This window comes from Alkalibaculum bacchi, assembly GCF_003317055.1.
Lineage (GTDB): Bacteria > Bacillota > Clostridia > Eubacteriales > Alkalibacteraceae > Alkalibaculum > Alkalibaculum bacchi.
The window spans coordinates 1-57,671 of record NZ_QNRX01000008.1; the positions used below are offsets into that span (position 1 = coordinate 1).

Below are 57,671 nucleotides of genomic sequence, written 5' to 3' on the forward strand. Positions count from 1 at the left end.
CAATTATAACAAATCTGGTGTTTTCATGCTATTTTTATACCTGTAAACCCGGAATTCCAATACTTGTATTCAATTATTTATGTGCGAAGTTTGAGTAACTAATATAAACATCTATAATATTGGTCTCGATCATAGTATCAAAACCCCATATTTTTTCTAAAAGTAATTCTCGTGTCAACACTCGATTTATATTTTTAAGTAAAAGATATAGTAAATCAAACTCCCTTTTAGTTAGTTCTATTTCATTATTTCCTCGTTTTACTATTCTTGATTCTATATCCACCTCTAAGTCTTTATAGACGATTGATTGATGATTCATAGGGACTTCCGATCGTCTAAAAAGAGCTCTCATTCTTGCTAATAATTCTTCAATCTGAAAAGGTTTAGTAATATAATCATCCGCCCCGCTATCGAGTCCTGATATTTTATCTAAGACGCTATCTCTAGCCGTAATCATGATAACAGGAGTGCTATTAATCAAACGAATTCTTCTGCAGACTTCGATTCCATTCAAATTGGGTAGCATTAGGTCTAACAAAATAAGATCAACCTGTTCATGTAATGCTTGATCCAAACCATCTCTGCCATCAAAAGCAGTTCGTACTTCATAGCCCTCATGCTCTAATTCTAATTGAATAAATTGAGATAAATTTTTTTCATCTTCAATAATCAGTACTTTTTTCATACTAAATCACTCTCCAATAAAAAGGCATTATATCTTTTATTTCTTCCTTTAAGCATAAAAAATGAACATTCTATTAAAACGTGGATAATGATATCATTTACACTAACAAATCGATTATACTATCCAACCTATCTTTCAAAGCCAGATGAATTATTTTGCTAAAAAAAGTGTCACGAAATATTGACACGATTTCGGACACTTTTTTGGAAACTTAGCTCCTTCAGTTATATTGTTTATTTAACTTTTTCTACTTGGTTTTGAGTGTTGTTTTCTTTTTCGCTATGATCTTCATCATCGGCTTCCACTCTTACAATCTTACCTGTTTGAGCGTCTACTTTCACTTCGTTTTGAGTACCATCTGTTGAAAGAATTTCAAATTCATAAACAATTGTTCCATCTTCATTCTCTAATTCTACTTCCTTTACAGTTCCAGGTAATTCTTTTAATGCTGTTTTGGTAGCTTCTTCTTCTGTTATTTTTGTTTGTTTAGCTAATTTAGCTTGGTTTTCTTCTTCGTCTTTCTCTTCCTCATTTTCTTCATTATCAGCCTCCAATTTTATAACCTTGCCTGTCTGGGCATCTACTTTTACATCCTTTTGAGTACCATCTGTTGAAAGAATTTCAAATTCATAAACAATTGTTCCGTCTTCATCCTCTAATTCTACTTCCTTTATAGTTCCAGGTACCTTTTCTAATGCTATTTTGGTAGCCCCTTTTTCTGTTAATTTTACTTGTTTAGTTTGATTTTCTTCTATTGCCACAGAAATAGGCTTGTCTTGAGGATTGGTAGCATATGCAATACCAAGACCCCCTCCCACCAAAATAGTTGTTGCTAATATTGGAATAAGCACTTTATTCTTTTTATTTTTCATAATCTTGTTCCCCCTCGTGATTTTGACTACAATGCTATCTTACACCTAAATTATAAAAGGAAGATTAGGGTCTATTAAAAAAACGATTAGATTTTCATTAGAATTTTTTAATCTCTTCAAAGCAACATCTATAAGAAAATAAATGAATCATCCATTGCCTTCTAGTAATAATCAGGCTTTAAACCATTCCTTCTTAATTCTCTTCAACCTTTTTCCAGAGTTCCTATTATATCAATGTTTTACTTCTTTATCTTGGCTCAGTTCAATCTTTTTATTCTTTAACTCTGCACAAGGCATTGGTGACATGAGCTAATGGCAATCTGTAATGTATGAAAGACAATATTATATGATGGAAAGAGCTTTAGGAGAAATTGTTCCAGTTGAGAACGTCCCCCATTACTAAAATATTAAGAGAATTTACCATTTGGTATTGATATAATAGTTAATATACATGTGAAGTAAAATAGTCATAATATTAGGAGGTGTTCATTGAAATATATGGACAATAGCCTGTCTGTCACTTGCCGTAATTTTTGCAGTAATAGGAGGTGATTATCTTCTTATCGAGAGATATCACGAATATCAGGTGAAAGAGGCGCTTATGGTGTTGAAAATAATATTAGGATAGGAATGATTGTTTTAAGTGCTATAAAATTTTTGAGGAGGTTAACATGTTTTCAGATGTAGAAGCAAAATTAAAAAGAAAAAATAAAATCTTATTTTCTCGTGAAAGCCAATGTTTACAGGGCTTGATAGAATTAATGCAATTACAAAAGCATCGAACAATCGTAATGTGGGCATTAGATTGTGCAAAGCTGCCCTTAGCGCAATTTGAGTCAAAGTATCATGGTGAGTGCAGGCCAAGAACCTGCTTGGAACTTTGTGAATCTTGGGCAACGGGTAAAATCAAAATGCCTATAGCCAAACGAGCAATTTTGGATTCACATGCAGTTGCAAAAGAAATTAATGATGCTGAATATGGTGCTTTATGTCACGCTATTGGCCATGCTGGGGCTACTGTTCATGTAGAAACACACGCTATGGGATTGCCAATGTATGAGTTAACTGCATTAATTTTAAAATACGGAAAATATAATTTCCAAGAACCAGTTAGCGAAAAGATTACTTACTACAATGACCGTCTTCTATATTGGCAAGAAAATGCAGGTAAATTTAAACTTGATTGGGTTGATTTCTTATTAGATGATACCAAACCTAACAAGGAGAGACTATTGTGTAAAAAAAGAAAGTTAAAACAGCAAAAGATATAGTGTTAATATTTGCTTCGCAGTATTTATATATTACGCATTAGTATAATATTGTGAATGGTGAATTAATAATTACATGGGAGGTATTTTAACATGCTATTGTGGAGTATGGTGTTTATTGGAGTTGTGCTCTTCACTTATGGTCTTTATTTTCTTGTGAAAAATTATAAACATGGAAAGTATATAAAAAAATATGGAGTATTGTCTTATATAGGATTAGTTTTAATTGTTTTTGGATCGATATTGTTAATGGAGCCAGTATTTACAAAATTACCTGAAACTTCATCTGGACTTCTACCATTCTTTATAAGTTTAGGTATTTTTATGATAGCATCTAGATTATTGCTAAAACCTACATTTTTAAAAAAATAAATACAAACTTATTGAGTAGATTAAGTGAATAATTTTTTTAGAGTGCGAATGAACTAATTTGAATTTACAAGGAGAGGTAACGGAAGCGTCAGAGAAGAAAAGTTTTGAATTATGGGAGGATTCTGTTCATAAGATAAAATTCCTAAGATAAAATTTAAGGAGAGAGATCATTTGAAGAATAAAAAAGATTCTCGATATTTATTTTGGTCCCGAGTACTCAACCCAGTGGCACTTACAATATATGGTGTTGCTTGTTTTTATCTATACTCTCTATGCCAGTATGGTGGAGTGAAGAGAAGAATGCCAATAATCATTATTTGCATGGGGTTGTTATCATTGTGGTTTTTGTGGTGTGTTTATTCCAATCATAAACACGAAAAGAAATCTCAAAATATGGTGCTGGAGGTTTCAAAAGAGAAACAATATGATGCAGAAAAAGATATAAGGAGAAGTAAGCTATGGTACTCGATTTCATGCTTTATTTTAGTAGGAATTACTGGTCTTACTGCACTTGGAGTCTATAATAGTGCTGTTAACTACAATGGGAAGCTATCTTGGTTACTGCAGGATCTAAAAAACAAACGACAAGTCGAGTATATCCAAAGAAATATCTATGAGCATGGACTGCAGGGCATATTTGATGCCATAGAAACAAGATTAGATCTTCCTAAGGATTTGTATGTTTCGTCAGATTTTATATTGAAATTTAATAAAGACGGAACCATACTTTCTTTTGACACTTTCTTGTATGGACGAAATGAAGAAGGAGAGACCGAGAGTTTCGTAATTACTTATGATGACAAAAAGTCTAAAAAAATAACAGTTTATCTACGAGGAAACGTCAATGCAGATTATGATGATATACATAAATTTCAACCTTTGTTAGATGCTATGAAGGTAATTCCCTTGAAGGATACTATCTTACAGTGGGAGCAAGAGGAGTTTGGTATTTTATATGCTGGTATACGCAACTGGGGGTACAATACCGCGGGAATTGTGACCATCGACAAGGAAGGAAATGTGAAAAAGGAAGAGTATGCTATGAATGAAATCGTAGGGTATACAATATCTGTCTATGTACCAGAAAAAGAGGACATGATTATTCCCGTCCGGTATATTCCCGATTGGGAGACTGTAATGATAGAGCCAGAGATGATTAAGAAAAATGATGTTATAGGTTACCGAGATTTTGATGGTGAAGAAGCTTTTTTTCTAGATGAAACACGAGGATATCGATTGACTGTAGCGGATGCTGCCTTAGGGAGCCGGTTCTACATTTTAGATCAAACACAAGATGCTGGGCTTACTTGGCAGACTTTAAATAAAGATCCCTTCTCAGGGGATGCAGGGGCCTCGGCAGGAATTACTTTTCTAGATGAAAAGCTTGGATTTATTGCCATGTCTCATAGCGGCGGTTCTTATGGGGAGCTATACTGTACAGAGGATGGAGGAGTTTCTTATAAAAAGATAAGCTTTCCTCCAGTTAAAGTGCCTTTAAATGAAAACGAGACTTACGAGGCTTTTGATTTTCCAGGTATGCCTTATTTACAAGATGAAAAGCTTGAAGTTTTGGTCGGACAAGGGCAAGATGGAGATTATAAAGGTGGCATTAAAGCTTTATATCAATCTCTAGATCGTGGCAACACATGGGAATATGTAGGAGAAGCCGATGATAAATAGAGAACAAGAAGACGAATCAAATAGAAGCCTACAACAGATTGAAGGGGATATAGGCGTAAAGATGCAGCAAAGTACACACTGTGCCTTAACTATGGTGATGCATTCGTCATTTAATAAATTTTTAATAATTCATTTAGAGTTATTCAAGACTCCTATTGTAATATATAATTGAATAACATAAATATTTGTGATTTTGTGGTGATTCATTCTATATTAGGAGGCAAAAAATGAAATTTAATAAAAAATCAACGATGTTCGGCATCTTTATCTTTGGTGCAATGATTTTAGTAACTTCAGGATTTGCAGATGCGGCCCTTGGATCAGGGTATCAGAATCTAAAGAAGTCCTTAAAAACAACTACAGCTAAATTGGTAGATGATGTGGATAACTTTAGCGTTGGCATTACTGCAACTCTCAAAGTTGACGGCAAGATTTATTCAGAAGAGACTACTAATACAAAATTTGATATAAAAAATCAAGCTGAAGAAACAAGGACCATACAACTTCAAAAAGGCAATCATGTAGAATATTACTCCTATAGTGATAAAAAACAATATATAAATAAAAATTTTGAAGATGGATCCTATAATGTGGAAGAAAGACAAAAATCAAGGAAAAACACAAGAATAATACAAAATCCTTTTGAGGAAGAAGAAGTCAAAGATGTAGAAAGGATTGTAGATGCATTTATAGGAAGTTTAGAAAATGTCATTCAAGTTGAGCAATCAGGTAAGAAGAAAATGTATTTAGGAGATATAGGAGACTCAGAAATCCCCCCTCTCATCAATGCGATTTCATCCTTTGCATTCAAATATTCAATACTTGATGACTATACAATAAAGACACTTAATATTCCATCTCCTAAATCTAATGTAACCCTTAAAGAAGCATCAGGAAAAGCTGTTGAAAACAAAGACGGAATTATAGAAAGTGGAATATTCAGTGTAAGTATGTCTGCAAAAGATGATAAGGGTGCTGAACACGTTTATACTTTAGAGCTTTCAATGGACATAAAAGGCATAAATAGCACCGTTGTGGTTGCTCCAAACTTAGATGGAAAAAAGGTTACCTATAGCAAGGAAGGTTGTCCATTTGATGAGAAATACATTGGAAAATATAGCAATAATATCGTAGAAGTAAAGAATAATTCCTTCGTAAAAGTTGGAGAAAGAATTGTAGAAATTACCTCTGTTAAAGAGGGCAATGTAAAGGGTAAATATTACGAGGTTTATAATAAGGGATATGAACCAGATGCTGTTAGAAGCTTTGAGTTTAGTTCAAATCACAATGAGTCAGAATTTTACACAATACTAAACTATACAGACAACAATGGAAAAAAGAAAAAGGGAACTATGGATAGTACAAATTTACAAAATCTGTATGTAGCATTTGATATAATAATTGATGAAGAAAATGGTGGATACTCACATACAAATGATGAGGAAAATTTTAATAATGAATTTGTAAGAGTATTTGAATAGTAATATAGGCGCAAAGGCTTGAACTTTGCGCCTCAAACTATTCTAAAGGAGGTACAATATTGGATAAAGCAATTGTAATTGAAAATCTTTCAAAGACGTATAAGAACAATCGTGGCATACAAGATATTAATTTAGAAATTGATCGAGGAGATATATTTGGTTTCTTAGGTCCTAATGGATCAGGAAAGAGCACCACCATGAAAGTTATGGTAGGTCTTATGAAAGCAGATAAAGGTGATGTTCGTATAAATGGTTATAGTATTTCACAGGACTATGAAAAGGCTATGAAGAAAGTTGGTTGTATTATAGAAAGTGTAACGCCTTTTACCTATCTGACTGCATATGAAAACATGAAATTATGCGGAAGGTTTTATGAAGGTGTTGGTGATATGAGAATTGACGAATGTCTGGATATTACAGGACTTCTAAAATTTAAAAATGAAAAGATAAAAAACTATTCCTTAGGGATGAAACAAAGACTGGGCATTGCCATGGCTATTTTGTCGAATCCTGAAATACTAATACTGGATGAGCCCTTAAATGGTTTAGACGTAGAAGCAATGGTAGAATTTAGAAAATTAGTCCTTAATCTATCAGAAGAGCATAAGACAACTCTTTTTATATCCAGTCATTTAATACACGATATAGAGCTTACTTGTAATAAAGTAGGTATTTTATACGGCGGTAAATTTTCAGGTGTAGATAGCACACAAAGTATTTTAAAAAACTACTCTTCCTTGGAGAACTATTATTTAAGTGAGGTCGATTTAAATGGAGACTCTTAAAGCAGTATACATAAATGAGATGTTTAAAATATCTAAGAAGAAGAAGATTGCAATATCATTGGTTTTTTCGTTTCTTTCACTCATTGTAGGAGCTATTGTAGTCTATTATTTAAATAATTTTGCAGGGATACGTATCACAGGAAGTTCAGACTTTTCAATTATGGTTTTAACGGTTTTAAGCTATACGCTATTTCCGCTCTTTACTGCTTTTATCTGTATCGATATGTTTGCTGGAGAATTTGCAGATAGTACGATTAAATTAACTTTGACAGGGCTTGCGCCAAGATTTAAAGTATTCTTAGGAAAAATTTTAGCTATTGCCACTTCTATCATGGCAAATCTTATCGTTGTAATGATTTTATCTCTTGTAGTTTCTATATTTATAGATGGCAGTGTGTCTAATCTAGTAAAAATAGTATTAGCATATATTATGGAGTTCTTTCCACAATTGATCTTTGCATTGGTAGTTGTTTTCCTTTCAAACATTTCGAAGGGAACAACGAGTGCCTTTATGCTTTCTATACTTGTATTTTTAGTGTTTAATGGATTGGGCATGATTTTTCCAAACTTCAAAAGTTTCTTATTTACATCTACTTTCGATTGGTATACATTGATTTTAGGAGGTTATATCAATTTTAGCAAAATACTAAGGGTATTTCTAATTTTGCTGGGTTACGGTATAATGTTAATTACAGCAAGCTATTACTTCTTTGAAAAAAGAGACATCTAGGATAAGATGCTATGAACCTAAAACAAAGATTTCTAACACAAGGCATATTGATTTTCATTGGCACAATTCTTATTACAAGTTGTGTCGGTTTTGCGTATTCGTATTTTTGTAATCTATTTAACAAATTTCCTGTTACCAGTGGCATAGGAGAGGCGTCTGTTGTGGTTATTGAAAACGAAAATATTATATATAAAAATGACGACTTTAGCAGGATACAAGTAAAAGAGATCCTAATGAATGTAAGCATTGGGAACAACTATTATATTCATGAAAATACGAAATACAGCATAAATACAGAGGACTTCTCAACAGTAAGTGGTGATAAATACAATATCATAAACCTTAATCCGATTATAAATGTAGGGAATTATTATAGAAATCTTATGGTACTTGTTTTTATAACGTTCTTAATAGTGTTTGCTGTGGCAAGCATAATAGTACAAAAACAAAACATGAAAAACATTATAAATCCTATTACAAATTTGACAGAGGAAACGGAAAAGTTAAGACATGGGGACCTTGAAACAGCCATTACAGATAGAGGATACGGAGAGATTAGAGATCTAGAAAGAGTAGTGGAACAGCTACGCCTTCAGTTAAAAAACTCTATATATTATGAGGAGAAAGTTGACGATAATCGAAAGTTTTTAATTTCAAGTATATCCCATGATCTTAAAACCCCTGTAACATCTATAAGAGGCTATATAGATGGAGTGCTAGATGGTGTCGCAGATACGAATGAGAAAAAACAATATTATTTATCAAAAGCCGTTGAAAAGACAAAGATGATCAATATAATGATTGAGGATTTACTGCTCTACTCTAAACTAGATTTAAATCAAATGCCCTTCGAAAAAGAAAAGGTCAATGTTCGAAAATACGTAGAAAGTTGTATTGAAGACAGTTTAGCAGAATTTGAGGGTGAAGATAAAAGTATAACTTTTGAAAATGAACTTGGGGATGAAGTCTTTGTCACCATAGATCTCGATAAATTCAACCGAGTCGTTCAAAATATTATGGACAATGCGAAAAGAAATATCGAAAAACATTCAGGTCAACTCAAAATAGTGCTAAGAGAAACGAATTCGTCGGTTATAATGGAGTTTAAGGACAATGGAAAAGGAATTCATAAGAATGACTTACCTTATGTTTTTGAACGATTTTACAGAGCAGATACAGCCAGAGCGGTTAAAGGGTCTAGCGGATTGGGACTAGCCATTGCAAAGCAAATAGTTGAAGGATTAGATGGTCAGATTTGGGCAATTTCTGAAATGGATGAAGGTGCCTCAATTATGATTTCGTTAAAAAAGGTGAAAAGATATGAAAAGGATATTAATTATTGAAGATGATCAAAGCATATCAGAGCTACAAAAGGATTACCTTGAAATGAGCGGTTATGAGGTTATCTGTTCTTTTGATGGGGACACAGGCCTTCATTATATTAAAAACGACCAATTTGATTTAATTATTTTAGATTTAATGCTTCCTGGAAAAGATGGTTTTGAAATATTAAAAGAAGTAGCAGATTCAAAAGAAATACCTATACTTATTGTGTCAGCAAAATCAGAGGAAGTATATAAGATTAAAGGACTAAACTTAGGAGCTGATGATTATATAACAAAGCCCTTTGGTATGGGTGAATTAGTAGCGAGGGTAAACAGCCATCTAAAAACCTATGAAAAGTTTAAACACAGCCCTCAAAAGAAGCAAATAAAGGTAGGTGCTTTATCCATAGACAAGGAAGATCATAGGGTTTTTATGGATGGGCATGAAGTGTTTTTAACTCAAAAGGAATTTGAACTTCTTTTGTTTTTTATGGAAAACCCAAATAGAGTTTATAGCAAAGAAGAGCTATTTGAGAAAGTTTGGGGTTATGATGCACTATCTGATGCCACTACAATAACGGTACATATAGCGAGAATAAGAGAAAAAATCCAACCAAATCCTCAAATCAGACAATATATTCAAACGGTATGGGGTGCAGGTTATCGATTTAAAATCTGATAAAGAAAAATTTCGTAATTGTAAATCATTGCGTCGTGCAAACGGGCAACCAAAGGTACGCCCCTACCTATCGATATCCAGAATGTGGGGGCGGTCTTTGACCTCCCGTGATGAACAACACTTATATGATGTGAAGCTATAAAGATGGCAAAAGTAATGTGAAAAATGCTTTTTAATTAATAGATGGAACATATTGTGATGAGATTGTTATGGGAAAAATATTCAAGTAAAAAGTTAATATACTTTATATAAATTTCCAGTCCCCATTGCCTGTCGTAGCTTGGGGACTGAGCAAGTCAGATGAATGGTGGGTAAATATTATGCTTTGATAGCCCACCTTAATTTTGTTGATCGTGCACGACTATTAGAATAGCATTCTTCTGCTGTTGGCCGAATAGGTTTTGGGGCTATATCACTATAGATTCCCTCTCGATAAAATTTCTGAAAAGATTTTTTGATCAATCGATCTTCTCCAGAATGAAAGGAAAGTATAGCAACGCGCCCACCCTTGGCAAGAGTGGCAGGAAGCTTTTCCAAAAATTCATATAAGACTTCATATTCACTATTAACATCAATTCGTAATGCTTGAAAGCATCGTTGACAGGATTTTTTGACATCCTCTTTCCTAGTTTTTTCGGGAATGAAATGTAAAGCCTCTTCAATAATTTGTTGAAGCTGAGTAGTGGTTGTAATATCTATCCCTCTTTTTATAGAATCTATAATAGCATGTGAGATTACATTAGCATGAGGTTCATCTGCATTTTCCATTAACATACCTTCTAATTCATCTTGCTCCATTGTTTTTAAACGATCCGATGCAGACATGCCTTTGTTTGGATTCAATCTTAAGTCTAAAGGACCATCACTTTTATAAGAGAAGCCTCTTTCTGGATTATCTATTTGCATTGAGGAGACGCCCAAATCAGCTAATATAAAATTTAGTGGTCCAGATTCAAGGACAACCTGATCAATATTAGAAAAGTTCGTTTGCTTAAAGGTTATTATATCGGAACCATAACCTAAGCCCTCTAAACGCTTTTGAGTACGTGGTAGTTCAATAGGGTCTACATCCAATGCGTATAAATGTCCTTTAGAATCCAAGCATTTAAGCATTTCTAGTGTATGACCACCATAACCTAGAGTTGCATCTAATCCAACTTGTCCTGGTGTAATTTGTAAAAATTCCAGTATTTCATTTACGCAAATGGAACGATGCATACCAGCAGGTGTATTGCCCTTTTGAATGATCTTATTTACATCATCGGCATATTTTTCTGGTTGTAGTTCTTTATATTTTTCGTGAAAGGCTTTTGGGTGAGTACCTGAATATCGAACACGCCTTTTGTGTTTTTTCTTTTGATTATCTGGTGATGAATTCATTTATACCTCCATAGTTTCCTACTCTTTTAATAGGAATACTGATATCATTTCTCGCGATTTTATTGTTCTCTGAGCCGTATTAGCCCATACAAATCAGTTATAATTATTATACACTAAATTCATTTAATTAAAAAATAGATTAGAAAGAGAAATTACCATCTATTTCATCTTTATTATTGATATAATAATTAGTATGCGAGAAAATCACAAATTGCTTACGGAGAAAATAGAATAAAAGGAGAGAAAGAAATTATGGCAATTAATAAAGGAGCAAGAATTGGAATCACGATTCAGGTTATCGCACTAGGCATCATAATTCTTCTTGTGATATTTAATAAGGTTATTCCTTCTATACTAAGTTGGATTTTTGGTATAGGAGTAGCTATAGCACTGGTTGGGACTTTATTTGAATTATCCAAAAAGAATATTAAAAGATAGTAATAAAAGTCATAGTATTAAAGCTATCGCATTAAATCTCTGCGATAGCTCTGAATGTGAGGTGTAGAAATAATATAAATATTTCTTGGGTGGTTTTATTTTATATTTAATAATCTACTTTTTCTTTTAAAAAGTTTCCGGATCTTAATTCGCTAAAGGCTAAATCTAGTTCTTGCTTCGTATTCATTACTATAGGTCCTCCCCAATAAATCGGTTCTTCTAGTTTATTAGAGCTGAGATATATAATCTGAATATCTTTATCAAGGGACTCAATATCTAGAGAACTTCCTTCTGTTAATTTTACTGCTGTCTTTTCCATTACGATTTCATCTGCTACTTTAGCATCACCAAGTAACAAAAATACCATAACGGATTTATCTTCTTCCATTTCGATGGTGAATTTGTGATTTGATTCTAAGCTAATGTGGTAGTAATCAAGAGGTAAGTATTTTCCTGTAAAGCCCTTTTGATTTTTATAGCTTCCGCTTATAAGTCGCAAAGTTCCACCTTGGATGGGTATCTCCTCAATCTCATCTTTTTTTATGCTGTGATATTCCGGTGGTGACATTTTATCCTTAGCGGGCATATTGAGCCAAAGCTGAAGTCCAAGAAGTCTTTCGGATGCAGGTAGCGTTTCTTCATGTAATATTCCTGAGCCTGCTGTCATCCACTGGACTTCTCCATCTGTAATCTGATCTTGGTTTCCTAAACTATCTTTATGGACCATATTGCCTTTAACAATAAGGCTAATGGTCTCAATACCTCTATGTGGATGCATTGGAAATCCTGCAGTATATTCTTCTGGATTTGTACTATCAAAAGAATCAAGCATCAAAATAGGATCATATGTTTCAGTGGTAGTGTTTCCTAGAACTCGCACAAGATGTACTCCTGCACCATCTGTAGTTTGAAAACCAGTAACTTTATCTTTAATTTTTCTTTTCATCTTCATACCTCCAAGTATTGAATGGAATTAAATAATCTATGAATTCATATAGATTAATACCCTATTAAATTAGGATTGAAACAAATCTCAATATTATAGGATAAGCACTATCCACAATTTTATAATCCTATTTAATTGATAATAAAGAAGATATAAAAAACTTCGTAACAGGCTTGAATAAGAATCAAAAATGTGACATATCTTTTTATATGCCACATTAATAATGGAACTATACAAAATCAGATTATGCCCAGACCAACTAAGATGCCAAAGCAGCCTGTCAGCATCATATCACCATAGGGTGCAACTTCGTGCCATCCTAACGGCTTGACCATAGATCGCTGTGGTCCAGTGACAGCGATATAGTCCCAGCCTGGAGTCATATCTGGGTGAAAGGCTGCACCGTGTCCACCTCCATTAAAAATTTCATCATTAGATAATTCATTGTTTTGCATCTTTTTAACTAGAGAGGCTAGTGAATCTGTATTCAATAAACCAGTATGATGCTCACATAATCCATAGATACGTTGACCACGGATAGCTGCGATCAATGTATGGGAATTGCCGATATTAATGGCAAGGATTCCTTTTTCTAGATGTGGTTGCACAGTAGGATCTGCCATAATACCTAATAGAGCAGCTGTTCCAGTATCTGTAAGTATTGCTCCAGGCACCGCACCTCGAACAGCTTTCATCCTAGTATAAACTTCTGGTATTTGTTCTGTAAAAATCAAATTCTTTAGAAGACCACCTTTGGCAATAAATTCTTCTAATAAACGGAATCTCACTATACGGTTGCTTTCCTCAGTGCTAAAGCCATGGTCTTGAACTGCTACTGCAAGCTGAGAAGGTAAAGCTTGGTCAAAGGCTCCTAATGCCTTATCAAATGCTGCAAGATTAATATCTCCCATTCGTATTTTACATACATTATCTGGTGTGATTTCGACGATTTCAACCCCCATTTCACGAACCTTTTCTAATTTATCATTAAATGTATAGGCTGCCTCTTTTGTAGCATAAACTTTATAACCTGCCTCTAGATGTTGTTTTACAGCAAAAAAACATGCTCCACCACCCATTACATGACCGTAAAGGTAAATATTTTGTCCTTGTCGTGTTGCTTGGCGAATCTGCTTTGCTACAAGCTGTGTATTACTAGGCATAACTAATTTAGGGCAATTTTCTATATTTTTATCAGCTTGATAGACTAAAACATCTTGAGTTCCAGAACCAACATCAATTACTAGGATGTCTTTTTGCTTAAACGATGATGATACATTTTTATATACTGTCATAACGAATTCTCCCTTACTTCAGTTTGTGTTATGTAAAATTATAGCACAATATATACTTAGTATCCTTTTTTTAGGCTTCTTCTAATCCAAATACCTTGCAAATATCATATTTGTTAAATCTGTTTTGTAGATTGAAACAATTAGTAAGAAAAAAATTAAGTAATAAAGTATAACAATAGTCTGAAATTTGGATGTAAAATTGTACATAAAATGATATGATTTTATCCTATGAAAGTAGTTGTGAACACTAAAGATTAAGTGATTATAAATTAGGGGGACATAACAAATGAAACATGAATGGAGAAAACACGAAAAGGAACTATATATACCAAAGCAAAAACCTGAACTTGTATCTGTTCCAGAGCAAAAATTCTTTATGATTAAAGGAAAAGGAAATCCTAATAGTGATGATTTCTCTGAAAAAATTGAAGTTCTCTATTCATTATCCTATGCTATTCGGATGATGCCAAAGCAAGGGTATACTCCTGAAGGGTATTTTGAATATACGGTATATCCATTAGAAGGGTTATGGGATTTGACGGAAGAGGGTAGAAGATTAGATACACTAGATAAAGATGAACTGCTCTATACGATTATGATTAGGCAACCGAATTTTGTGACAAAAGATATCGTAGATAAAGCATTTGAAATTGCAAGAAAGAAGAAATCAAATCCACTACTGGATGAAGTTTTATTTGATACTATTGAAGATGGCTTATCTGTTCAAATGCTTCATATAGGTCCGTACGATGATGAACCACAAACCTTTGAAAAGATGAAGCAATTTATAGAGGACAATCACCTTGAGATAAAAACTCTAAGGCACAGAGAAATTTATCTTTCTGATGCAAGAAAAGTTGAATCTGCGAAATTAAAGACCGTTTTAAGATACGCTATCAGAAAATTAGATTAAAAATATTTAAAAAGTAAAGTAAAATTATACACCTGTTTTTTAGGCGGAAAAATTTTATTACAGACGGTATATTGCTGGCAATACCGATTATTATAATTAATTATTAAAAAAACAATTGACAAAAGAGATCTATGAGAATAGAATAGATATAATTTAATGAAAAAGCGATGATAAAAGAAAGTAGTTTTGAGGAATCTACCAGGGAGAGTTTGCCATTGACTGGAAGCAAACATTAGAAGAATCATTTCGAAGTTCCTTTTTGAGCTACAGGCTGAATATAGTAGGCTGTGTCGTATTCCTGCGTTATAAGGATAGAATATCAGATGTATAATCTCGTATTCGAAAAGTGTAGCAATAGCTAAATTTGGGTGGTACCGCGGAAGAGTATATTTACCTTTCGTCCCTGTATATAAAAATATAGGGATGGAAGGTTTTTTTGTATTTAAAATTGAAAGGTGGTAAAGGAATGATTATCGTATTAAAAAATGGGACGTCAATGGAAGAGGTTGCGAAGATTACAAATATGTTAGAAAAGTTTGATGTAAAAGTGAATCCAATAGTTGGGGAAAGTACAACAATTTTAGGTCTTGTGGGAGATACATCTTCGTTAGATATCGGTTCGCTTTATTTTAATGAAAATGTAGAAAAAATTATGAAAGTTCAAGAACCATACAAAAAATCAAATCGAAAAATGCATCCACAGGATACTGTTATCAATATAAATGGAGTTGAAATAGGTGGTAAGAGGCTAACCATAATGGCTGGACCTTGCTCCGTAGAAGGTGAGGAGCAAATAGTAGGAATAGCGAAATATGTAAAAGAACAAGGTGCTCGAATATTAAGGGGTGGAGCTTGGAAACCAAGAACATCGCCATATGCTTTTCAAGGTCTGAAAGCAGATGGATTAAAACTTTTAAATAAAGCCAAAACTCAAACACAAATGCCAATCATATCTGAAATTACCAATCCTGCACATATAGAAATGTTTATGGATATGGTTGATATATTTCAAGTAGGTGCAAGAAATATGCAAAACTTTGAAATTTTAAAGGAATTAGGAAAGACAAACAAACCTGTTCTTATCAAAAGAGGATTTGCAAATACCTATGAAGAGCTCCTTATGTCTGCAGAATATGTAATGAGTGGTGGTAATGAAGAAGTCATACTTTGTGAAAGAGGCATACGCACTTCCGAGAATTATACAAGAAATACTCTTGATATAAGTGCCATACCTGCACTTAAAAAGTTAAGTCATTTGCCAGTTATTGTCGATCCGAGTCATGCAGCAGGTCTACATTGGATGGTAGAGCCATTATCCATGGCAGCTATAGCAGCAGGAGCAGATGGACTAATTTTAGAAGTTCATAATGACCCTAAAAATGCATTATGTGATGGGGCGCAGTCTTTGACATATAAATCATTTAAAAGAACTATGGAAAAGTTAAGGCTTATTGCAAATGCTGTAGACAGAGAAATTTAGAATAAAAGATAGGTGATTTTATGTGCAAATATGAAAAATCAAAGGAAGAGATTTTGAAATGCAATGAAGATATTAAAAGAGCTTTTCTAAAAAGAATTTCTTTAGTTGATGAAATTTCAAAACTTGAATCCAATAATAAAGAAAATTTTTCTACTATAGGCAAAGATATAAATTGTGATGAAAAATATGCACATGAATATAGACACTTGGCTAAAAGTATACAGTTAATAGACAAAAGATACTTATATAGGCAGCATACTAAATTATCAGATGATAATGAAATAAAAAGCAATAAAGAAATACAAAAAATATGTTATCAAGGATTGCCTTTTTCATATACAGAAAGTGCAACAAAAGCTTTATTTCCTAATAAAGAAATAATATATACAGACTTGTTCGAGCAAGTATTCTCTAATGTATATAATAATAAAGCAGATATTGGAGTACTACCTATAGAAAATTCAACTGCAGGATATATCAATGAGATATATGATCTCTTGGTAAAATACGATTTGTATATCAATTATAGTTATATAAAAAAAATAAGTCATTGTATAGCTGGTGTTCAAAGTACGCAGATACAAGATATAAAACAGGTGTATTCTCATCCACAAGCATTGGCACAATGCTATGAATATATAAAAGAAAATAGATTTATAGTAATAAATGATACAAATACTGCTGTTGCAGCGAAAAGAGTAGCTGAAATGAAGGATAAATCAATAGCATGTATCTGTTCTAAAGAAGCAGCAGAAAATTATGGTCTTAAGATATTAAATGCAAAAATTAATAAAAGTGAAAACTATACCCGTTTTTGTGGGATATCAAGAATGCTAGTAAAAGAAAAAAATCACAATAGAATAAGCCTAGTTTTCTCCGTGCCACATATTGTAGGGAGTTTAGATGGTGTACTTTCCGTATTTTCTTATTACAATATAAGCTTGACATCCATATGTTCACGACCAGATTTAGAAAGTCCTTTTAGATATCTGTTTTATGTTGATTTTGAGGGAAATATATTGGAACACAATATGAAGGCTATACTCTTCCAATTAGAAAAGGAACTTCCATATTTTAAAATACTAGGGAGTTATAGGGCTTAATATATTTAATATAAAGGGGGTGATTCTAAGTTGGAATTAGAATTTGAAAATTTGAATATAACTGTTGTAGGCTTAGGTCTTATAGGGGGCTCTATGGCAAAAGCCATAAGAAAGCATATAAATGTGAAAAACTTGTGGGCAATTGAGGTAAATGAAAGTATTATAAAGCAATCAAAACAAGAAAGGATAATAGACGAAGGTTTTATAAATCCAACTTACCCTCTTAATCATTCAGATATGGTTATTCTCTGTGCATATCCGAATACTAATATAAATTTCATAAAAGACAATATGCACAAGATGAAAAAAAACTGTATTATCACAGATACCTCAGGTATAAAAGATAAGATTTCTCGACAAATTAATGAGTTTATAAGAGAAGATATCTATTTTGTTGGTGGGCATCCTATGGCAGGTAAAGAATGTATAGGATATGAATTTTCTGATAGCAGTATCTTTGAAGGCGCTTCATACATTTTAACTTGTAATCATAATCCAGGGAGACAAATTGAAATACTAAAGAAATTATTTTATAGAATTGGATTTAAGGAAGTGTCTATTATGTCTCCTGAAAAACATGATGAGATGATAGCTTTTACAAGCCAGCTTCCTCATTTAATAGCATGTGCACTTGTAAATAGCGATAAATTTGAACAAGGATTAGATTGCATGGGAGGAAGTTTTAAGGATGCAACAAGAGTTGCGCAGATAAATGCAGAATTGTGGAGCCAATTAATATTTGAAAATAAAGATAAATTGCTAAGAGCACTAGCCGAGTTTATAGATGATTTAAATAAAGTCTATCATATTATAGATAATGATAACAAAGATACTGTGCAATCGTATTTTGAAAAAAGTACTGCAAAGAGGAAAGGGATATCAATATGAAAAGGATACAAGTTCATCACAAAGAAAATAGATATGATATCTTTATTGATAATAATATATTATCAAAAGCAGGAGAATATATAAAATCAATATACGACAATAAAAATATTGCAGTGATTACAGATGAAAATGTATTTAAGCTATATGGTAATAAGTTGAAAGAGTCTTTAGAAAAGTATGGATCACATATTCATTTTATAGTTGTAAAACCAGGAGAAGAAAGTAAAAGCATTAAAACACTAAGTGAAGTACTAGATCAGCTTACAGAACAGTCTATAAAAAGAAGTGATTTGATTGTAGCTTTTGGTGGAGGAGTAATCGGAGATTTGGCAGGGTTTGTAGCTTCAATATATCTAAGAGGTATTGACTATATTCAAATACCTACTACTCTATTATCACAGATCGATTCGAGCATAGGTGGCAAAACAGCAATAAATTTAAGAAAAGGAAAAAACTTGGCAGGTACCTTTTATCAACCTAAATTAGTATTGATTGATCCATCGATTTTAAATTCATTGACAGATGATTGCATAAAAGACGGCATGGGTGAAGTGATAAAATACGCATGTATAAAAGATGCTCAAATGTTTGAAATGTTAACAACAATAAAATCAAAAGAACAATTATTTGATCATATTGAATACATCATTTATACATGCTGCAATATAAAAAGAGCTATTGTAGAGGTTGATGAGAAAGATACAGGACTGAGGATGATTTTGAATTTTGGGCATACATTAGCACATGCAATTGAAAATTATTTTAATTACCAATATTCTCACGGTCAAGCTGTAGGTGTAGGCATGTATTATATAACAGAGAAAAGTGAGGAATTAGGATATACAAAGCAAGGAACAGCACAAAGGATAAAGGACATCCTAATGAATTTCAATATGGAACATATCGTAAAAAATGTTGACGATGAGTATATAAGAAAAACGATAAAATTAGATAAAAAGAATATTAAAGATAATATAAATTTAATTTTATTAAAGGAAATTGGGGATTGTTTTATTAAAAAAGTACCAGAAAAAAATATAAGTGCATTTTTTTGAGGTGAAGCGTGGATAAAATTACTATATTACCAACGAGATTAAATGGATCAGTAGTTGTACCTCCATCAAAAAGTTTGAGTCATAGGGCAATTATATGTGCTTGCTTAGCTGATGGAGAGAGTATAATAGATAATCTTATCCTTTCAGAGGATATATTAATGACTATAGAAGCCATGAGACAACTTGGAGCAAATATCGAGATCGTCGAAAACGATAATAAAACGTATAAAGTAAACATAAAAAAAGAAAAAAATAAAGTTTCAAAAGCAGTTATTGACTGTAAAGAATCAGGTTCCACATTAAGATTTATTATTCCTATAGCTATGATGCTGAGTGATGAGTCCACATTTATAGGAACAAGGAGATTAGGAGAAAGGCCACTAGATGTTTATTATAAAATATTTCAGGAACAAAATATTGAATATACGACTACAAAAGGTGTTTTGCCACTTATAGTTAAAGGAAAACTAAAGGCAGGTCAGTACAATATATCTGGAAGTGTAAGTTCTCAGTTTGTATCAGGGCTTTTGTTTGCACTTTCTTTGCAAGAAGAAGATTCAATCATCAATATAGTAGATAATACGGAATCCATAGGATATATCGACTTGACCATAGATATGATGAAAAAGTATGGTATGAAAATTGAAAATGAAGGCTATAAGAGATTTATAGTAAAAGGTGGATTAAAATATACTCCACTAGACTACCGTGTAGAAAGCGACTATTCCCAAGGAGCCTTTTTTCTCGTAGGAAAAAGTATAGGAAATAGCATCGAATGTATGGGACTATATGAAAACTCCCTTCAAGGAGACAAAGAAATTCTATCTATTATAGAAAGATACGACAGTGTAGATAAAAAGTCAAAAGAAAGTAAAGAAGGTTCCTTAGAAAAGGAAATAGTAATAGACGTATCCCAAATACCTGATCTTGTACCTATAATGACAGTTCTTGGAGCACTGAAGCCAAATGTTACGACAAAAATAATAAATGGGCAGAGACTTCGAATAAAAGAATCCGATCGATTAAAGGCCATTTCAACGGAAATGAACAAAATTGGTGCAACTGTCAAAGAATTAGAAGATGGGCTTGTGATTAAGGGGAAAGAAACACTAAAGGGAGGTGCAATAGTAAGTAGCTGGAATGATCATAGAATTGCAATGGCATTAGCAATAGCAGCTACAAAATGCATCTATCCTATAGAATTAGAAGAATATGCATCCGTAAAAAAATCCTATCCAGGGTTTTGGGAGGATTACGTAAAGTTAGGAGGGAAGATTTGTGGGCTCCACATGGGGGAATAGAATTAAACTGAGTTTGTTTGGTGAATCCCACGGGGAGGGGATTGGCATCGTTATAGACTCCCTTCCAGCTGGAATAGAGCTAGATATGAATTATATAAGACAGCAGATGGCAAGGCGTGCTCCTGGAAACAGCTCCCTTGCAACGCCGCGAAAAGAAGATGATGAAGTCAAAATATTAAGCGGTATATTCGAAGGAAAAACAACAGGAGCTCCACTTTGCGGAGTTATTTATAATAATAATATAAGATCAAAAGATTATTCTATACTAAAAGATACTTTAAGACCTTCCCATAGCGATTACCCTGCAAAAGTAAAATATCTTGGCTTTAACGATTACAGAGGAGGGGGACACTTTTCAGGGAGGATTACAGCCCCTCTTATGTTTGCTGGAGCAATAGCTATGCAAATGCTTCAAGAAAAAAATATTGTCATTGGAAGTCGCATTAAGAGCATTCATAAAACAAGTGATGTGAGAATCGATTACTCTAATATAAATGAAACATTGCTGAAAAAGTTAAAAGAGATGGCATTTCCAACGCTTTCAGAGGATATTTCCAATGCCATGGAAGACGAGATTATATATGCGAAAAACAGTGGGGATTCTGTAGGGGGAGTCGTTGAAACATATATTATAAATGTTCCAGCAGGGTTAGGTCAGCCGTTTTTTCATTCTCTAGAAAGTCAAATTGCCCAAATAGTATTCTCCATTCCTGCAGTAAAAGGGATAGAGTTTGGTGAAGGATTTGATATCGCAATGTGCAAAGGTTCGGAAACAAATGACCCATACACTTTAGAAAATGGGAAAATAATATGTACCCAAAATAGCAATGGTGGCATCCTTGGAGGTATATCAAACTCCATGCCAATTGTCTTTAGAACAGCCATAAAACCAACGCCATCTATATCACTACAACAAGATACCGTCAATATATTGGATATGAAAAACACTAAGCTTAAAATAGAAGGCCGTCATGATCCTTGCATTGTTCCAAGGGCTCTTCCTGTTATCGAAGCAGCTGCAGCACTGGTTCTATTAGATAATATATTGGAAAGGGAAGGTGAGGTATGGAAAAATTAGATTTATCAAAGACGAGAGAAGAAATAGATAAAATAGATAAAGAGATTACGTCTTTACTTGAGAAAAGGCTTACCATTGCATTAGATGTGGCAAAATATAAAATTCAAGATAATATGGACGTTTTGGATAGTGATAGGGAAAGACAAGTTATAGAAAAATGCATTGGTTATTTAAAAAATGAAAAATACGCTGAAAGCATAGAAAAAATATATATTCAAATAATGGACGCCTCAAAAGAAATGCAAAAAGAGTATATAAAAAACATATAGATGGAGTTTTAAGGGGTCATAGAAGAGAATAAGGGGGACGAAATGGAAAAATTATTTGGTTTAATCGGTGAAAAATTAGGTCATACATATTCTCCTATTATAAATAGCAAAATTATGGAAGAAATAAATATTAACGGTCATTACGGTACTTTTCAGGTTAATAACGAAAATCTTAAAGATGTAATTCCAGGATTAAAAGCTCTTGGCTATAATGGAATAAATGTAACCATACCTTATAAGACAGACATTATCAAGTATTTAGATAAACTTAGCCCTGAAGCTGAAAAAATTGGAGCCATAAATGTAGTTGCCATAGGTAGAGATAAAATGGCAACAGGCTACAATACAGATTATTATGGATTTGGCATGATGCTAGAAAATGCAAATATAAAAATATCAGGAGAAAATGCTGTAATACTGGGTACTGGCGGTGCATCAAAAGCAGTTGCCGAGTACCTTAAAGACAATGAAATCAAACAAATAATATTTGTTACAAGAGATGTGGCTACTGCGAAACAAAAATTTCCTGAGGACGAAATCGTTTCTTATGATGAGTTTGAGAAAATTGAAAATTGTTCAACCATCATCAACGCTACCCCTGTGGGTATGTTCCCTAATATAGAAGCTACCCCTATAGATAAGAAGTATTTAATGGGATTTTCACAAGCTGTAGATTTAATTTATAATCCTTCAGAGACCGTATTTATAAGGCAATCAAGAGAAGCTGGTCTTAAAAGTGTAAATGGTTTATATATGTTAGTTGCTCAAGCAATAAAATCACAGGAAATATGGAATGAAGTAGAGATATCAGATGAAACAATAATAAAGATATTAGCGTTTTTAAAGCAGGAATATCTATGAACAAGAATATAGTATTAATCGGCATGCCTGGTTGTGGAAAGAGCACTTTAAGTAAAATCATGGCTAAAAGGCTAAATAAACCTGTAATTGATATGGATGATTATATAGAATCCCATGAGGAAAAAACCATAAAAGAGATGTTTGACATAAGTGAAGCCTTCTTTAGAGATGTGGAAAGCAAATATTCTATTTTATTGGGCGAATTGAATTCTCATATTATTGCAACTGGTGGGGGCATTGTAAAAAGAAAAGAAAACATCACAAATCTTAAAAAGAATTCTGTTATTGTATTTATAAACAGGCCTGTAGATGATATTGTGGGTGATATTGATGTAAGAACGCGACCTCTTCTATCAAAAGGAGTAGAAGCAGTATATTCATTATATAATGAAAGAATTCATCTATATAAAGGGTATTGTGATATAGAAATAAACAATGTAGGGGAGATACAAAAGGTTGCTGACTTGATAATAGAGAAGGTTCAGTTATACAAAGTGGAAAATAATCAATAATACGAAAAGGCCCTCTATTTATGAGAATTCACTTATAAATAGAGAGCCTTTTATATTTAATTCGGAAAGTCCTACTTTTGACTCTAACTCCTACCCAGTCATCTTGAGTGTAAGCGAAAGATCTAGACCCAAAAGGAATACCGCAATGCTAATGACTAAAGACTAATGACTAGCGACTAACGCGCTGCAGGCGCTTTTTTTTAATTAACCCTCTTGCCATTTTCTAAGACGATTTTTTGATCTGCAAACATTTCACATTCTAAAGAACTATGGGTAATCAAGATAGTGGGAATATGAAAGTTCTGTTTAAATTGCTCAAATTCTTTGTACACAATTTTTTTTGTCTTTTCATCGAGAGCAGAAAAGGGTTCATCTAGTAGTAAGAGTTTAGGTCTAGTTACAATGGCTCTAGACAGTGCTACTCTCTGTTTTTCTCCACCAGAAATATTTCTAGGATATTTCTTCTTTAAGTGATCAATATGGAACGTGTTCATGACGGATTCACAGTAAGAGAGCAACTTTTCTCTTTTAGCTTTGTCTTTAAAATCAATCATATTTTTAATACCATATGTAATATTTTCTGCTACTGTCATATTGGGAAATAATGCATAATTTTGAAAGACATAGCCTATGTTTCGGTGTCTTGTAGGGATATTGATTTTGTCTATGTGATCAAATACAATTTGTTCGCCAAATGCGATTTTTCCGACCTCTGGATTTTTCAGTCCAGAGATAAATTTGAGAAGGGTGGTTTTCCCTGCACCAGACTCTCCTTGAACGACAAGGACGCCACTTTCGAATTCGTACTCTATATCCACACTAAAGTGATCTAATTGGCTTTTGATTTTAAAATAGGTATTCATTTGTGCATCACCCTTGTTTTCCAATATAATTTTTTCTCTTTAACCACGTATTTAATGCAAAGATTACGCTAAAGCTAAATACTACCATGATTAGTACTAGAGAATTTGCTATATCTGTATTTCCCGATTCTACAGCAAAGTAGATGGCTGTTGGCATGGTTTGGGTCTTACCAGGTATATTTCCTGCAATCATAAGAGTGGCACCAAATTCGCCTATAGCTCGGGCAAAAGATAAAATCACACCGCTGATAATACCTGGCCAAGCTAAAGGAAGTGTAACTGTCCTAAAGATTTTCCATTCGCTGCTGCCTAAGGTTTCGGCTGCTTTTTCGTAAATAGGATCAATGCTTATAAATGCAGACTTTGCATTTTGGTACATAAGAGGAAGGGAAACGACACAGGCTGAAATAACTGCACCGATCCAGGTAAATACAATTTGAATACCAAAGTGTTCTATTAAAAAATCACCTATTATTCCTCTTTTTCCAAAAGCAATTAAGAGAAGATAGCCTGTTACCGATGGCGGTAAAATCATAGGAAGTATGAGTATAGTCTCCCAAATGTTTTTTCCAGGGATATTTTTTCTGTTTAAGATATAGCCAAAAAAAATACCCAATACAAAGGAAAAAACGGTGGCAATGGATGCAATTTTTAAAGAAAGAATAATAGGTGATAACATGTTATGTAAGCTCCTTATGTATATGTGTAATGATTGTAAAATAACTATATGATAGAATATCGCAGACTATAATATTACAAAACCGTATTTTTCAAATACACCTTTTGCGTAATCTGTTTGTAAAAATTCATAGAAATCAGCTGCAGCTTCTAATTGTTTTCCATCTTTAATTAATGCTACCGGGTATACAATAGGATCATGGCTGTCTGCTGGCATATCAGCAACGATTTCACCAGTTTGAAGTAACATTGCATCTGATTTGTATACTAGTCCAAAATCCACATTACCAGTTTCTACGTATTCTAAAACTTGTTTTACGTCTTTTGCTAAGACAATTTTGTCTTTTATTTTATCTGTAATCCCAAGGCTTTCAAAACTTTGTTGTGCATATTTTCCGGCCGGTACTGTTTCTGGTTCTCCAATAGAAATACTTTCTACATGAGCGCTTGCCAAAGAATCTGTTCCTTTGATTACGTCTGCCTTTTCTTCAGATGCAATAAGGGTAAGTGTATTTCCAAGCATATCTTTCCGAGACTCTGTATCGATTAAGCCTGCTTCTTCTAATGCATCCATATGTGCCTTAGATGCAGAAACAAATAGATCACAAGGTGCACCTTCTTGAATTTGTTTTTGAAGGGATCCTGAACCTGCAAAGTTAAATTGTAAAGTGTCATTGTTTTCCTTAGCGTATTCTGTTTGAATTTCAGTCAATGCTTCAGATAAACTAGCTGCTGCTGAAATATTTACGGTAACACCTTTCTCATTTGATTCTTCTACTACTGGTTTTTCGCTTATGTCGTTATTAGCATCGTTACCTGTATCTGTCCTATTACAACCAGCGAAGAATAAAGTAAGAACTAATAAAAGTGTTAAAATAATACTGAATTTTTTCATTGGTTTTCTCCTCTTTCCTTATGATATAATTTCGTATAACTAACTAAACCAAATTAAAACAAATTTAAATCATTTAAAATAAATTATAGTGCACTCCCTTGTAAATGTCAATTGATAATTAATCAGAATGTAGTATAATAAAGGAGTAGACTCAATTATTATCTATGATAGAAGAAACGAGGAGGTTTCATATGCAAGAAGAAGTATTATATACTCCAGAGGAGTTAGCCAATAAATTAAAGCTATCAAAATATACAATTTATGAGATGACAAAAAGAGGCGATATTAGTGCTCATCACATAGGTAGGAGCATTCGCGTATCTCAAACCCAATTAGATCTATACCTTATGAATACTGGAAAAGCAGAAAATGTTTTTGACGGGGAAATTATTACGGAAGGAAATTTAAAATTTGCTGTTACTAATGGAGTGAAAATTTCTATTTCAACTGAGTTAGAAGGTCAGGTCAAAATAGCTATACGCTCCGAGGATATTATCATAGGTAAAGAAGCGTTTAAAAGCAGCGCAAGAAATGTGCACAAAGGTGTTGTAGAAGACGTAGAGGTTGATGACATAAGCGTCAAAGTTCTATTAAATATTGGAATACCTCTTCGTATACTTATTACAAAAGCATCTATGATCGAAATGGATATTAAAAAGGGAGACGAATTTTACGCCATATTTAAGGCCATGTCTGTTGTAGTGCTTAAATAGATCACATTCAAATCCGAAATAGGGGAGAACTTTGTTCTTCCCTATTTTATGTAAAAGAGAAGTCCTACTTTTGACATTGGCTCCTATGCGATTCATGTGAGCGCAAGCGATGGATTTTGACCCAAAAGGAATACCCTAATGCTAGGGACGAATTAATGACTATCGCCGAAAGTGCCGAAGGCACTTTTGGATTTTGTATGTTGGATTTCTTTAAATAATTTTTATGCAAAATCAATCACCATTTTTATTTTCAATAAAAATGTATATGTGTATCACTACATAAAATATCTCTTTTTTTAAAAAGTATGAAGAGGTGATATTGTAAAATTTAAGTATAGACAAAATTAAAAAAAGAACGTATAATTATAACTATATAAAATTCATCTTTGAAACTAAAAAACAATGTATTTAGAAAAGCTGTTCTAGTACTTTGTTTTAGTTGTGTAGTCAATGCAGGTCAGGTAATATCAAGGATGAATTAATGTTGAATTTAAAAATAATAAGTATCAGGAGGTAAATATGTTAACGAAAAGACAAAACCTTATGGAAACGATCACAGGAGGAAATCCTGATCGAATTGTAAATCAATATGAAGCTTTTGTGTGTACAGATGCAATTTACGGTATGATTATGGGTGACCCTATTACTGCTCAAGGGAAATCACCTATGCCAGGTGGACAACCTGAAAAAAATGCTTGGGGAATTACTTTTGCATGGCCAGAAGGTCATCCAGGTGGTTTTCCTGTACACGATGAAGCACACAAAGTAGTCAAAGATATTACAAAATGGAGAGATGTTGTCAAGGCTCCAAAGACGGATCTTCCTCCAGAAGCATGGGAACCATACCTACCAACAGTTGAAGCAATTGACCGCAATGAAGTTTTTGCTACAGCTTTTGTTGCACCTGGTGTATTTGAAATGTGTCATCATTTAATGGGGATGGATGATTGTCTTTTAAACTTCTATGAAGAACCTGAAGAAATGCATGCATTAATCGATTACATCACAGAATATGAATTGAGATATGCAGCAGAAATTGTTAAATATTACAAACCTGATTGCATTTTCCATCATGATGATTGGGGCAGCTCTAAAAATTCATTCTTATCACCAGATATGTTTGAAGAATTTATCGTTCCTGCTTACAAAAAGATCTATGGTTTCTACAAAGCAAATGGAGTACAACTGATTGTACATCACAGCGACTCCTACGCAGCAAATTTAGTACCTCATATGATTGAAATGGGAATTGATATTTGGCAAGGGTGTATTTCAAATAATAATGTCCCTGAACTCATTAAAAAGTATGGCGGAAAAATCTCTTTTATGGGGAATATAGACAACTCTTTGATTGACAAAGAAGATTGGACAAAAGAAGGCGTTGCAGCTGAAGTTCAAAAAGCTGTAGAGGAATGTGGAAAGCATTATTTTATTCCTTGTATCACACAAGGTGGACCGGGCAGTGTATACCTAGGAGTATATGAGGCAATAACGGAAGAAATCAATAGATTGAACAAATAAAAAATATATATTAAAAAAATAGATGAACTTCTTATAATGAAGTATCATCTATTTTTATTGTCCGTACTATTTATTTGTTTAATTCTTTCAATTTCATTGTTGAGAATTTCCATCCTTTTTTCTAGTTGAGCTGTAATAATGGCGGCTTCTCTAAGTTCGTCTATTAACTTTTGGGGAATATCTTTATTGTACTTATAAAAGATTTTATGTTCTAGACTTGCCCAAAAATCCATTCCAACGGTGCGAATCTGAATTTCAACATAAACTTCTTCTACTCCATCAGACATAAAAACGGGAATCTGCAAGATTAAGTGAAGGCTCTGATATCCGTTAGGTTTAGGATTTTTTATATAGTCTTTGCACTCGACAATCTTTAAATCTTTCTGGCTTTGAATCATTTCGCTTATTGTATAAATATCTGATATAAAGGAACAAACAATGCGAATTCCTGCTATATCCCGAATATTCTCTTTTATAGAAGCTTTAGAAATCTCTAAATCTTTTCTGTTTATTTTTTTCAAAATACTCTCAGGGCTTTTTACTCTAGATTTAACATGTTCAATAGGATTGTAGTCATGAATATATTGAAAATCTTGTCTTAAAATATTGATTTTTGTCATTACCTCTTCAAGTCCAAATCGATAGGACAATAAAAATCGCTTTAAATCTTTTTCTATGGTGTTTAGTTGCTCCATAGCTACTACTGGTTTTATTTCCATTATAAAGGTACCCCTTTTGTTTATTTATTAGAAAATGTATTGAAATCAATTCTATATAAGAAATTATATTGTATTTTGATAAAATAAACAAGATGCTACTCTGTAATGGAAACTTGATTGTATCGTCCGCAACTACCTTAGATGAAGTGGTAAGAGAAATCCTAGTGAATTGATGACATATTTATTCAATAGAAAATCCTACTTTTAACATTGGCTCCTGCTTAAGTCATCTTGAGCGAAGCGAAAGATCTTGACCCAAAAGGAATACCCTAATGCTAGTGACTAAAGACTAATGACTAGCGACTAATGCGATGCAGGCGCTCTTTTATTGGGTTTCCTAAAGCAATAGCAATACCTAATTTAATGCCATCGCCTAAAACATAAGGGATTACTCCAGCAAATAATGCAGCTTTAAAGGTTAGATTTGCCTGATATGCTAACCATAAGGTGCCTAATGCATATGTAGCCATAGTGCCTAGAATTAGCCCAAGGATTTGCATAGAGATCTTTCCATTAAATCTGTCTACAAAGTATCCTGCAATAAGAGCCATGAAAATAAAGCCAATGAGATACCCCCCAGTTGGACCTAATAGTTTTCCTGGTCCGGCTGTAAAACCAGAAAAAACAGGTATACCAACGAGCCCCATTAATAGATAAACTAAAGTACTAATGGTACTATTTTTACATCCTAATAAGATTACAGCAAAGTATATGGCTAGATTTGTAAAGCTAATGGGTACAGGGGAGAAGGGGATAGCCATAGAAAGTGGCCCTAATATGCACATCGTTGCAGTCATAAGACCCATAAAAGTAAGAGTAGTGGTTTTTTGATTTTTCATATTGATCCTTTCAAATATGTATTATTTATAGAATGATATCATTATAGTAAACTATAAAACCATTGTCAATCAAAAAAATAATCTTGGTTTACAATCAATGAACCAAGAAGTACATATACAAGGTTCAATCAAATAAAGAATAAGACGAGTTTATTACATTTTAATTCTTATTAAAAAAGGTAGATGACGAATCACCTACCTAAAATAATAAATTATATTTCATTTACAGAAGATATTGTTTTTGATAGCTTTGCTTTGCTTTTTTCTTTTGATTGCTGGAAGTAAATCTTCGTTTCATTATTTATAACATGTCTTAAACCTATGAGAGCGATTAGATTTGGTAAGGCCATTAGTCCATTGACGATATCTGCTAAAATCCAAATCAAATCTAATTTAAGAAACGCCCCTACAGACACTAACACAATAAAGATATATCGGTAGGGTTGAATCCCTTTTACACCAAATAAATACTCTGTACACCTTTCCCCATAGTAGTTCCAACCTAATATCGTCGTAAAAGCAAAGAAGATTAGGCCGATGGTGACGATATAAGATCCCCAACCACCTAAACCCTGTTTAAAGGCCATACTCGTCATGCTAGCTCCTGCATAATCGCCTTGCCATTGCCCTGTCATAATGAGGATTAAACCTGTCATGGTACATACGATAATGGTATCAAAAAAAGTTCCTGTCATAGAAATGAGCCCTTGTTTTACACAAGAATTTGTTTTTGCAGCAGCAGTTGCAATGGGGGCGCTTCCGAGTCCAGATTCATTGGAAAAAACACCTCGTGCTACTCCACTTCGAATAGCAAGCATTACACTTGCACCGAGAAATCCACCTGTTGCAGCTGTAGGAGTAAAGGCACTTTTTACAACTAGAATAATTGTTGAAGGAAGAGCTTCAATATTTAAACCAAGAATCAGTATTGAACTAGCAACGTAAAATACAGTCATGAAAGGTACGATAACCTCTGCTGCTTTAGAGATACTTTTGATTCCCCCTAGAGTAATCAGTGCAACGAGGACGGTGATGATTATTGCAGTGGCTAATATAGGAACATTAAAGGTAAGATTAACCGCTTCAGTGATGGAATTAATCTGCGCAAAAGTTCCGATACCAAATAGTGCAACTCCTATGCCAAAAAAAGCAAATGCTTTTGCAAGCCACTTATTACCTAAGCCTCTCTCTATGTAATACATCGGTCCACCGGACATTTCTCCGTTTTCATCTACGACTCTATACTTTACAGATAATAAGCACTCTGCATACTTAGTAGCCATGCCAAAGAAACCAGCTAACCACATCCAAAATAGTGCTCCAGGGCCACCTACTTTAATAGCAGTAGCTACTCCAACGATATTACCTGTACCTATTGTGGCAGCGAGAGCAGTACATAAAGCTGCAAAGCTAGACACATCCCCTTGTCCATCTTTGTCATCAGGATCCTTGGAAAACAGATAGCGCAAAGCTAAAGGCAGTTTAAATACCTGAATTAGTCCCAAGCGTAAGGTCAGATAGATTCCAGTACCTACTAATAAAATTAGTAGAGGGGGTCCCCATACAAAAGAGTTAATTTGTTGCAATACATTTGTTGCATTTTCCATTTTTATCCTCCTTTTTAATATTGAATTGTAAAAGAAGGCCTCTAAAAGACAAAGGGACCAAATCTACGTGATTTGGCCCCAAAATTCAATAACTTAAAAGATTAAGCTCTGTCCTTTTACCTGAGAGTTTCACTGATTAAATTTTTAATCAGCTTGCTCCTTCGGTGCTCACATTGAGGCTCTCCAGAGGTTCGTCCAATTATGGTCCTTTTGCCTGAAAGCGTAACTTCTTCGGCGGATGATACATCTCTCTCCCATAATCTTCATCCGAAATTCAATTGTCAGTAATACAAAATGTGATGATAATTATACCACCTCTTACAAAAAACCTCAACAAGTTAATGTAGTATACTTAAAATAAATGATTTGAATAATTAAAAATTCTTTACTAGGTATTTAGATAGAATTCTACTATCTTATGACAATAGATATAAGTATTGGAGACATGTATTTGCCCATAATAGGAAAAGCATTGAGCGCAATCTGCATTATTTTATGATATAATATATCTGTAAAATCACACGAAGGAGGAAAGAATATGGTTCACAATCACGATCATTCACACGAGCACGGTCATACTCATTCTCATGAACACAGTCACTCACATGATCACAGCCATGGTCATTCACATGATCACACTCATTCTCACGAATCAGTAGATGCTGATTTTAAGAAATTAAAAATACTTCTAAGTCATTGGGTAGATCACAACGAAGATCATGCAAAAGATTTTAGCGAGTGGTCTCAAAAGGCAATAGCTATAGGGAAAGAAGAAACAGGTAAAGCTATTGGCGAAGCCGTAGAATGCATAAAAAAGGCCAATGAATTTTTAGCAATAGCAAAAGAAAAAATAGAATAACTGATTTCTGAAGATGAGTAGGTATTGTACTACTCATTTTTTAATGATAAAAGTACACTTTTCCATTAAGTATTTATTTTAATACAGCTAACATACCTATTATTATTCATGACCTAGAGATTTTACATAGAACATACAATGTAAAACTTAGAACTAGGGATGACGAGGTCATCCCTTAAATAAATTTATCTGCAAAACTACATATCGACTCCACATAAAAGTGATTTCCTTTTGCATAATCTAAAGCTTCTTGAACTAATTTTTCACCTAAAGATTGTCCTCTGTAGTCGGGGGTTATAACAGTAGATAAAATCACAAAATTATCTGTATTATTTACATCGTATTTTAATTTTCCAATTTCGATTCCCATTTCATTTGTTATAATAAATCGATTTTGATTCTGCAAATGTTTGATTGTATACTTTTCCATATATCTGTCTCCTTTATCAAATTATGAATACAACAATCTAACTACCTATTCTTAGTTTTAGCTATATAATTATGAATATTCACAAAATCTGTCCTTTGTATTATATGTCATATCTACACCTCATTATTCTAATCTCAAAATACGAATACGCTAATTTTAATTTTTGATAAATTCAATAATTGTTTTGTTTTCCTATACTTACATCGTTTACTTTGGTTAAATAGGCAAAGAATAATACTTGTAAAGAATAAATTTATTTTGAAATTTATATTTTGAGAAATAAAATTTGCCTATTTTGAATTCATTTAAGAGAAGAACAGTACCGAGAAAATATTTTTATATGGAGGTCAATTATATGAAAAGCAATTACTCAGATTCAGAAAAACGTAGACTATTAGATCTAAAAGAAAACCTTAAGGACGTTGAGCTTGAGAAAAAAATGACATTTGATCAAGATGGGTTGCATCTATGGAGCAATGAAGTATCAGATCAATTTTCAGAGTTTGATAAGGAAATTGAAAGCTATAAAAAACAAATTGCAAAAGCAGAAAATAAGCATAAATAATAAAACCAGGACTTGCTATATAAAGTAAGTCCTGATTCTATATTCATACTAAATAAGTGAATATTACTTATTTAAAAAAGCAGATCAAAAGAAATATGCAAGGGATAGGAAGTTGGAACGCTAGGGTCTATGCTTTGATTTATCATAGTATTTTTCCGATTTAACCTCATATCATATGATATGAGTAGTAATATGAAATGGGGAAATAAAAAAGAGTATTGAGTAATTTATTAATACAAAAAATGATGAAGGTGAACGTATGATTACATTGAAGATATTAGGATGTGGTGGAGGAATGCCTATGATAAATAGATTTTTATCTTCCACCTTAATACATTACCAAGGTAAAAAAATACTTTTAGACTGTGGTGAAGGTACTCAAGTAGCTATGAGGAATAACAAGACAGGTTTTAAGAATATCGATATAATATGTATCACTCATCTCCATGGTGATCATATATTTGGTTTACCAGGTTTATTATCAACTATGGGAAATAGCGGCAGAACTTTACCTGTAACTATAATAGGGTGTATAGGAATTAGAGATGCAGTGAAAGGGCTGCTTAGTACAATAGCATATCTACCCTTTGAATTAATAATAATTGAAAATCCTAAAAATCCATTATCTATCACTCATTCATCTCATAGACTGGTGGTCGAAGAGTATTCCATAGTTAATGAAGCAGAAATCATTTTAAATATATTAGAACTAGATCATTCTTCATCCTGCATGGGATTTAGATTTGACATTATAAGAAAAGCTCAATTTAACCCAGAAAAAGCCATAGCTCTTAATATACCTAAACAATTTTGGTCAACACTACAAAAGGGACAGACTGTATCTTATGATAATAAAGTTTATGAGCCAAACATGGTATTAGAGAATAAAAGAAAAGGATTAAAAATTTCCTATATAACGGACACTCGTCCTATTGAAGCAATTTCAGATTTTATTAAAGGTAGTACATTATTTATTTGTGAAGGTACTTATGGAGATGATGCTGATTTAAAAAAGGCAATAAAAAATAAACATATGACATTTTCAGAAGCAGCAGGACTGGCAAAATCAGGAGAAGTAAAAGAATTGCTTCTAACACATTTCAGCACAGCCATAGAAAATGCAGAAATCTATAAAAGTTTTGCTGACGATGTTTTTGAAAATACTGTAATTGCTTATGATGGTTTTGTAAAGAAGTTAAGCTATAAACACTAGAAAAGCCACCTGTAACAGATGGCTTTCTTATGTTCTCTCTAGTGTTAGTTATTTTGTGAATAAGATTACTAACAACAAGAAGAAGAACAATAATGTTTCATTATCATCTCCGCAAATACCACAGTTATCAAATAATACAATTAACAATAAGAAGAACATTAATAGTGTAGAACAATCAAGTTCATCAAAAAAGCAAGACATTTTACAACCTCCTAATTATATTAAATTTCCATATATAGTACGTTAAATCATTAAAATTGGTGATAGCTTTTAATTATTTTTGTGCTAGGTTTTTAACCTGTATAATATGCGAATCAGCTGAGGCAATATGCGTCATATTTATAATATTATGATAATATGATATTATGATAGAGCAACAGTAGTTTTCATAAGCGAAGAAAGAGGACAAGATGGATAAAAGAAATATATACGATTTGACATATAGTGAATTAACTTATTGGATCATAGAGAAAGGTCATACAAAATACAGAGCATCTCAAATTTGGGACTATCTTTATCGCAAGAGAGTTTTTGAATTTAAGGATATGGTAGATCTAAAAGAAGAGTGTTTGCAATTACTCGAAGAACATTTTTATATACAATGTTTAACTTTATATGAAAAGCAGGAATCAAGTGATGGAACTATTAAATTTTTGTTTCAATTAAAAGATGGTCATTTAATTGAAACGGTTATGATGAAATACGAGTATGGTATATCTGTTTGTGTCACTTCCCAAGTAGGTTGTAATATGGGTTGTAGTTTTTGTGCAAGCGGTTTACTGAATAAAGAACGAGATCTTTCTAGTGGTGAAATGCTAGAGCAGATTATGGGGGTACAGCTTTATCTAGACAATAAGAAACAAGATGAAATGGTAAGCAATGTAGTAATCATGGGTATAGGAGAGCCCTTTGACAATTTTTCTAGTATTATAAATTTTATAGAGATTATATTAGACCACAAAGGTCTTGCTATTCCAGGTCGCTGTATTACAGTTTCTACAAGTGGCATTCCAAGTAAAATCTGTAAATTTGCAGAGATCAATTTGCCAGTAAACTTGGCCATATCTCTTCACGCCCCTAATGATGAAATGAGAACAAAAATTATGAAAATCAACTCCACATATTCAATAGAAAAGCTCATGGATTCGATCAAGTATTATATTAGCAATACAAAACGCAGAGTGACTATTGAGTATATCCTACTAAAGGAAGTAAATGATAAAAAAGAAGATGCTCTAGAATTGGCTTCATTGCTAAACGAAATAAAAGATAAAATTTACGTGAATCTAATACCTTATAATCCAGTAGATGAACGCAGCCAATACAATAGAAGTGAGCATTCTTCTCTATTGTCTTTTTATGATACCTTAAAAAAGAGCAATATTAATTGTAAAATACGTCATGAACATGGCACAGATATAGACGCTGCCTGTGGACAATTGAGAATAAAAACAATATTAGGTGATATACATGAACGGTCATGATTTAAAAGAATTTATGAAAGAATTGGGAATAAGCCACGTGGGGTTTAGTGATGTGGAGAAAGTAGTACCCTCAAATTGGTCAAGATATCATTATGCGATTTCTCTAGTGGTTCAGTTATCCAATGGAATTATTGATGATATTATAGATGAGCCAACAGATACATATTTTTCTCACTATCGCAGTGTAAATTATCATCTCAATGAAGTGATGTTAAAGACGACCATTGCTCTTCAAAATTGCGGGTTTGGTGCAATACCTATCCCGGCATCTCAATCATTACACAACAAATCTTATTATGGAGCCTTTCCTCATAAGACTGCAGCAACTCTTGCAGGTCTGGGGTGGATTGGCAAGAGTGCCTTATTTATTCATCATCAATATGGTCCCAGAGTTCGATTAGGAACCATACTAACAGATATGGAATTGCCAGTAGGCACTCCTGTTACAGAATCTTCTTGTGGTAATTGTAAAATCTGTGTGAATTCCTGCCCTGCTATGGCTATTCAAGGACAAAATTGGATCCAAGGTATGGAGAGAAAAGAATTATATGATGCTCATGGCTGTAGCACTCATATGAAGGAACATTACCAACATATAGGTCGAGGCTCTGTTTGTGGTATTTGCATTAAAACGTGTCCTGTAGGAAGATGAACTGCAAATATTGAACAAGACTTTTTTTAGTGAGTGGATTGGACCCCTACTGAAGTTTAGTCGAGTTCATATTGTAATTAACTGTCTTGAGCATACTCCGCCTATAGAGGTAATGTTCTTAAGGTGGATTCGCTCAGTGGTAAAATCACGAAAGAAAAAGGTGTTTATATGGTAGACAGAATAAAAAATCATCCATTGTGGAATCTATTTAAAGAGATTTTTTTAATTAGTGCTCTAACTTTTGGAGGGGGCTATGTTATTGTTCCATTGATGCATAGAAAATTTGTCGACGAATTAAAATGGATTAATGAAGAAGAAATGATTGATATCTTGGCAATGTCTCAGACGAGCCCAGGAGTCTTCACAGTAAATGCTTCTATTATGGTAGGTTATAACTTATTTGGTCTAAAGGGTTCTATTGTGGCAGTGACAGCAGCAGTTCTTCCACCCTTGGTTACAGTAGCCTTAATCTCAACCTTTTATACCCTGTTTAGTGACAATATTATTGTACGCAATGGATTAAAAGGCGCTCAAGCTGTAGTAGGCGCCATTATGATTAATGTACTCATAAATTACTCGGGAAAAATTCTAAGGGATAAGTATTGGCTTCCTATTTTGATTATGATCTTAGCCTTTGTTTTAGATTTTATGTTAAACATTAACACAGTTCTTATTATTTTCCTCTGCGGAGTACTAGGTACGGTAATACAAATGATTTTATTATCTAAGAAGATGGGAGGCTCAACCAAAAAATGATTTACCTATTACTATATTTTGAGTTTTTTAAAGTGGCCATTTTCACCTTTGGGGGAGGATACGCTTCTTTACCTTTGATCTACGATGCGGTAGTTCAAAATAATGCTTGGATTACAGCACAGCAATACGCGGACATCATTGCCCTAGAAGGAATGGCACCAGGACCTATGGCAATTAATGTTGCCACCTTTGTAGGTACTTTAATTGCAGGAGTGCCAGGTTCTATTATTGCTACACTAGGTCTGTGTACTCCTGCTATGTTTATATGTATTGTAGTAGCACGTTTTTATTTAAAATATAAAGATCAAAATCTAGTGCAAAGCCTCCTATCTTCCTTAAGACCTACAGCAATAGGCTTAATCGCTGCTGCAGCAATTACTATTTTTTTAACTGGAATCTTTAATAATGGAGATGGAAGTATTGTTATGGAGAACTTTAATATATGGTCTGTTCTCATTTTTGTTGGTGGATTGTATTTACTTCGAAGGAGTAGGATTAATGAACTCTGGCTCATCGTCATGGGATTTGGATTAGGTGTTATTTTGTATCCATTCGTGTCATAAAAGCAAAGTGTGAGGGATTAAATTTTGTCTTGAGATTTACATTATTATAAAAAAAGCAGAATATTGGAGCCCTATGTCGAATATATATTAAATATATTAAAAACTGTAGCAATTGTAAAAGGAGAAAAAGTGCTATGAAAACTATAGGGGTAAAAAACAATGAATGTATCGTAGATTATGATGAATTATCAAAAGTTGTAGGAAATTTAGACAAAGATCAAATTATTCATATATGCCAAGGTTTTGTAAATGGCGATTTAGATGACGATATGAAAGAAGTTTTTATAAAAGCTATGAAAGATGGAGTAGACCGTGTAACGAAAAGATTTGAATGCGGAGAATATAATATTAAGGATATTATATTTATGAGAGATATTTTAGATAAAGTGATGAAGATGATTGAAGTGGCCATGTATCGTAGTTCGTTCTAACCTTAGAATCTCCTGCATCAATTCTAAGGTCGAAAATAAAAAACCGTATGCTATTTAGCATACGGTTATATTCTGATTAAAGAACTGAAATATTTTCAGCTTGAGGACCTTTAGGACCTTGAGTGATTTCAAAGCTCACTTTTTGACCTTCTTCTAAAGTTCTGAATCCGTCTGAATTAATTTGAGAGAAATGTGCGAAAACGTCTTTTCCATCCTCTCCTGTAATAAATCCATAACCTTTGTCTGAGTTAAACCATTTTACTGTACCATTCATGTATGTGTACCTCCTAATTTATATTCCTTAAATATATGAAATATCTATAACAAATACATTTCTAATTAGGATAATACTCATTCATGAGAACTAATTGAAAACATTTATGTTAAATTTATTTACTATTAATTTAAGTACTTGTTTATAGTATCATATTTTATTATAAGTGTCAAACAAATAATTCTTTATCATTTTTAGCATTACTATTTCATATATTAATAGGGAAAATGTATTTGAAAAGGGGTAGAGATATGTCTGTAGATAACAAAAAAGCGGTAAATCCTTTTAATAACTTAGTTCATCCCTCGAGAGTAAAGGCTGTTTTACGAGAAGGCGCTATTATGAGGGCGGAAAATGTGGACAACTCTCAGACTGTAGATACTGTCTCTTCAGGAGAAATTGTGACAATACAGCAAGACCGAGGATATCTTTGGTATCAAATCAAAAAAAAGAATGGGAAAGTAGGTTGGGTACCAAGAGAAGTACTATATATCCCAGAAAATGAGCCGACAAATAGAAACCAACTTACTAAAGAAGAAATAGAAGGCTATATCAGATGGAAAAAACTAGATAGCAAAACAGATACTCTTATTTGGGTAGATATTGATCGTCAATTAACTTATGTATTAAAGAAAAACGAAGACACAGAATCGTGGCTATTAGAAAGAACAATTATATGCTCTACTGGAGAGAATAAATCTCCTACAAAAACAGGAATATATAAAATCAAAGATAGGGGAGAGTGGTTCTACTCTAATTATTTTAATAGCGGCGCAATGTATTGGGTTCGCTACTGTGGCTCTTATCTTTTTCATTCTGTAGCCATGGATAAAGATAGAAAGATTACCAATGATACTCTAGGAAAAAAATCATCAGCCGGTTGCATCCGAATGAGCGTAAATGACAGTAAATGGTTCTATGAAAATAGCCCAGAGGGAAGTACAGTCTTTGTGTATTAAAATAGGTGGTAAGGTGGTAAGGTGGTAAGGTAGTCGGGTGATCAGCAAAACCTTAAAGGCTGGAAGTTAATGGCTGGTTTGTTGGACGGGAAAAAAGTGGAAAGTGGAATGCGGAAAGCGGAACTTGGTAGGGTGGGAGGAGAATGTCAAAAGTAATCAAACTCGACTTTAGACGAGAATAGGCAAGGGCGAACTGTGTTCGTTCCTTGCTTTTTGAGTATAGTAGCACAAGTTTTTTTGATTCGAGCCGCTGGCTCGTCATCCTGAGCGTAGCGAAGGATCTTTGACCTTAGAGGAATACCTTGATGCTAGGGACTAGCGACTAGAAATCAGGCGCTTTAAGCATTGGCAGTAGGATATTGTAGTAGAAATTATTTAATTCCATTTCAACATCTATATTCTTTTGATAGTAACTCCAAAGGCAAGCCAAGCCTATTAAATAAGTATAGATAAAATTGCCTATTTCGCTTGAGTTAATTGTAGGGGTAAAACAGCCCTTTTGTTTTCCTTTATTTAGGATATTTTCTAGGATGATTTTTTGAGTCGTGTGAGGAATGAAATGACCTTTGCCCGAATAATCTGATTGTATAGGCAGCATAATAGTCGCATTTTGAAAATCCTCTAATCTAAAATGATTTAAATACCAATCAAATATGGCCCTTAGTTGTTCGTCAGCTGGTAAATGTATACAATTATTATAAAAAGTCATCAAGTCACCTTCTGTATTGCGATAGCTTTTTAATAATAAATCAGACTTTGATTTAAAATAATAATAAAAGGCGCCTTTTGTTAAACCTAGCTCTGTACATATTTCATCTATAGTTACATTGTCGTAACCTCTGTTTTCAAACAATTCAAATGCTTTATCTTGCAATTCTTTTTTTGTACTCTTTCCTTTATTAGCCATAATATCAACCCTAAAAATATATTTGTTTTATTAAGAAATACGAAATGAAATTAATAATTAAGTCTGGGATTGTTTACACTTTTCATAGAAACCTTTCTACTTTCTTATATTAGGATGAAAAGTAATGTAATTTTACAAAGATTATTTGCTGATATAGATATTATAACAGATTTTAGAAGGATTTTAATGTATTAGTGAAATTTTGTATGAATATAATTATAAAAATGTTATAATATATAATAATATATTGACATACGTACTTGGGTATGTTAATATATACTTGAACATACTTGAGTATGTTATCAAGGAGGGTATATGATGATTGATTTGAAATCGTTGACACAAGCTGTAGGAGATCTGGATGAAGAAGTGGTATTAGATACGATTAAAGAATTTGTTGCTACTAATCCAAGTGAAGATGAAGGACAAGCAGCTGTTGCAGCTTGCCAAGATGGTATGGCAATCGTTGGGGATTTATTCGAACAAGGCGAATATTTTGTAGGAGACTTGATATTTGCTGGAGAATTATTAACTGAAGCAATCAATGCCTTAAAACCAGTAATCGGAAACGGAATTACTTCTAAAGCTGGAAGTATCGTACTAGGAACAGTACATGGTGACTTACATGATATCGGTAAAAACATCTTTAAGAGCATGGCTGAAGCAGCAGGATTTGAAGTATACGATTTAGGTATTGATCAACCAGTGGAAGCTTTTGTAGAAAAAGTCAAAGAAGTAAAACCAAATATCGTTGGTATGAGCGGCGTACTTACACTAGCTCTTGAATCTATGAAAGATACAGTGGATGCATTAAAAGAAGCTGGTGTTAGAGATGATGTTAAGATTATCATCGGTGGAAACCCAGTAACAAAAGAAGCTTGCGATCATATCGGATCTGACGCATTTACTACAAATGCAGCAGAAGGTATTAAAATATCTCAAAAATGGATTTCATAAATAACCTATTACTATAGTTATCAAAATAACCTTATATACAACAAAATTTGAGCGGAAAAAAGAGGAGATAAAAATTTTTATCTCCTCTTTTTTCTTTGCAGAAAGCGGAAAAATTACTTCCTGCATCATGTAGTATTTATTAATTATCTTTGCTAGGGAAGTGACCCTAAAGGAATACACGGATGCTAATGACTAGAGTCTAAATTATTATTCAACAGATTTTAAAGATTCTACCATGTGTACTTTCTTTAGCTTAAAGTGTACTGCAATATTTATAATGATTGAGAACAGTAAAGTCAAGATTGCTGAAAGGATGTAACTTTGTACTGTAATGTTTCTTCCAAACATCAAATCATTCGTTTCTGCCGTTTGCATGACGAATTCATGAAGAAGAGTTCCTAGCCCACTTCCTACAAGGATACCTATCAAAGTAAGTGCAATATTTTCTCTGTAAATATAAGCAGACACTTCATTGTCGTAAAAACCAAGAACTTTTAGGGTGGCAATTTCTCGTATTCGTTCATTGACATTAATATTTGTCAGATTGTACAGCACGACAAAAGCTAGTAAGCTAGCTGATAGGATCAAGACCAGCACGACAATGTTTAAGCTTACGATCATATCATCAAATATTTCTACATTATCTAGGGTAAAATGAACCCCTACTATATCATCAAATTTCATGAGCTTTTCAGAAAAATGATTTCTATAGTTTTCTGAATCGTCTTTTAGATTTGAGAGAATGACATTGTTGGTAATATTTATATCAAAGCTCTGCTCGTAATAGTCACGGGTCATATAGACATAATGAGAAATATAATTTTCTGCAATACCAGTTATTTCAAAATGTAGAGGTTTATTATCAGAGTCTTCTACTAGAATTTCATCACCAATATCAAGGTCTAACAAAAGAGAAAGCTTTTTTGTAATAACTACACCATCTTGATCTAGTTTGATTGGTTTATGGTTTTCATGTGTCCTTAAATGGATAAATTCACTTATCTTATTTTCATCACTTGGCACAAATATGGTGACTGGATAATCTGTTCCTTGGCTTGAAGCTTTTGTACTATTCGTATAAACTGGCAAATAATTTGTAATGTTCTTCTCAGATTGAAAAACCTTGCGGATTTCATTCATGTCTGCATCGTCTTTTAGTACCGTCATCATTTCGTAATGAGAAATCTCTCCAAATTGCATTTTAGAAATATCTGATATGGAATCTTTAACACCGAAACCAATCAAAATTAAAGATGTACTTCCAGCAATGCCAATAACGGTCATAAGCATTCTCTTTTTGTAACGAAATAAATTTCTTACGGTAACCTTAGTAGTAAAACTCATTCGATTCCATAGGATGGGTATTTGTTCTAGGAGTACTCTCTTTCCAGTTTTTGGAGCCTTAGGGCGCATAAGAGCTGAAGGTGGCGAAAGCAATTCCTTATAGCAGGCTAAGTAGACAGACAAGCTAGTACATATAAGAGCAGCTAGAATAGAATACAGAGCGAAGTCCATATGGAAGGGTGTAATAACAGAAGGTAAATCGTACATAATTCCATAAGCTGTAAAGATTACCCATGGAAAAAGGCGAAATCCTACTGTAAGACCCAATATACTTCCTACAAGACTAGCTAAATTTGCATAGAAAAAATATTTAGAGACAATAGAACCCTTGCTATAACCTAATGCCTTTAATGTCCCTATTTGCATACGTTGTTCTTCAACCATTCTAGTCATAGTTGTTAAGCTTACTAAAGCTGCAACGAGCAAAAAGAAGACAGGAAATACTTTAGCTATAGCATCAATTCGATCTGCATTTTGACCAAATTCTGTATAACCCGGGTTGTCGGCTCTAGTATTGACATACCAGATTGGCTTTTCGATATCTGAGATCTCCTTTTGTGCATCATCAATTTCCTTTTGGCCATCCTCTAATTCTTTGTTTGCTTTGTCAATTTCTTTTGTAAACTTATTTTTTTCATTCTTTAATGTTTCTTGAGCCTTTGCGAGCTCTGCCTTCCCTTTATTAATCTCAGAGATTCCTTTTGTTTTTTGTGCATCAAGTTCTTTTTGTCCTTGATTAAGGCTACCTTTGCCAGCATCTATCTGCTCTTTTGAAAGAGAGAGTTCCTCGCCCTTAGCTTGTAATAGTGCTAAGGCTCCTTGATACTGTCCTAAGGCTGCTTCGTATTCTTCAAGGGGCAAATTATCCTTATTTTCATTTAAGGACTTTATGTTTGCTTCTATTTCTTTTACGCTTTGATTATACTGAATCAAACCTTCTTCATAGGCTTTTTGTCCTAAAGAAAGCTCCTCAAGACCTGCATCAATTTCCTTTTGGGCGCTATTAATTTGGGACCAAAAAGAATTTTCTTGATTTTTTAAGGTTTCTAGACCATCGTCAATTTTTTTCTGAGCATCCCCAAATTTCTTATTGGCTTTTTTAATACCGTCCTCTAATTCTTTTCTTCCATCTTGTAGTTCACCTTTTGCATCGTCTAATTTGGATTGGGCTTCAGAGAGAATTTCGTTATATCTTCCTTCTTCTCGAACACCAGCGGTTTTCTCTAAAGATTTTACTAATTGGTCAACCTTGTCTTCATAAGCAGATGAGTAGCTAGATTGATTTTGTGCTGATTCGCTGAATAAGTAAACCTCAGTATATACGTCTAACAAAACATCTTCTTCTGGGATCATAAGATAATAGTCTATTGAACCATTTCCTATTGACGAATGACCTCTTTCATAGGAAATATACTGTGGGCTATATATGGTTCCTACGATGGTATACTCATCTTTTACTAAATTATCAGAAAGATCTTTATCTTCATTTGTAAGTTTAATCGTGTCGCCTATATTGTATAAGTTTTCTCGAAGAAATGCAGATTCTACAACACACTCTCCAGATTTTTCAGGCATACGTCCTTGGACGATTTGTACACTATTGATTTTTGTTGACTTTGATAATGTATGTACTCTTACAGTATCTTGCACGTAACCTTTTTCAGCGTATACATCTAGAAAATGAGATGGATATACATCTATGTCATGAGCAGTTTTTTCTATTGCGTCTATATCTTTTTCGTCAAATCCCATAGTAGAAAGGATTCGAATGTCCATTAATTGTTTTTCGTCGTAATAAGTATCAGCGGTTAATTTCATATCTTTGCCACTAGCTTTAATTCCAGCAAAGAAACCAACTCCTATAGCGATAATGGCTAATATGGATATAAAACGGCTAAAACTTTTTTTGATCTCACGTAGGGTATCTTTTACTATAGTATTTTTCATATAGACCTCTTTTACTTTAAAGTGAATTACATATTATTAAATTATAAGAGTCTTTTCTTATTTCGTCAATTATTAGAGGATTTCTGAAAAGAGTAGTTTTCACTCTTTTTTTCATGTATAATAAACTACTGTTTAGAAAACAATGCCAAAGAAAGGTAAGTCAAAAATTAGGTGATAAAATGAAATTTTCAGATTTTACTATAAGCGATGAAGTTCTTAAAGCTTTAGATAAATTAGATTACGATAGTCCTATGGAAGTGCAAGAACAAGTGATTCCGCTAGTGATGCAGGGGAGGGATTTGATCGTAAAATCCCAAACGGGAAGCGGTAAAACGGCAGCCTTTGCTATTCCTTTATGTGAAAAAGTGCAAATCGAAGAGAAAAAACCTCAAGCTTTGATTTTAGCACCAACAAGAGAGTTAGCTTTGCAAATTAAAGAAGATGTTCAAAACATCGGTCGATTCAAAAAAGTCAGGGCAACTGCACTCTATGGAAGGCATCCCATTGATTTGCAAAAGAGGGAGTTGCGCCAAAGGGTCCATATAGTCGTAGGGACGCCTGGTAGAACAATGGATCATATAGAAAGAGGTACTTTAGATATTTCATCTATTAAATACTTGATTATCGATGAAGCAGATGAAATGTTAAATATGGGATTTATTGATCAAGTAGAGGGAATTATCAAAACTTTGCCCCCAAATAGAGTCACTTTATTATTTTCCGCGACTATGCCAGAGAGAATTGAAGAAATATGCAATGTTTACATGAAAGACAGCAAAAATATTGAGATTACATCCAGCTACACTACTCATGAAAAGATTCAACAATACTACTACAAAGTCCATAATGAAGATAAAATATCTGTTCTTATGAAAATTATCGATACGGAAAAGACTGGAAGCTCTATTCTCTTTTGCAATACGAGAGAGAAGGCAGAGGAAATAGGAAACATCTTAAAGAAAAACAAATATTCTTGCGCTATCTTACATGGTGGAATGACTCAAAGGGAGAGATTTCAGACCATAAACGCCTTTAAAAAAGGAGAAGTTCAATTTTTAGTAGCTACAGATGTTGCCGCCAGGGGTATTGATGTAGAAGATATTACTCATGTCATTAATTACGAAGTTCCCTACGAGAGAGAAAACCACGTTCATAGAATTGGACGAACAGGTCGTAAAGATAATAAAGGTGTAGCTATTAGCTTGGTAAGTGAAAAAGAAAGCAGAAGATTTGAAGAAATAGAAGATTATCTAGGATATAAAATAGAAAAATTTAGTCTAGAGAGTTTGCAAGAAGCATTTGAAGAAAGCGTTTACTCTAAACCTAAAAGAGCAGTAATCCGAAAGACGAACAAAGCTGCAAAAATTAATAAAGAAATAACGAGAATAAGAATCAATGCAGGCAAAAAGAAAAAAATACGACCTGGTGATATTATGGGCGCATTGACACATATCGAAGGTATTGAAGCAGATCAAATTGGAATAATAGATGTACAAGACACCTGTACCTATGTAGAAATTTTTGAAGGCAAGGGCATGATGGCATTTAAAGGACTACAAAATTCTACTATTAAGGGAAAGAAGTTTACGATGAAAATTGTTAACTAGGTGGTCAGGTAGTCAGGTAGTCAGGTAGTCAGGTGGTCAGGTGGTCAGGTGGTCAGGTGGTCAGGTGGTCAGCAAAAGCACGGAACGGTGTTCCACCATTCCGTCTTACGGTCACCTTTGGTGACCCAAGTTTCAGCTTTCAGCATTCAGTTATTGAGGTTTTTCCGTCCACCGTCCAACGAACCAACCGGCCAACCACAAAATTTACTTTATTTTCAGTAGTAGTATCATATCTGCACTTTCAAGTAGTATTCCTTCTTCCACATCCTCTTTCACTTGACCGTTAATGCTAGTGAAAATGAGTTTTGCTTTTACTTTTTCGTTTTCGATTTCAATAGACATATCTTCAACAGAGGATGTAATACCTTTTTCTATAGCTTTAATATCACTGTTTTTATAAATATCTAATACATAATCTAGAATATTTTGAGATAATAAAATTTCCTCTCCTTTTTTAATGGTTAATTCGTTGTTATTTCTATAGTATTTTATGTCTAGATCTTTAGTAGATATAATTTGTTCATTCCATGTGCTAATATTAATGTAATAATCATAATTTGTAATATCTAAAGTGAAGCCTCCATTCATATCTAAATTATAATAGAAGTATTCGTTGTCAAAATAATCATAAGGATTGTAAGGAAAACCAAAAACCGATTCCATATTTGATACAGTAAAATTTTCAGGAAGGGACTTTAAATCTTCAAATTGGTGGTACATTTCAAAATAGTTGATAATATTGGTGATTTCTTTTTTGCTTTCAGAAGGAATAGATGTATTCGCTACAATGGCGCCATCGACTAACATATTGTTCTCTAACAAAACCTCATCAAAGCGACTATTTTGACTACTTATAGTAAAAGAAAAACTGCTTAATGGGCCTAAAATGGCTATGAGTATTGCAAGGGATAAAGTAATGGGCACGATGATATTTTTTGTCTTTTTTACGATTGAATAATAAAGCATAATGCCTAAAACCCAAAGACCTAGCAGTACTACATAGTATCTATTTTCTGTAATACCGTACTGATTAATGCGAATACCAATCGATACGAACATCATTGCCAAAATAGGGATGATTATTTTAGGAAAGACATTTTTAAATATTCTTCCTACAGGATTATCCTTTAAAATAGGGGATATTAAAAAGATCACTCCGACACTAATAGATGAGTACCATAGAACTAAATGGGATACTAAACCCTTTGGCCACTGACTTGTCATGAGGATTTTAGCAAAGTATACATATAGTATTAAGGTGTATACGCTAATTAATGGGATGATGATATAAAGCAATAAGACTTTTAAGGATCTAGAATAAGTATAACTCTCAAGCTCATCTTTGCTCCCTGGTATTTTTGATAAAAATAGGGCTACTGCAAAAATAAGGGATACAAATAAAAATATATAATAATAGTACTTACCGTTAATGCTTAAATCAAAAAGCTGGTCTGTAGTAAATAGTATGGCAAATAAACCAAAACATAAAACTCCTGAGTAAACAAATGTAACGAGCAAGCTGGAAAAAACTTTGATAACATAGTATTCAAAATTCTCTTTTCTCTTAATCCAAGGAATATAAAAGGTAGATATGATTAAAAGAAATACAAATCCTATGTATCGAGCCATTGGGACAAAATTAAAATTAGGAAGTAATAGAAAATAATATAATAGAAGTATTATAGCACCAATTATATAGGAAAGAACTTTTTTAAAAAGAGTATTTAAAAATCCTCTCTCTGTTAATAAACCAATACACAAAGAAAGTAAAATACTCAAACCAACGAGCATATTAAGCCTCACAAAATTATCAATTTGCGCTTGAGCCAAAGTATATGATCGCTCATGAAATACAATTAAGAGCACTGCTAGAATAGTAGATAAAAAAACAGTAATTGGAAATCGTTCTATGCTCTTTTTTAAGTTAAGGATGGTGCTTTTTAATCGGTTTTTTTTCATAACAATTTAGAGAATCTCTGAAAAGAGAACCCTATTTCACTTCCTTTCTATTCTATAAATAATGAAAGTAAAATTCTATTACTATTAATATATACGAGTATATTATATATACCCTGTTTTATAGAAATTAGACAATGTAGTTGTAAGTTCTATGTAAAAGCTTATGAAAAAAGCCACCAAATGGCGGCTGATAGCTGCTTCTTGATTTATTCTAGTAGAGAAGGGAGTCTCATGGCGTGTTGGGCTTCTGTATCTCTAACCACAAAAAAAATATTCTGCCATTCTATAGTGGGAGCATTTAAGTATTGTTTGCTGTATTCTTCGTAATCTTTAATCTCGTCATTCATCTTCTGAATAATGGACTCTTTATAATCATTAATTTTTATATAGCTTATTTCTGGAGTATAATGAGATGCTCTTAAATAATAATATATTTGTCCAAATAATTCTGCATGGTTTTTCTCATCTTCACTAAAGGACAACAAGAGGTCTTTTGCTACATTGGATGGTGCTAGATGGGATAGCTCTTCATAGTAATGGCTATCTATAAGTTCATCTGTAATATAATTCTTTAAGTTCGAAATAATATACGATTCATACTCTTTATCACAATCTATTAATCTATCTATATTCAAAGGAATTCCCCCAATTTTATTGTTAGTATATTTTATGCCATTTAAATAAGGAAGTTACTAATTAATCTCGTGGCAAAGCTTAGGAACCTCTTACTCTTTAAAAGAATAGCTCTACATTTAACTGGAGCTCCTATCCTAGTTACTTTAAGCATAGAGAAGAATTTTGACTTTAAAAAAATACCCTAGTGCTAGTGACTTAAGACAAGTGACTAAGGACTAAAATGATTCTAGTATTTTACTTATTGATTTGTTATACTAACCCTTAGTATTAAAATTGATGGATCATGAGAAAGAGGAATGAAAAAATGATTGATTTTTTACCTATAGATAAAGACGATTTACTTGAACGGGGATGGAATGAGGTAGACTTTGTATTGGTCTCAGGTGACGCTTATGTAGATCATCCTTCCTTCGGAGCCGCAGTTATTGGAAGGGTATTAGAAAGTAGAGGATATCGAGTTGCCATTATTGCACAACCAGACTGGAAATCCATCAAAGATTTTAAGCGATTTGGCAGACCAAGGCTTGGATTTTTGGTAACTGGTGGAAATATGGATTCAATGGTAAACCAGTACACCGTTTCCAAGAGAATGAGAAGAGACGATATGTATTCTCCTGGTGGAAAAGGAGGGTATCGCCCAGATCGCGCTACGATTATTTATTCTTCAAAAATCAAGGAAGCATATAGCGATGTGCCAATTATTTTAGGGGGGATTGAAGCGAGTCTTAGGCGATTTGCTCATTATGATTATTGGTCTAATAAGATTAGAAGATCCATACTCTTAGATGCAAAAGCAGATTTGATCGTCTATGGAATGGGAGAAGAGCAAATTATTAAAATTGCGGAGGCTTTAGAAAGCGGATTACCTGTTTCCGAAATTACTTTTATAGAGGGAACTGTGTATAAGACAAAAGATAAAAAAAGACCTTATAAGCCTATCTTTTTACCCCATTACGATGAAATATTAGCCTCAAAAGAGACATATGCTAAAAGCTTTCTAATTCAGTCTAATAATATGGATTCTGTAGTAGGGAAACCCCTTGTTGAATCTTATCGAGATTATTTTGTTGTACAAAACCCACCACCTGAGCCAATGACTAGAGAAGTCTTAGATTCTGTTTACGATTTGCCTTTTATGCGAACCTACCACCCTATATATGAAAAAGACGGAGGAATTCCAGCCATTAAGGAAGTGAAATTTAGTTTGATTAGCAATCGAGGTTGCTTTGGAGGTTGTAATTTCTGTGCTCTTACTTACCATCAAGGTCGAGTAGTTCAATCTAGAAGTCATGAGTCTATAATAGAAGAGGCAAAAAAAATCATAAGCGAGTCCGATTTTAAAGGCTATATTCACGATGTGGGTGGTCCGACTGCGAACTTCAGAGATAGAGCCTGTGCTAAGCAAGAAAAGCATGGTGTTTGTATGAACAAACAATGCTTAGATCCTGAGCCATGTAAACAGCTAAAAGTGGATCATAAAGATTATCTAAGTCTTTTAAAAGAGTTAAGAGAATTGCCTGAGGTAAAAAAAGTATTTGTCCGCTCTGGCATTCGATATGATTACTTAATGTCAGATCCTAATGATGAATTTTTTTGGGAGCTATGTGAACACCACATTAGTGGGCAATTAAAAGTTGCACCAGAACATATCTCTCCTAAAGTTTTAGAAAAGATGGGTAAACCAAAAAGAGAAGTATATGAAAAGTTTAGAAATAAGTATGAAAAGATTAATGAAAAGCTAGGTATGAAACAGTTTTTAGTTCCTTACTTAATGTCTAGCCATCCTGGCTCAGATTTAAATGCTGCTATAGAATTAGCAGAGTATTTGAGAGATTTAAATCATATGCCTGAGCAGGTACAGGACTTTTATCCTACTCCAGGGACTTTGTCCACTTGTATGTTTTATACTGAATTAGATCCTAGAACGATGGAAAAAGTATACGTTCCTAAAAACCCTCATGATAAGGCAATGCAGAGAGCTTTAATACAGTATCGAAAACCGAAAAATTATGACTTAGTATATGAAGCTCTCACGAAGGCAGGGAGAAGAGATCTCATAGGATATGATAAGCACTGCCTCATTCGCCCCCGAAAAGGCTCTCATGAAGATGCTTATGGTAAACAACATAAAAAAGAAACCAATAACAGAGAAACTAATGGAAGTAGAACAAAAAAGCATACCAAATCCCACAGAAAACATAAAAAACGCACAAGACTTTAGATGACTATTCGCATTTATGATACGGGGATGGCAAGCCGTTATCCCCTACAAACTTACAAGCAAGATATAAGAAGTCAGAAATAAGACACCTCCAATAGGAAGTTCGCTTGCTGCCTTCTTCCTTCTGTTTAAAATTCTAAACTAGAAATGCACCAAGCGCATATCCCGTCCAATCTTAACAGTCCAACGAATCAACCAATGATATATTTTTAACCATATCTTTAAACAATTTTTTATAAAAATAAGATATAATAAAAATATAGAAAATATTGTTATATAAAAATGTCATAATCATAGTTGTGATTATTAAATATTTAAGTAATACTAATGGTATCTTATTGAATATTTATCGACAAATAATCACGACTATGTTTTGTTTTCTAGAACAAAATAGTAACCTATTCTCCTAATGGTCGTAATATACTGCGGATCTGCAGGATCATCTTCAATCTTTTTTCGAATATTGCTTACATGTACCTTTACTGTCCGTACATCACCATAACTAGGGGTGGTCCAAATATTATCATATATTTGATTGAGAGATAAAATCTGATTTGGATTATCAATCATAAAGTTTAAAATTTTAAACTCTAAGGGAGACAAATATATTTGTTCTCCATTTTTAATTACAGTGTGGTCGCTTGAATCTATAATGCAATTTCCAAAAGTCTTTTTTAGTGTAGAATCATCTGTTTTATTGATATTGATTTCAACGCGACGTAAATTAGCCTCAATTCTTGCAATAAGGACGTTGGTATTAAACGGCTTAACTAAATAATCATCTCCACCCATTTCTAGAGCCTTGACGACTATATTGTCATCATCAATACAGCTTATAAATATAATAGGGCAATTGCTTATCTTCCGTATTTCACCGCAAAAATCTACTCCATCTAAATCTGGTAACATAATATCTAATAGTACTAAATCAATATGGTGATTATGTAAGTGAGATAAAGCCTCCTTACCATCATTGGCAATGTGTAAGTTATAGTAATGAGAAGAAAGATTGATCTTAATAATTTCACAGATGTCGAAGTCATCGTCAACTAATAATATATTCATCATAGCATTACCTCCATATTTATTATACAATAATTAAAAAGGGAATAGAAGGATAAAAGACATGATAAAAATTTCTAAAAAACGATTAATAGGTGCAATAATCTGTGTGTTTTTGTCTGTACAATTATTAGTTTACATAGGAAATTATAATACAGATGCATTTCGCCTTTACGCAAAAGAAGGAGTACTCGATGCTAGGGACCTCAGTTGGGACGGCCATGTAAAGTACTCTCTTAGTGGAGAATGGGAAGTATACGATGGGCTATTGCTCAGCCCAAGTCAATTAGAAGAGAATATTGAACAATCAAATTATTTAACTAAAGTAAGAGGTAGCCTAGATCGGTCAAAGAATGAAAGGACATATCGTTTAAGGATAATGACAGACGAGAGAAGAGTATTATCTCTTTTATTATCGGACATGCAAGCCTTTCGACTTTGGGTAAATGGGAAAGAGCTCGTAAATTATAGATTTCCTGGAGGAATACAAGAGATTCATAGAATGCACGTAGTACGATTAGATGAAGAGGATTATATTGCAAGTGAGGAAGGTTATGAATTAGATATTGTCATGCAGGCAAAAAATCGTATTAATTACCGAGAATTCCCTTGGCGAATTTTTATCGGTCCATGTGCTGTGATTACAGGCCTTGAATACACCAATTTAATCGTGAATAGTTTTGCAATCGGTATTTACTTTATCATTATGATATATAGTTTTTCCTTATATAAACAAAAGACCAGTGAGAAATACTTATTATTTTTAGGTTTATTGAGTTTTGGGAGTATCATTACAACCCTTTTAGACTCTAATCTCTTGCTTATTTATAAGTCTATTGCATTAAAATCACAATACTGGAGGGAATTAATTCGTTTTTTTCTCATTTTTAACTTAGTTATGATTAATATTATATATCATCTACTTCACTTTGAAGTTCCAATGAATAAAAAGCATAAATGTTTTTTAGTTAGTATGTTAATCATCGCTACTATAACAACCATATATCCCTTTGAAAGATGGATTACTGTAGCAAATTTTTTGCATATTTGGATGGGGCGTGTCCTGGTTTTCGTCAATTTCATTACAATACTTAGAGCATATTTAATTAAAAAGACAAGCATAATCATGCTTATTGGAGGATTAAGCTTTACAATTAGTTATATTTTCGACTTATTGCATAATCAAGGCTTTATGCCAGTGGGTATAGTGAATGTATGGATTAGTACATCTCAGCATGGTCATATATTTATGGTGCTCTGTGCACTTATTGTAGCTCAAAAATTCGCTCAAAAATATGATGATGCAGATCGCTTCGCCTACCAATTGGAATTTATGAATCAAAACTTAGGAAAAATCGTAGAAGATAAGACCAGTCAATTAAAACAGTCTTATGAAGAAAATATGAAGATCGAAAAAGATAAGCAGAATTTTGTATTAAATATATCACACGATCTTCGAAGCCCCCTTTTTATCGTACAAGGTTATATTGATGCCATTGTAAATGGAATAGTTACAGAAAAAGAAGATGTAGATCGCTATTTAAAAAGAGTACAGATTAAAACTCAGTATTTAAATAGGCTAATAGGAGATTTGTTTCTGATTTCAAGATTAGAGACAAACAAAATCAAATTTAAATTTGACAAATTAAATCTTATTCAACTAATAAAACAGGTCGTAATAGATATGAATCTAGAGGCAAATAAAAAAGATATTCAATTGGAAATGTCTCTAGAATTAGAAGAGTTTATAATTGAAGGTGATCAAAATAGATTACAACAGGTCATACAAAATGTAGTAATTAATAGCATAAAGTATACACCAAGTGATGGTAAGGTGAAGGTTCTTATTGTTGAATACAGTAAAAAGGATATTATTTTTGAAGTTAGAGACAATGGGATAGGGATTAAAGAAGAAGAACTCCCTATTGTTTTTAATAGATACTATAAATCTAAGAAAATGGAATACAGTGAAGATTCTACAGGTCTAGGTTTGTTCATTGCCAAAGAGATTGTAGAAAAACATAAGGGAAGTATATGGATTGAGTCTGTATTTGGAGAGGGGACAAGTGTGTTTATACGGTTGCCGGTAAGGCAGTAAGGTGGTCAGGTGGTCAGGTGGTCAGGTGATAAGGTGGTCAGCAAAACCATTACTCGCTTAAAGGCGAGATTAGATGTAGGGAAACTGTGTCCTCCCCACATCTAATCTTTTGATTTAATACAGTAGTCCGATTTTTTAGCCCAAGCTCCAGCCTGAAAAAGTCATCCTTGAGTGCAGGAGAATCTCGACCCAAAAGAAATACCCTAGTGCTAATAATCAGTACCGAATGCGTTTTTTATAGGCTATCGCCAAAATCATCTCGGAATGCTGAGACTAGTTTTTCTTGCCAGTTTGATACAGGTTTTAATTTACCAGTAAAAAAGCGTAGTATTCTAGGTTCCTCGACAAAAGTCAAGCCTTCTATTAAATGTCTGTTTTTGTATAGCCAAATAATCCTATCAGCAGCGTATTTCACTTGGGATAAAGTGAATACTCTGCGAGGCAAGGCTAAGCGGACTAGTTCCATATCTGCAGGGTGTTCACTGCCATCCGAATTTCTTTCCTCAGATAATGTTCCACGTTCCATTCCTCTTATGCCACCAGCAATATAGATTGCTGCTGCTAATGCTCCCGCTGGGTATTGTTCTTGAGGAATATGGCTGACGAATTTCATAGCATTAATATGGCATCCAAGACCACCTGGAGGGGTAATGACGGGAACACCACCTCTTTGTAATTCTTCTGCCATAAATGCAATAAATTCAGGTCCTTGATTAATGACTTCCTCATCCATTGTTTCCTCTAAGCCAATGGTCATAGCTTCTATTTCTCTTACAGACATTCCACCATAAGTTAAAAATCCTTCATATAAAGTTACGAATTCCTTCATTTGAGCAAAAATCTTCTCATCTCTTATACAGATTCCACCACCCCTAGCACAACCTAGCTTTCTGCCTGAAAAATAAATAATGTCACAGAGATCGGAGATACGTTTTGTGATTTCTCTAATAGACAACTCTCTACATTGTTCTTCTCTTACCTTTATAAAGTGAAGATTATCTGCTAATAAGCTGGCATCTAAAACTAATAGTATTTTGTTTTCTTTGCAAAGCTCTTGAACTTCTTCTAAGTTTTCTAACGAAAAAGGCTGACCACCAATTAAATTGGTACCTGCTTCCATACGTACGAAGGGAATATTTTCTGCGCCGTGTTTGTCAATGCAATGTCTGAGCTTGTCAGCACATATATTTCCTTTAAAGGGATGATTGGAAATCACTTCTAATCCCTCGTCGATAATGAGCTCTTCTACAGTTCCCCCATTTAAAACAAAATGAGCCCTTGTAGTAGTAAAATGATAGTTCATAGGTATGATGTTTCCAGGCTTTACTAAAGTCTGAGCAATGATATTTTCGCAAGCCCTCCCCTGATGAGCTGGTAAGAAGTGCTCAAAGCCAAAGATATCTGTAATCTTTTCTTTTAATCGAAAAAATGTTTCACTTCCAGCATAGCTATCATCTGCAACCATCATAGCACCTAATTGTCGATCGCTCATAGCATTTACACCACTATCCGTTAGCATATCCATAAAAACATCCCGGTTCTTTAAAAGAAAAGTATTATTGCCAGCTTCAGTGATTGCTTTTAGCCTCTTTTCGACAGGTTGTAAGTTTAATTTTTGTACGATGCGCACTTTGTGCATCTCCAACGGAATTTGTTCTCCACTAAAAAATTTAATATTTGACATAATATATCCTCCTTAACTAATTGAAAATTTAGAATTTTCTGAATTTAATGAGTTGTTACGTATTATAGGTTGTCATTGTGGCCCTTCGGAATCGACTTGCCGTTTCCGAAGTCGTCCTACTCGCAAAATGAAACTACGCTTTCATTTACGTATCTATATAACTCTGTATCCAAATCGGCAAGCCGTTTGTCTGCTGCGTTATATGTCTACTACCGCGAAAGCTGCACTTTTGCTTTGCTCGTTAGCTCGCGAAAAAAATCCCCGCCTTTCGAATTATATTCAAAGGACGGGGATTCCGTGGTACCACCTAAGTTTGTTTCTATCTCGCAATAGAAACCTCAGTAAGTATTTTCATACTTAAGCATATAACGGATGCTCACCGGGCTCCTCCTACTAGAGTATGGTTCAGAGGGCAGTTCATGAGATGTATTCAGCAATCATCCCTTAGTGCCTTGCATCAACCGGCACCTTTCTGTTAGGAGTTTAAAATGCTTACTTGTTCTCAATCATTACTTTTGTTTTATTTAGTTTGGTTCGTTTGGGAAATCTATTCCACTACGTAAAAAAACCCGCCCTTTAAATTTTATTCAAAGGACGGGATTAACCGCGTTACCACCAATGTTCGTTTCTATCTCACAATAGAAACCTCAGCAAGTACTTACATACTTAAGCATATAACCGATGCTTATCGGACGTCTCCTACATATTGCTCTTTCAGAGAGTTGCTCTTGAGATGTATTGGGAAAGTCACACCTGAATGCCTTGCATCAACCGGCATCTTTCTGTTAGGAGTTAAAATTCTTACTTGTTCTCAGTCATTGCATTTATTATGATTTTAATATATATTATTTTATAAGTTCAAAAATGTCAATCATTTTATGAAAAAATATTTTTTATTTGTATTTTTACTATAATATTGATAAAATCCTTCACGGGATTTATTCTTTTATGGTGAGAAGGTCTTACATAGAAATTACAACGCAAAACTTAGAACTAATGCGCCGCAGGTGCAATATCAACTTGTAATAGATTGGAGATTTGCATGAAGGAAAAAATCCTTAAACTTTTAAAAGAAAATAAAACAGAATATTTATCTGGAGAATATTTGAGCACTGTATTTGGTGTATCTAGGACCGCCGTATGGAAAGTAATTAAGCAGCTTCAAGAGGAAGGCTATATTATTCAGTCAAAAACAAAATTGGGATATAGACTAGTAGAAAGCCCTGATAATTTATACTCTTATGAAATACAAGAAGGATTAAGGACGAAGAGGATAGGAAAAAACATATACTATTTTGAGGAAATTGATTCTACTAATGATTACGGAAAAATAGTAGCGCAAAAGCCTTTCGAAGATGGGGATATCATCATCGCAGAAAGCCAGAATAAAGGGAGAGGAAGGTTCTCAAGGGAGTGGGTTTCTCCTATGAGAAAAGGGGCTTATTTATCAATTTTATTAAAGCCTCAAATATCCTTTGAAAAAATTACCCGACTTACGATTATTACTGCTCTTGCCGTATGCTCTGCCTTAGAAGACCATATTCAAAAAAAGGTAGAAATAAAATGGCCTAATGATATATTAATAAACCAAAAGAAGATCTGTGGCATTTTGACGGAGATTAGTGGAGAAGTAGATAAGATTAATTATGTAGTTATTGGAATAGGTATTAATATTAACTTAGATATAGAGGATTTTGATGAATCTTTAGCAACAAAAGCAAGCTCTTTAAAGATTGAAACTGGAAAAATACAAAATCGAAAAGAGATTGTGCAAAAGATACTAAGTATTTTTGATGAGTATTACGATGATTTTCTGAATGATGAGAATTATG

Annotated in this window: 55 protein-coding genes, 2 riboswitches and 3 other annotated features (1 of these 60 running past the window's edge); of the genes, 35 read left to right on the forward strand and 20 right to left on the reverse strand. The window is 33.5% G+C overall.

Annotated elements, in window-relative coordinates:
- Window positions 1-73 precede the first annotated feature (73 nt).
- Window positions 74-685 carry a response regulator transcription factor gene (locus DES36_RS07125; protein ID WP_113920539.1) on the reverse strand — a complete coding sequence of 204 codons (612 nt, stop codon included), beginning with the start codon at window positions 683-685 and terminating at the stop codon, window positions 74-76.
- Between the two features lie 233 nt (window positions 686-918).
- On the reverse strand, window positions 919-1,557 hold the full coding sequence (locus tag DES36_RS07130; RefSeq protein ID WP_113920540.1) for a PepSY domain-containing protein: 639 nt from the start codon (window positions 1,555-1,557) through the stop codon (window positions 919-921).
- A gap of 671 nt (window positions 1,558-2,228) precedes the next feature.
- Between DES36_RS07130 and DES36_RS07135 the strand changes: the two genes are divergently transcribed.
- From DES36_RS07135 to DES36_RS07175, 8 genes are all read left to right on the forward strand, one after another.
- Window positions 2,229-2,828 (forward strand): putative immunity protein, encoded by a 600-nt coding sequence (locus tag DES36_RS07135; protein WP_113920541.1) that lies wholly within the window; start codon window positions 2,229-2,231, stop codon window positions 2,826-2,828.
- 90 nt (window positions 2,829-2,918) lie between these two features.
- Window positions 2,919-3,197 (forward strand): hypothetical protein, encoded by a 279-nt coding sequence (locus DES36_RS07140; RefSeq protein WP_113920542.1) that lies wholly within the window; start codon window positions 2,919-2,921, stop codon window positions 3,195-3,197.
- Window positions 3,198-3,368: 171 nt separating this feature from the next.
- A complete protein-coding gene (locus DES36_RS07145; RefSeq protein ID WP_113920543.1) occupies window positions 3,369-4,877 on the forward strand; it encodes a M48 family metalloprotease in 1,509 nt (502 codons plus the stop codon).
- 227 nt (window positions 4,878-5,104) lie between these two features.
- A complete protein-coding gene (locus DES36_RS07155; RefSeq protein WP_113920545.1) occupies window positions 5,105-6,358 on the forward strand; it encodes a hypothetical protein in 1,254 nt (417 codons plus the stop codon).
- Between the two features lie 59 nt (window positions 6,359-6,417).
- Window positions 6,418-7,143, forward strand: a complete 726-nt coding sequence (locus tag DES36_RS07160; RefSeq protein WP_113920546.1) for an ABC transporter ATP-binding protein — start codon at window positions 6,418-6,420, stop codon at window positions 7,141-7,143.
- The gene (locus DES36_RS07165) at window positions 7,130-7,873 is read left to right on the forward strand and encodes an ABC transporter permease (RefSeq protein WP_113920547.1); all 744 of its coding nucleotides are present in this window, start codon (window positions 7,130-7,132) and stop codon (window positions 7,871-7,873) included. The genes DES36_RS07160 and DES36_RS07165 overlap by 14 nt, the downstream gene beginning before the upstream one ends.
- 11 nt (window positions 7,874-7,884) lie before the next feature.
- On the forward strand, window positions 7,885-9,216 hold the full coding sequence (locus DES36_RS07170) for a sensor histidine kinase (protein ID WP_113920548.1): 1,332 nt from the start codon (window positions 7,885-7,887) through the stop codon (window positions 9,214-9,216).
- On the forward strand, window positions 9,194-9,877 hold the full coding sequence (locus tag DES36_RS07175; protein WP_113920549.1) for a response regulator transcription factor: 684 nt from the start codon (window positions 9,194-9,196) through the stop codon (window positions 9,875-9,877). The genes DES36_RS07170 and DES36_RS07175 overlap by 23 nt, the downstream gene beginning before the upstream one ends.
- A 318-nt stretch (window positions 9,878-10,195) precedes the next feature.
- Here the strand turns inward: DES36_RS07175 and rsmH are convergent, their stop codons facing one another.
- Window positions 10,196-11,257, reverse strand: a complete 1,062-nt coding sequence (gene rsmH, locus DES36_RS07180) for a 16S rRNA (cytosine(1402)-N(4))-methyltransferase RsmH (protein ID WP_113920550.1) — start codon at window positions 11,255-11,257, stop codon at window positions 10,196-10,198.
- 252 nt (window positions 11,258-11,509) lie between these two features.
- Here rsmH and DES36_RS07185 point away from each other — a divergent pair, with 252 nt between their 5' ends.
- Complete coding sequence (locus DES36_RS07185; protein ID WP_113920551.1) at window positions 11,510-11,695, forward strand: hypothetical protein; 186 nt, start codon at window positions 11,510-11,512, stop codon at window positions 11,693-11,695.
- 106 nt (window positions 11,696-11,801) lie between these two features.
- Here the strand turns inward: DES36_RS07185 and DES36_RS07190 are convergent, their stop codons facing one another.
- Window positions 11,802-12,641 (reverse strand): pirin family protein, encoded by an 840-nt coding sequence (locus tag DES36_RS07190; protein ID WP_113920552.1) that lies wholly within the window; start codon window positions 12,639-12,641, stop codon window positions 11,802-11,804.
- Window positions 12,642-12,880: 239 nt separating this feature from the next.
- The gene (locus DES36_RS07195) at window positions 12,881-13,936 is read right to left on the reverse strand and encodes a DUF1786 domain-containing protein (RefSeq protein ID WP_113920553.1); all 1,056 of its coding nucleotides are present in this window, start codon (window positions 13,934-13,936) and stop codon (window positions 12,881-12,883) included.
- A gap of 286 nt (window positions 13,937-14,222) precedes the next feature.
- Between DES36_RS07195 and DES36_RS07200 the strand changes: the two genes are divergently transcribed.
- From DES36_RS07200 to DES36_RS07245, 10 genes are all read left to right on the forward strand, one after another.
- Window positions 14,223-14,849, forward strand: coding sequence for a GyrI-like domain-containing protein (locus DES36_RS07200; RefSeq protein ID WP_113920554.1), 627 nt, complete (start codon window positions 14,223-14,225; stop codon window positions 14,847-14,849).
- Window positions 14,850-15,007: 158 nt separating this feature from the next.
- Window positions 15,008-15,257: a binding site (T-box leader), on the forward strand.
- A gap of 58 nt (window positions 15,258-15,315) precedes the next feature.
- Window positions 15,316-16,329 (forward strand): 3-deoxy-7-phosphoheptulonate synthase, encoded by a 1,014-nt coding sequence (gene aroF, locus DES36_RS07205; RefSeq protein ID WP_113920555.1) that lies wholly within the window; start codon window positions 15,316-15,318, stop codon window positions 16,327-16,329.
- 20 nt (window positions 16,330-16,349) lie between these two features.
- Window positions 16,350-17,432 (forward strand): prephenate dehydratase, encoded by a 1,083-nt coding sequence (locus DES36_RS07210; RefSeq protein ID WP_113920556.1) that lies wholly within the window; start codon window positions 16,350-16,352, stop codon window positions 17,430-17,432.
- Window positions 17,433-17,462: 30 nt separating this feature from the next.
- Window positions 17,463-18,320: a prephenate dehydrogenase gene (locus DES36_RS07215; protein ID WP_113920557.1), complete on the forward strand. Its 858-nt coding sequence runs from the start codon at window positions 17,463-17,465 to the stop codon at window positions 18,318-18,320.
- The gene (gene aroB, locus DES36_RS07220) at window positions 18,317-19,375 is read left to right on the forward strand and encodes a 3-dehydroquinate synthase (protein ID WP_113920558.1); all 1,059 of its coding nucleotides are present in this window, start codon (window positions 18,317-18,319) and stop codon (window positions 19,373-19,375) included. Before DES36_RS07215 ends, aroB begins: the two co-directional genes overlap by 4 nt.
- Before the next feature lie 8 nt (window positions 19,376-19,383).
- Window positions 19,384-20,676 carry a 3-phosphoshikimate 1-carboxyvinyltransferase gene (gene aroA, locus DES36_RS07225; RefSeq protein WP_113920559.1) on the forward strand — a complete coding sequence of 431 codons (1,293 nt, stop codon included), beginning with the start codon at window positions 19,384-19,386 and terminating at the stop codon, window positions 20,674-20,676.
- Complete coding sequence (aroC, locus tag DES36_RS07230) at window positions 20,654-21,754, forward strand: chorismate synthase (protein ID WP_113920560.1); 1,101 nt, start codon at window positions 20,654-20,656, stop codon at window positions 21,752-21,754. The genes aroA and aroC overlap by 23 nt, the downstream gene beginning before the upstream one ends.
- Window positions 21,742-22,023: a chorismate mutase gene (locus DES36_RS07235; protein ID WP_113920561.1), complete on the forward strand. Its 282-nt coding sequence runs from the start codon at window positions 21,742-21,744 to the stop codon at window positions 22,021-22,023. The genes aroC and DES36_RS07235 overlap by 13 nt, the downstream gene beginning before the upstream one ends.
- 42 nt (window positions 22,024-22,065) lie before the next feature.
- On the forward strand, window positions 22,066-22,884 hold the full coding sequence (aroE, locus tag DES36_RS07240; RefSeq protein ID WP_113920562.1) for a shikimate dehydrogenase: 819 nt from the start codon (window positions 22,066-22,068) through the stop codon (window positions 22,882-22,884).
- Window positions 22,881-23,396 (forward strand): shikimate kinase, encoded by a 516-nt coding sequence (locus DES36_RS07245; protein WP_113920563.1) that lies wholly within the window; start codon window positions 22,881-22,883, stop codon window positions 23,394-23,396. The genes aroE and DES36_RS07245 overlap by 4 nt, the downstream gene beginning before the upstream one ends.
- 200 nt (window positions 23,397-23,596) lie before the next feature.
- Here DES36_RS07245 and DES36_RS07250 read toward each other — a convergent pair whose 3' ends face one another.
- The 3 genes from DES36_RS07250 to modA form a co-directional block, all read right to left on the reverse strand.
- Window positions 23,597-24,283, reverse strand: a complete 687-nt coding sequence (locus tag DES36_RS07250; protein WP_113920564.1) for an ATP-binding cassette domain-containing protein — start codon at window positions 24,281-24,283, stop codon at window positions 23,597-23,599.
- Window positions 24,267-24,938 (reverse strand): molybdate ABC transporter permease subunit, encoded by a 672-nt coding sequence (gene modB, locus DES36_RS07255; RefSeq protein ID WP_113920565.1) that lies wholly within the window; start codon window positions 24,936-24,938, stop codon window positions 24,267-24,269. The genes DES36_RS07250 and modB overlap by 17 nt, the downstream gene beginning before the upstream one ends.
- A 66-nt stretch (window positions 24,939-25,004) precedes the next feature.
- The gene (gene modA, locus DES36_RS07260; RefSeq protein WP_113920566.1) at window positions 25,005-25,832 is read right to left on the reverse strand and encodes a molybdate ABC transporter substrate-binding protein; all 828 of its coding nucleotides are present in this window, start codon (window positions 25,830-25,832) and stop codon (window positions 25,005-25,007) included.
- A gap of 191 nt (window positions 25,833-26,023) precedes the next feature.
- Between modA and DES36_RS07265 the strand changes: the two genes are divergently transcribed.
- Together DES36_RS07265 and DES36_RS07270 are read left to right on the forward strand one after the other, a co-directional pair.
- A complete protein-coding gene (locus DES36_RS07265) occupies window positions 26,024-26,545 on the forward strand; it encodes a helix-turn-helix domain-containing protein (RefSeq protein WP_113920567.1) in 522 nt (173 codons plus the stop codon).
- Window positions 26,546-27,064: 519 nt separating this feature from the next.
- The gene (locus DES36_RS07270; RefSeq protein WP_113920568.1) at window positions 27,065-28,066 is read left to right on the forward strand and encodes a uroporphyrinogen decarboxylase family protein; all 1,002 of its coding nucleotides are present in this window, start codon (window positions 27,065-27,067) and stop codon (window positions 28,064-28,066) included.
- Between the two features lie 44 nt (window positions 28,067-28,110).
- Here DES36_RS07270 and DES36_RS07275 read toward each other — a convergent pair whose 3' ends face one another.
- The 3 genes from DES36_RS07275 to DES36_RS07285 form a co-directional block, all read right to left on the reverse strand.
- Window positions 28,111-28,785, reverse strand: a complete 675-nt coding sequence (locus DES36_RS07275; RefSeq protein ID WP_113920569.1) for a GTP pyrophosphokinase — start codon at window positions 28,783-28,785, stop codon at window positions 28,111-28,113.
- A 296-nt stretch (window positions 28,786-29,081) separates the two neighbouring features.
- Window positions 29,082-29,624 (reverse strand): biotin transporter BioY, encoded by a 543-nt coding sequence (locus tag DES36_RS07280; RefSeq protein WP_113920570.1) that lies wholly within the window; start codon window positions 29,622-29,624, stop codon window positions 29,082-29,084.
- Between the two features lie 212 nt (window positions 29,625-29,836).
- Window positions 29,837-31,231: an alanine/glycine:cation symporter family protein gene (locus DES36_RS07285; protein ID WP_113920571.1), complete on the reverse strand. Its 1,395-nt coding sequence runs from the start codon at window positions 31,229-31,231 to the stop codon at window positions 29,837-29,839.
- Window positions 31,232-31,337: 106 nt separating this feature from the next.
- Window positions 31,338-31,420, reverse strand: a riboswitch (glycine riboswitch).
- A gap of 3 nt (window positions 31,421-31,423) precedes the next feature.
- Window positions 31,424-31,498: riboswitch (glycine riboswitch) on the reverse strand.
- Between the two features lie 271 nt (window positions 31,499-31,769).
- Here DES36_RS07285 and DES36_RS07290 point away from each other — a divergent pair.
- Window positions 31,770-32,090 carry a DUF8180 domain-containing protein gene (locus DES36_RS07290; protein ID WP_113920572.1) on the forward strand — a complete coding sequence of 107 codons (321 nt, stop codon included), beginning with the start codon at window positions 31,770-31,772 and terminating at the stop codon, window positions 32,088-32,090.
- A 175-nt stretch (window positions 32,091-32,265) separates the two neighbouring features.
- Here DES36_RS07290 and DES36_RS07295 read toward each other — a convergent pair whose 3' ends face one another.
- Complete coding sequence (locus DES36_RS07295) at window positions 32,266-32,520, reverse strand: GNAT family N-acetyltransferase (RefSeq protein WP_113920573.1); 255 nt, start codon at window positions 32,518-32,520, stop codon at window positions 32,266-32,268.
- A gap of 355 nt (window positions 32,521-32,875) precedes the next feature.
- Here DES36_RS07295 and DES36_RS07300 point away from each other — a divergent pair, with 355 nt between their 5' ends.
- Both DES36_RS07300 and DES36_RS07305 read left to right on the forward strand, forming a co-directional pair.
- Entirely contained in the window at window positions 32,876-33,085 is a 210-nt protein-coding gene (locus DES36_RS07300) for a hypothetical protein (protein ID WP_113920574.1), read from the forward strand.
- Window positions 33,086-33,344: 259 nt separating this feature from the next.
- Window positions 33,345-34,298 carry a ribonuclease Z gene (locus DES36_RS07305; RefSeq protein ID WP_113920575.1) on the forward strand — a complete coding sequence of 318 codons (954 nt, stop codon included), beginning with the start codon at window positions 33,345-33,347 and terminating at the stop codon, window positions 34,296-34,298.
- Window positions 34,299-34,346: 48 nt separating this feature from the next.
- Here DES36_RS07305 and DES36_RS14790 read toward each other — a convergent pair whose 3' ends face one another.
- Entirely contained in the window at window positions 34,347-34,499 is a 153-nt protein-coding gene (locus DES36_RS14790; protein WP_170128222.1) for a hypothetical protein, read from the reverse strand.
- Between the two features lie 209 nt (window positions 34,500-34,708).
- Here DES36_RS14790 and rlmN point away from each other — a divergent pair, with 209 nt between their 5' ends.
- The 5 genes from rlmN (at window position 34,709) to DES36_RS07330 (ending at window position 38,184) form a co-directional block, all read left to right on the forward strand.
- Window positions 34,709-35,782 carry a dual-specificity RNA methyltransferase RlmN gene (gene rlmN / locus DES36_RS07310; protein WP_113920576.1) on the forward strand — a complete coding sequence of 358 codons (1,074 nt, stop codon included), beginning with the start codon at window positions 34,709-34,711 and terminating at the stop codon, window positions 35,780-35,782.
- Window positions 35,769-36,434, forward strand: a complete 666-nt coding sequence (locus DES36_RS07315) for a 4Fe-4S double cluster binding domain-containing protein (RefSeq protein WP_113920577.1) — start codon at window positions 35,769-35,771, stop codon at window positions 36,432-36,434. The genes rlmN and DES36_RS07315 overlap by 14 nt, the downstream gene beginning before the upstream one ends.
- Before the next feature lie 168 nt (window positions 36,435-36,602).
- A complete protein-coding gene (locus DES36_RS07320) occupies window positions 36,603-37,190 on the forward strand; it encodes a chromate transporter (protein ID WP_113920578.1) in 588 nt (195 codons plus the stop codon).
- Window positions 37,187-37,753, forward strand: coding sequence for a chromate transporter (locus tag DES36_RS07325; RefSeq protein ID WP_113920579.1), 567 nt, complete (start codon window positions 37,187-37,189; stop codon window positions 37,751-37,753). The genes DES36_RS07320 and DES36_RS07325 overlap by 4 nt, the downstream gene beginning before the upstream one ends.
- Before the next feature lie 134 nt (window positions 37,754-37,887).
- Window positions 37,888-38,184: a B12-binding domain-containing protein gene (locus tag DES36_RS07330; protein ID WP_113920580.1), complete on the forward strand. Its 297-nt coding sequence runs from the start codon at window positions 37,888-37,890 to the stop codon at window positions 38,182-38,184.
- A gap of 76 nt (window positions 38,185-38,260) precedes the next feature.
- Here the strand turns inward: DES36_RS07330 and DES36_RS07335 are convergent, their stop codons facing one another.
- The gene (locus DES36_RS07335) at window positions 38,261-38,458 is read right to left on the reverse strand and encodes a cold-shock protein (RefSeq protein WP_113920581.1); all 198 of its coding nucleotides are present in this window, start codon (window positions 38,456-38,458) and stop codon (window positions 38,261-38,263) included.
- Between the two features lie 251 nt (window positions 38,459-38,709).
- Between DES36_RS07335 and DES36_RS07340 the strand changes: the two genes are divergently transcribed.
- Window positions 38,710-39,417 carry a L,D-transpeptidase family protein gene (locus DES36_RS07340; protein ID WP_170128223.1) on the forward strand — a complete coding sequence of 236 codons (708 nt, stop codon included), beginning with the start codon at window positions 38,710-38,712 and terminating at the stop codon, window positions 39,415-39,417.
- Window positions 39,418-39,739: 322 nt separating this feature from the next.
- On the opposite strand, the gene DES36_RS07345 is transcribed toward DES36_RS07340, so the two are convergent.
- Entirely contained in the window at window positions 39,740-40,324 is a 585-nt protein-coding gene (locus DES36_RS07345) for a TetR/AcrR family transcriptional regulator (protein ID WP_113920583.1), read from the reverse strand.
- A 318-nt stretch (window positions 40,325-40,642) separates the two neighbouring features.
- Here DES36_RS07345 and DES36_RS07350 point away from each other — a divergent pair, with 318 nt between their 5' ends.
- Window positions 40,643-41,281 (forward strand): cobalamin B12-binding domain-containing protein, encoded by a 639-nt coding sequence (locus tag DES36_RS07350; protein ID WP_113920584.1) that lies wholly within the window; start codon window positions 40,643-40,645, stop codon window positions 41,279-41,281.
- Between the two features lie 207 nt (window positions 41,282-41,488).
- Here DES36_RS07350 and DES36_RS07355 read toward each other — a convergent pair whose 3' ends face one another.
- The gene (locus DES36_RS07355; protein WP_113920585.1) at window positions 41,489-44,572 is read right to left on the reverse strand and encodes an FtsX-like permease family protein; all 3,084 of its coding nucleotides are present in this window, start codon (window positions 44,570-44,572) and stop codon (window positions 41,489-41,491) included.
- Window positions 44,573-44,751: 179 nt separating this feature from the next.
- On the opposite strand from DES36_RS07355, the gene DES36_RS07360 reads away from it, so the two are divergent.
- On the forward strand, window positions 44,752-46,179 hold the full coding sequence (locus DES36_RS07360) for a DEAD/DEAH box helicase (protein WP_113920586.1): 1,428 nt from the start codon (window positions 44,752-44,754) through the stop codon (window positions 46,177-46,179).
- A 204-nt stretch (window positions 46,180-46,383) separates the two neighbouring features.
- Here DES36_RS07360 and DES36_RS07365 read toward each other — a convergent pair whose 3' ends face one another.
- Together DES36_RS07365 and DES36_RS07370 are read right to left on the reverse strand one after the other, a co-directional pair.
- A complete protein-coding gene (locus DES36_RS07365) occupies window positions 46,384-48,138 on the reverse strand; it encodes a DUF4153 domain-containing protein (protein WP_113920587.1) in 1,755 nt (584 codons plus the stop codon).
- A gap of 206 nt (window positions 48,139-48,344) precedes the next feature.
- Window positions 48,345-48,773, reverse strand: a complete 429-nt coding sequence (locus DES36_RS07370; RefSeq protein WP_113920588.1) for a ferritin-like domain-containing protein — start codon at window positions 48,771-48,773, stop codon at window positions 48,345-48,347.
- 305 nt (window positions 48,774-49,078) lie between these two features.
- On the opposite strand from DES36_RS07370, the gene DES36_RS07375 reads away from it, so the two are divergent.
- Window positions 49,079-50,995, forward strand: a complete 1,917-nt coding sequence (locus DES36_RS07375) for a YgiQ family radical SAM protein (RefSeq protein ID WP_113920589.1) — start codon at window positions 49,079-49,081, stop codon at window positions 50,993-50,995.
- Between the two features lie 366 nt (window positions 50,996-51,361).
- Here the strand turns inward: DES36_RS07375 and DES36_RS07380 are convergent, their stop codons facing one another.
- Entirely contained in the window at window positions 51,362-52,063 is a 702-nt protein-coding gene (locus tag DES36_RS07380) for a response regulator transcription factor (protein WP_113920590.1), read from the reverse strand.
- A 58-nt stretch (window positions 52,064-52,121) separates the two neighbouring features.
- On the opposite strand from DES36_RS07380, the gene DES36_RS07385 reads away from it, so the two are divergent.
- Window positions 52,122-54,155 carry a sensor histidine kinase gene (locus DES36_RS07385; protein ID WP_113920591.1) on the forward strand — a complete coding sequence of 678 codons (2,034 nt, stop codon included), beginning with the start codon at window positions 52,122-52,124 and terminating at the stop codon, window positions 54,153-54,155.
- A 235-nt stretch (window positions 54,156-54,390) separates the two neighbouring features.
- Here DES36_RS07385 and DES36_RS07390 read toward each other — a convergent pair whose 3' ends face one another.
- The gene (locus DES36_RS07390) at window positions 54,391-55,839 is read right to left on the reverse strand and encodes a tryptophanase (RefSeq protein ID WP_113920592.1); all 1,449 of its coding nucleotides are present in this window, start codon (window positions 55,837-55,839) and stop codon (window positions 54,391-54,393) included.
- A gap of 279 nt (window positions 55,840-56,118) precedes the next feature.
- Window positions 56,119-56,358 (reverse strand) — a binding site (T-box leader).
- 68 nt (window positions 56,359-56,426) lie between these two features.
- Window positions 56,427-56,667 (reverse strand) — a binding site (T-box leader).
- Window positions 56,668-56,881: 214 nt separating this feature from the next.
- On the opposite strand from DES36_RS07390, the gene DES36_RS07395 reads away from it, so the two are divergent.
- Window positions 56,882-57,671 carry the 5' portion of a biotin--[acetyl-CoA-carboxylase] ligase gene (locus DES36_RS07395; RefSeq protein ID WP_113920593.1) on the forward strand. It continues 194 nt past the right edge of the window, so 790 of the gene's 984 nt are visible here — the first part of the coding sequence; it begins with the start codon at window positions 56,882-56,884; the stop codon falls past the right edge of the window.

What these genes read in the sequence shown, in the direction of transcription:
- DES36_RS07210 (WP_113920556.1), top strand. Translation starts at nt 16,350, where the DNA reads ATGTGCAAATATGAAAAATCAAAGGAAGAGATTTTGAAATGCAATGAA.
- DES36_RS07285 (WP_113920571.1), bottom strand. Translation starts at nt 31,231, where the DNA reads ATGGAAAATGCAACAAATGTATTGCAACAAATTAACTCTTTTGTATGG.
- rsmH (WP_113920550.1), bottom strand. Translation starts at nt 11,257, where the DNA reads ATGAATTCATCACCAGATAATCAAAAGAAAAAACACAAAAGGCGTGTT.
- DES36_RS07325 (WP_113920579.1), top strand. Translation starts at nt 37,187, where the DNA reads ATGATTTACCTATTACTATATTTTGAGTTTTTTAAAGTGGCCATTTTC.
- DES36_RS14790 (WP_170128222.1), bottom strand. Translation starts at nt 34,499, where the DNA reads ATGTCTTGCTTTTTTGATGAACTTGATTGTTCTACACTATTAATGTTC.
- DES36_RS07375 (WP_113920589.1), top strand. Translation starts at nt 49,079, where the DNA reads ATGATTGATTTTTTACCTATAGATAAAGACGATTTACTTGAACGGGGA.
- DES36_RS07170 (WP_113920548.1), top strand. Translation starts at nt 7,885, where the DNA reads ATGAACCTAAAACAAAGATTTCTAACACAAGGCATATTGATTTTCATT.
- DES36_RS07350 (WP_113920584.1), top strand. Translation starts at nt 40,643, where the DNA reads ATGATTGATTTGAAATCGTTGACACAAGCTGTAGGAGATCTGGATGAA.
- DES36_RS07335 (WP_113920581.1), bottom strand. Translation starts at nt 38,458, where the DNA reads ATGAATGGTACAGTAAAATGGTTTAACTCAGACAAAGGTTATGGATTT.
- DES36_RS07330 (WP_113920580.1), top strand. Translation starts at nt 37,888, where the DNA reads ATGAAAACTATAGGGGTAAAAAACAATGAATGTATCGTAGATTATGAT.
- DES36_RS07130 (WP_113920540.1), bottom strand. Translation starts at nt 1,557, where the DNA reads ATGAAAAATAAAAAGAATAAAGTGCTTATTCCAATATTAGCAACAACT.
- DES36_RS07190 (WP_113920552.1), bottom strand. Translation starts at nt 12,641, where the DNA reads ATGAAAAGAAAAATTAAAGATAAAGTTACTGGTTTTCAAACTACAGAT.
- DES36_RS07355 (WP_113920585.1), bottom strand. Translation starts at nt 44,572, where the DNA reads ATGAAAAATACTATAGTAAAAGATACCCTACGTGAGATCAAAAAAAGT.
- DES36_RS07155 (WP_113920545.1), top strand. Translation starts at nt 5,105, where the DNA reads ATGAAATTTAATAAAAAATCAACGATGTTCGGCATCTTTATCTTTGGT.
- DES36_RS07295 (WP_113920573.1), bottom strand. Translation starts at nt 32,520, where the DNA reads ATGGAAAAGTATACAATCAAACATTTGCAGAATCAAAATCGATTTATT.
- DES36_RS07340 (WP_170128223.1), top strand. Translation starts at nt 38,710, where the DNA reads ATGTCTGTAGATAACAAAAAAGCGGTAAATCCTTTTAATAACTTAGTT.
- DES36_RS07245 (WP_113920563.1), top strand. Translation starts at nt 22,881, where the DNA reads ATGAACAAGAATATAGTATTAATCGGCATGCCTGGTTGTGGAAAGAGC.
- DES36_RS07290 (WP_113920572.1), top strand. Translation starts at nt 31,770, where the DNA reads ATGGTTCACAATCACGATCATTCACACGAGCACGGTCATACTCATTCT.
- DES36_RS07195 (WP_113920553.1), bottom strand. Translation starts at nt 13,936, where the DNA reads ATGACAGTATATAAAAATGTATCATCATCGTTTAAGCAAAAAGACATC.
- DES36_RS07275 (WP_113920569.1), bottom strand. Translation starts at nt 28,785, where the DNA reads ATGGAAATAAAACCAGTAGTAGCTATGGAGCAACTAAACACCATAGAA.
- DES36_RS07390 (WP_113920592.1), bottom strand. Translation starts at nt 55,839, where the DNA reads ATGTCAAATATTAAATTTTTTAGTGGAGAACAAATTCCGTTGGAGATG.
- DES36_RS07360 (WP_113920586.1), top strand. Translation starts at nt 44,752, where the DNA reads ATGAAATTTTCAGATTTTACTATAAGCGATGAAGTTCTTAAAGCTTTA.
- DES36_RS07315 (WP_113920577.1), top strand. Translation starts at nt 35,769, where the DNA reads ATGAACGGTCATGATTTAAAAGAATTTATGAAAGAATTGGGAATAAGC.
- DES36_RS07365 (WP_113920587.1), bottom strand. Translation starts at nt 48,138, where the DNA reads ATGAAAAAAAACCGATTAAAAAGCACCATCCTTAACTTAAAAAAGAGC.
- aroF (WP_113920555.1), top strand. Translation starts at nt 15,316, where the DNA reads ATGATTATCGTATTAAAAAATGGGACGTCAATGGAAGAGGTTGCGAAG.
- DES36_RS07135 (WP_113920541.1), top strand. Translation starts at nt 2,229, where the DNA reads ATGTTTTCAGATGTAGAAGCAAAATTAAAAAGAAAAAATAAAATCTTA.
- DES36_RS07270 (WP_113920568.1), top strand. Translation starts at nt 27,065, where the DNA reads ATGTTAACGAAAAGACAAAACCTTATGGAAACGATCACAGGAGGAAAT.
- DES36_RS07345 (WP_113920583.1), bottom strand. Translation starts at nt 40,324, where the DNA reads ATGGCTAATAAAGGAAAGAGTACAAAAAAAGAATTGCAAGATAAAGCA.
- aroB (WP_113920558.1), top strand. Translation starts at nt 18,317, where the DNA reads ATGAAAAGGATACAAGTTCATCACAAAGAAAATAGATATGATATCTTT.
- rlmN (WP_113920576.1), top strand. Translation starts at nt 34,709, where the DNA reads ATGGATAAAAGAAATATATACGATTTGACATATAGTGAATTAACTTAT.
- modB (WP_113920565.1), bottom strand. Translation starts at nt 24,938, where the DNA reads ATGTTATCACCTATTATTCTTTCTTTAAAAATTGCATCCATTGCCACC.
- DES36_RS07320 (WP_113920578.1), top strand. Translation starts at nt 36,603, where the DNA reads ATGGTAGACAGAATAAAAAATCATCCATTGTGGAATCTATTTAAAGAG.
- DES36_RS07175 (WP_113920549.1), top strand. Translation starts at nt 9,194, where the DNA reads ATGAAAAGGATATTAATTATTGAAGATGATCAAAGCATATCAGAGCTA.
- DES36_RS07380 (WP_113920590.1), bottom strand. Translation starts at nt 52,063, where the DNA reads ATGATGAATATATTATTAGTTGACGATGACTTCGACATCTGTGAAATT.
- DES36_RS07305 (WP_113920575.1), top strand. Translation starts at nt 33,345, where the DNA reads ATGATTACATTGAAGATATTAGGATGTGGTGGAGGAATGCCTATGATA.
- DES36_RS07280 (WP_113920570.1), bottom strand. Translation starts at nt 29,624, where the DNA reads ATGAAAAATCAAAAAACCACTACTCTTACTTTTATGGGTCTTATGACT.
- DES36_RS07300 (WP_113920574.1), top strand. Translation starts at nt 32,876, where the DNA reads ATGAAAAGCAATTACTCAGATTCAGAAAAACGTAGACTATTAGATCTA.
- DES36_RS07185 (WP_113920551.1), top strand. Translation starts at nt 11,510, where the DNA reads ATGGCAATTAATAAAGGAGCAAGAATTGGAATCACGATTCAGGTTATC.
- DES36_RS07385 (WP_113920591.1), top strand. Translation starts at nt 52,122, where the DNA reads ATGATAAAAATTTCTAAAAAACGATTAATAGGTGCAATAATCTGTGTG.
- aroE (WP_113920562.1), top strand. Translation starts at nt 22,066, where the DNA reads ATGGAAAAATTATTTGGTTTAATCGGTGAAAAATTAGGTCATACATAT.
- DES36_RS07140 (WP_113920542.1), top strand. Translation starts at nt 2,919, where the DNA reads ATGCTATTGTGGAGTATGGTGTTTATTGGAGTTGTGCTCTTCACTTAT.
- DES36_RS07235 (WP_113920561.1), top strand. Translation starts at nt 21,742, where the DNA reads ATGGAAAAATTAGATTTATCAAAGACGAGAGAAGAAATAGATAAAATA.
- modA (WP_113920566.1), bottom strand. Translation starts at nt 25,832, where the DNA reads ATGAAAAAATTCAGTATTATTTTAACACTTTTATTAGTTCTTACTTTA.
- DES36_RS07265 (WP_113920567.1), top strand. Translation starts at nt 26,024, where the DNA reads ATGCAAGAAGAAGTATTATATACTCCAGAGGAGTTAGCCAATAAATTA.
- DES36_RS07200 (WP_113920554.1), top strand. Translation starts at nt 14,223, where the DNA reads ATGAAACATGAATGGAGAAAACACGAAAAGGAACTATATATACCAAAG.
- DES36_RS07125 (WP_113920539.1), bottom strand. Translation starts at nt 685, where the DNA reads ATGAAAAAAGTACTGATTATTGAAGATGAAAAAAATTTATCTCAATTT.
- DES36_RS07165 (WP_113920547.1), top strand. Translation starts at nt 7,130, where the DNA reads ATGGAGACTCTTAAAGCAGTATACATAAATGAGATGTTTAAAATATCT.